Genomic DNA, 40,510 nt, shown 5'->3' with positions numbered 1-40,510 from the left:
GGGCGGACTGCTCCCCACAAGGTCGGGACATCGTCGGGGTGACTCGGGCGGGGGATCGTTGTGGCTTCGTGACGCCCGAGGAGCGGTCCCCGTGTGGTAGAAGCCCGGGTTCTGGCTCATCATGGACCGGTGTGCCGGGAGGGTCGGCGCAGGTGAGGGAAGGTGGACCGGCTCCATGGGGTCACGCAGGAAGGCGCTGCTCGGCGCGGCCGTGGCGGTGCCGCTCGTCCTGACGGGGGCGGGCACGGCGTACGCCACGCACTACTCCGACCGCGCGCTGCCGGGCAGCGCCGTCGGCGGCACCTCGGTCGCCGGGCAGACCCGCGAGCAGGTGGCGGCCTCCGTGCGCGAGCGGGCCGAGGCCCTCACGGTCACCGTGCACAACGGCTCGGCCACCCGCACCGCCCACCTGCGCGACCTCGGGTACGCGGTCGACGTCGACGCCACCGTCGAGGCCCTCTTCGCCGCCAACCACCGCTGGTCGTCGTACGCCACCTCGCTCGTGTCGGCGCGTGACGTCGACGCGGTCGTCGCCACCGACGACGCCGCGCTCGGCGCCGCCGTCGACGCGCTCGTCGAGGAGGCCGGCGAGTCCGGCAAGGACGCCACCATCGCCCTGGCGAAGGACAAGAAGTCCTTCGTCGTCACGCCCGCGGTCGCCGGCCGCACGGTCGACCCCGCCAGCCTCCAGGACGTCGTCGCCGCGGCGGCCCGCGACCTCGAGCCGGCCACCGCGACCGTGGCGTTCACCACCGGCAGCCCCGACGTCAGCACGGCGGCCGCGCAGGAGTTCGCCGACGCCGCGAACGCCCTCGTCAGGACCCCGCTCGTCCTCTCCGACGGGGAGGAGGAGCACGCCGCCGCCGCCCGGACCAAGGCCGGATGGGTCAGGCTCCCCGCCGCGGGCGCCACGCCCGGCACCCCGGCCCTCGACGCCGCGAAGGTGCGCGCCTGGGTCGACTCGGTGGCCAAGACCGCCAAGCGCGACGCCCGCACCGGCCTGCGCTACCTCGACACCGCCGGCACGGTCCGCAAGGTCGCCACCGAGAAGCGGGACGGTCGCACGGTCAAGAACGCCGAGCAGCTGACGGCCGCCGCCGTCGCGGCGCTCGGCTCGCGCACGAAGTACACCGGCACGTTCACCTACACGACGGCCAAGGCCACGTGGGAGGACCGCCGCATCGCCCCGGGCGCCGAGAACCTCGCCTACCCGGCCGGCGTCGGCGAGAAGTGGATCGACGTCAACCTCAGCCGGCACACGATGACCGCGTACGTCGGGGCGGACGTCGTCTACGGGCCGGTCGCGATGGTCAACGGCTCGGCCGAGAAGCCGACCGTCACCGGCACCTTCGCCGTCTACTACAAGAACCCGCTGATGACGATGCGCGGCAGCAACGCCGACGGCACGAACTACGAGACGCCGAACGTGCCGTGGTCCTCGTTCTTCCACCGCGGCTTCGCGCTGCACGGCGCCCCGTGGCGCTCGAGCTTCGGGTACTCCGCATCGCACGGCTGCGTCAACCTGCCCGTGCCGGTCGCCAAGTGGGTCTACGACTTCGCGACCATCGGCACCACCGTCACCAGCCACTACTGACGGTCGCGGCCCCGGACGCCACGGAGCCCCGGGAGCTGTGAGGTCTCCCGGGGCACCGCAGGGTTCCCCTCTCCTGGCGCAGCGAGAGGGCGTCAGGGGGCGGGTGTGATGACGTCACGCACGAGCTGGTCGAGCTCCTCGTCCGCGCCGAGGAACTGGCGGAGCGTCTTGCGGGTGGCGCCGAAGTCGTCGAACTCCTCTGGCGTCATGCCGTCGGGCTCGTAGGCGCGCCGGAAGTCCTCGATCCGCTCGAGCGAGGCGATGATCTCGGGGTCGACGGGGACGTCGATGCGCGGCTGGGGGTCGATGCCGCTGTCCTGGAACTTCTGCTGCCAGGCGAACGGTGGCGAGAGCACGAGGTCGCCACCGACGAGCTCGGTCCACTGGAGCTGATTGCGGTACGCGGCGGCGAGCACCCGGGCCCGGAGGCCACGCTCGCGGAACAGGGTGTACGCGCGCTTCACGGCGGCGACCCCGGCCCACTCCAGGTGCGCGGGGTCGACGTCGAGGCCGTCGCGCTCGACGACCTCCTTGAGCCAGTCGTCGAGACGCCCGACCATGATCGTGACGACCGGCCCGATCCCCTCGACGGGCAGACCCTCGGCCTCGCGACGCCGCAGGCCGCGCTCGATCGCCTCGCCGGTGGCCAGGGCCTGGGGGACCGAGAAGGAGACCGTGACGTTGATGTTCACGCCGCGGTAGGTGGCGTCCTCGATGGCCTCGACCCCGACCGAGGTGGCGGGCACCTTGACGATGATGTTCGGGGCGAGGGACGCGAAGTACTCGGCCTGGTCGGCCAGGGCCGTGGCCGAGCGACGCAGGCGCGGGTCGGTCTGCATCGAGAGGCGGCCGTTGCGGCCCCCGTGCTCGGCGAAGACGGGCGCGAGCAGCTCGGCGGCCTCGAGGGAGACCTCCTCGACGACCTTCCAGCCGATCTCGGACTCGCTCGCCGTGGGCAGCTCGGCCGCGATCTCGCGGATGCGGGCCTCCCAGCGCGGCTGGTCGGCGCGGATGGCGGCGAGGGCGATCACCGGGTTGCACGTCGCCCCGACGGCCCCCCAGCCGATGGCGGTCGACAGCTCGGCCGGGTCGGCGCTGTCGTTCCAGAGCGCCGTCGGCGTCGTCCGCGTCATCGTGAGCAGGGGGGAGTCCACCGTCGTGGTGGTGGTGTGCGCGTCGCTCATCGCGACCCCTTCCGTCATAATGTCCTGACAACCAGACTAACCTACAAACGGCTCGACGGGAACACGGCGAGGCCCTCGGATCCGGCGGATCCGAGGGCCTCGGCAACCTCTCGTCAGCTTGCGGCCCGGCGCGGTTCCATCCCGGCCAGCCGGTAGGCCCGGTCGATCATCGTCATCGTCGCGACCGAGAAGTCGAGGTCGGTGACCACCGGCGAGCCCTCGCGCACCGCCGCTGCGAAGGCCTCGAGCTGGTAGGTGTAGCTGGTGCGCCGCCCGAGGTGCTCCACCACCGCGTCGGACCCGGTGCGCCGCCAGACGAGCGTGTCGTCCTCGCTCGGCACGGCGAACATCGGGCACTCGATCGAGCCCCTCGACCCCGTGACCGTGAGCTGGAAGTTGCGGCCCTCGTAGGCCATGTCCGACCCCCCGGACCCCGTGGCGCCGGAGGGGTACTCGACCTCGAGCGCGAGGCGCTCGTCCACACCGGGGTGGCCGTCGCGCTCGGTGGCCGACGCGTCGACCAGGGTGGGCTCACCACCGGCGTACTCGCCGAGCGGCCGCAGGCACGAGATCGAGTAGCACCCGAGGTCCATGGTGGACCCGCCCGCGAGATCGGCCGACCAGCGGGGGTCGTCGTCGGGCGGGGAGGGCATCCACAAGGGTGCGTCGACGTGACGCACCTCCCCGATGCCGCCGGACGCGATGATCTGGCGGACCCGGAGGAAGAGCGGGTGGTACGGGTAGTGGAAACCCTCCAGCCAGACGACGCCGGCCGCGCGGACCGCCTCGGCGACGGCGTGCATCTCGTCGGCGTTCGCCGCCGCCGGCTTCTCGGCGAGGACGTGCTTCCCGGCCGTGGCCACGGCGAGGTTCCAGTGCCCGTGGTGGGCGTTCGGCAGCGGGTTGTACACCGCCTCGACCTCGGGGTCCTCGATGACCGCCCGGTACGAGTCGAGCACCCGCTCGATGCCGTGCTCGGCCGCGAAGGCCGCGGCCCGCTCGGGGGAGCGGGCCGCGACGGCGACGAGGCGGTGGCCCGTGAGCCGGGCCGGTTCGACGAGGGAGAGCGCGGTGATGCGCGCCGCGCCGAGGACGCCGATCCGCAGCGGCTCGGTGCCCTCGGCCGAGGTGCTCACAGGGCCTGCTCGGCCTCGAGCAGGGTGGTCGCCGCGAAGCGCAGGCCCTCGAGCTGGTCGAGCTCCTGGTCCTCGTGCTCGATGTTGACGGGCATGTCCGGGTCGACGTCCCGCAGGGCCCGGAGGAACTCGGTCCACCACTGGACGTCGTGCCCGCGGCCGACGGCGACGAAGTCCCAGGAGGAGGCGGTCGGCCATCCGGAGAGGCTCGTCCCGCCCCCGAGGGGCAGGTAGCCCTGCTCGCCCTCGACGACGCGCGTGAAGCGGTCGTCGAGCACGCCGTTGACCTTGGCGGCCTCGTTGATGCGGGTGTCCTTGGCGGCGGCGTTGAACACCAGCTCCCCGAGGTCCCTGACGGCGAGGACCGGGTCGATGCCCTGCCAGAACAGGTGGCTCGGGTCCATCTCGGCCCCCACGTGTGTCGAGCCGATCTCCTCGGCGAGCCGGTGCATCGAGGAGGGGTTGAACACGACGTTGCCGGGGTGCATCTCGATGGCGACCCTGACGTCGGCGTCGGCGGCCCGTGACTGGATCTCCTTCCAGAAGGGCACGGCGACGCCCCACTGATGGTCGCGCACGTCGAGCAGCGGGCTCCACCACGGCAGGGGGTTCCACGCCATGTTCGTGTCGCCGGCGCTCGCGCCGGGCGCTCCGGACATCGTCACGAGACGCTTCACGCCCAGCAGGGCCGCGAGCTCGATCGAGTCCTCGAGGTCCTTCGCGTGCGGGAAGCCCTCGCGCGGGAAGAGCGGGTTGCCGTTGCAGTTCAGCGCGGTGAGGGTCAGGCCCCGCGAGCTGAACTCGCCGAGGTACTCCTGGCGGGCGTCCTCGCTCTCCCGCAGCCGCTCGACGGGCAGGTGGATCGGCGGCAGGAAACCACCGGAGTTGATCTCGACGCTGGTCATCCCCAGCGAGGCGATGATGTCGAGGGCCTCGCCGAGCGGCTTGTCGCCGAGGCAGGCGTTGTAGACGCCGAGGTACATGGTGTGCTCCTTGGAGGGCTCGGGTTCCGGTGCGGGTCAGGCGGAGTGGTGGGGCGGCAGGTCGACGACAGCTCCGCCGGCGGCGGCTGAGCGGATGACCGCGTCGATGATCGTCAGGTCGCGGACGCCGTCCTCGAACGAGGCGACGGGGGGCAGGCCGCTCTCGATGCCGGCCACCTGCTCGAGGAAGGCGCGCAGCTGGAAGCCGAAGAGGTCCCCGACGCCGAACGAGACGCCGGGGAAGTCCATCGGCACCCCGCCCTTGAGGTAGGGGTGGGAGGGGCCGACCAGCACCTGGTTGTAGCCGTCGAGCCCGTCGTCGCGCATCTGGCGCAGCACGGAGAACTCGGCCGGTCGGTCCATGTCCCACTTCGCGGCACCGGTCTCGGCGAACAGGTCGAAGGCGAGCGAGTTGGCGTGCCCGGGAGCGACCCGGGAGATCGAGAAGGTGCCGACGGCGCCGGACGCGAAGTGCGCCGTGAAGGTCGCGACGTCGTCGTTCTCGACCCGCTCGCTGACCTCGGTCAGCTCGGCGCGGGCGTGCCCGTAGGTGACTCCCGCGGCGACGAACCGTTCCGTGACCTTCGTCGTGAACGCCGCGCCGCCGACCTGGGTCATCGGCCCGCAGACGAACTCGGCGAGGTCGATGAGGTGGCTGCCGATGTCGGCGAGGGCGCCGGTGCCCGGCCCGCCCCGGTAGCGCCAGGCCATCGGGGTCAGTGGGCTGCGGGCGTAGTCGCACCAGTAGCGGCCGTTGAAGTGCGACACCTCGCCGAGCTCGGTCGCGACCAGCTCGCGGATCGCCGCGACGGCCGGCTGGCGGCGGTAGACGAACGCCGTGCCCGTCACGAGGTGCGGGTGCGCGGCAGCGGCGTCGGCCATCGCCCGCGCGTCCTCGAGGGAATCCGACAGCGGCTTCTCGCAGATGACGTGCTTGCCCGCGGCCAGCAGTGCCTCGACGATCTCCCGGTGGAGGGCGTTGGCGACGACGACGCTGACCACCTGCACGTCGTCGGCGTCGAGCAGCTCACGCCAGTCGGTGCCGTGCCGCCCGTACCCGTACCGGGCGGCGGCGTCGGCGGCCGTGGCGTCGTGGGCGTCGACGACGGCCGCGTACCGGATCGGCGGCAGCGGCGGGTCGAAGAGGGTCGGTGCGGAGCGGTAGCCGGCGCAGTGCGCCCGGCCGGCCATGCCGGCCCCGATGACGGCCACTCCGAGGGGCTGCTGGGACATCGTCGTCTCTCCTTGTCGCCGTCGGCATCGACGTGTATAAAGCGCTTTAAGCGATGGTGGCTCCGGTCGTCGACCCGTGTCAAGGTTTTGTCCGGACAAACTGTCAAGGAGGGTCGCGCATGGTGGACCGCGGACCGGCGCGCCCCCGACTCGTCGACGTCGCACGGCGGGCCGGGGTCTCGACCGCCACGGCCTCCCTCGTCCTGCGCGGACGCCCCGGCCCGAGCGAGGCCACGGCCCGCTCGGTGCGCGAGGCGGCCGCCGCTCTCGGCTACCGTCCGGACCGCACGGCGAGCCTGCTGGCGCGGCACCGCTCGCGCCTCATCGGGGTCCTCCTCGACGTCACCAGCCCGTTCCACGCCGAGCTGGTCCGTGCCCTGGACGACGAGGCGGCCGAGCGCGACCTCGACCTCGTCCTCTCGACGGTGACCGCACGCCGGGACGAGGCCCGGGCCGCCGAGACCCTGCTCGACTTCCGCTGCGAGGCGCTGGTCCTGCTCGGCCCGGCGATGTCGGACCCGGCGCTGGACGCGCTCCCGGACTCCGTGCCCACGGTCGTCGTCGGCCGTCGGGGGACCGCGCGGGTGCCCGGGGTGCTCGTGTCCGACGACCAGGGCCTCGAGCTGGTCGTCGACCACCTCGCCGCCCTCGGCCACCGGCGGATCGCCTTCGTTGACGGCCCCCGGGGATCGATCGCCGCGGCCCGTCGGGCGGGTTACCGCGCCGCGATGAGGCGCCACGGCGGGGCGACGGAGGTCGACGTCCTCGCGGGCGGGGCGACCGAGGAGGCCGGGGTCCGGGCCGCGCGACACCTGCTGGCCCGGCGCCGCGGAGAGCCTCCGACGGCGGTCGTGTGCTTCAACGACCGGTGTGCGATCGGCCTCCGGGACACCGTCCTCCGGGCCGGGCTGGACCTTCCCGGCGAGCTGTCCGTCGTCGGGTACGACGACAGCCCGCTCGCTCGCCTGGGGACGGTCGACCTCACCTCGGTGAGCCAGGAGCCGGGTCGGCTGGCGCACGCCACGGTGCAGCTCCTCGCGGCCGTCGTGCGGGGGGATGGTGTCGGGGGTGCCGACGTGGTCATCGACCCCCGACTCGTGGTGCGCTCCTCGAGCGGACCGCCGGCTGCGGCACGGTCCTCCTCGCCGGACAGAATGTCCTGACAATTGCCGCTAGGATGCTCGCGGACCGCTGCCGAGTCCACCCCCTGACCAGGAGCCGGCATGAGCACCTCCCCGTTCGTCCTCGCCGCGAGTGCCGAGATGCTCTTCGTCGACCTCCCGGTCGCCGACCGGGTCCGGACCATCCACGACGCCGGGTTCGCCGTGGAGATCTGGGACTGGCGGAACCACGACCTCGACTCCCTCGAGGCGCTCGCTGCCGACGGTGTGCACTTCACCTCGATGACCGGCTACACGACGGGGACGCTGGCCGACGAGGCCGGCGCGGACGAGCTGCTGCGCACCGCCGCCGAGTCGGTCGCCGTCTCCCGCCGCCTCGGCACCCCGAGCCTGAACCTGCACGGCACCGGTCTGGACGGACGCGGGCTGCCGGTCGTGCCCGCCGACGAGGTCACCCGGCGGATGTGGGACACCGCCCGACGCACCCTCGGCCGCATCGCCGACCTCGGCGAGCGCGAGGGGGTCACCTTCGTCCTCGAGAACCTCAACACGGCGGTCGACCACCCACGGACACCGTTCGCACGTGCGGCCGACACCCTCGACCTCGTGCGGGGCGTCGACTCGCCGCACCTGCGGCTCAACCTCGACCTCTACCACGCCCAGATCGGCGAGGGGAACCTCATCGAGCTGTGTCGGGAGGCGCTGCCCTGGGTCGCGGAGGTGCAGGTCGCCGACGTCCCGGGCCGGTGCGAGCCCGGTACCGGCGAGATCCGCTACGCGGGAGTCGCGCGCGCCCTCGCGGACGCCGGCTTCACCGGGGTGGTCGGCCTCGAGGCCTTCGCGAGTGCCGACCCGACAGCGGCCCTCGCGGCCTTCCGAGCGGCCTTCACGCTTGGCTGACCCCGCGGGCGCGGCCGCCGGGTTCCGCCGGGACCGGGTCACCTGGACGCTCTACGCGCTGCTCGCCTGGTTCGCCTACCTCCAGGCCGTGCCGGGGCTCGTCGTGCCGCGCCTGCGCGCGGAGATGGGCTTCGGCTACACCGTCGGCGGGCTGCACGTGGCCGCGTTCGCCGCGGGCGCCACGCTCGCCGGCGCGGTGTCGGCCCGAGCGGAGCGACACCTCGGACGGACGCGGCTGCTGTGGGCCTCGAGTGGGGTGATGGCCCTGGGTGCCGCGCTCCTGACGCTGGGCCGGCAACCTGCCGCGACCGTCGGTGCCATCGCGGTGATGGGTGTCGGCGGCGGGCTGCTGCTGGCGACGGTGCAGGTCGGGCTGGCCGAGCACCACGCCGCCCGTCCGGCGGTCGCCCTCACCGAGGCGAACGTCGCGGCCGCGGCGTCCTACCTCCTCCTCGCCGGCACCCTCCTGCTGGCGACCGCCGTCGGCCTGGACTGGCGCGCGGCCGTCCTCGTCTCCCTCGTCGCCCCGCTCCTCGCCCGGTCGGCCAACCGAGGCACCCTCGTCGAGCCGTCGCGAGGGGGGATGGACACCGCGGGCGGTCGGCTGCCGCCGATCTTCTGGGTCGCCGGCGGGATGCTCATGTGCGCCACGGCGGCCGAGTGGTGCATCACCGCCTGGGGAGCGACGTTCGTCCAGCAGGCCCTCGACTCCTCCCCCGACAGGGCGGTGGCGGTCATGGCCGGCTACTTCGGGGGGGTCCTCGCCGGGCGCGTCCTCGGCAGCCGGCTCACCAGGCGCCACGACCCCTCGCGGCTGTTCGCGCTGGCGCTCGCGGTGGCGCTCGTCGGCTTCGTCGTCGCGTGGCCCTCGACGACCCCGCTCCCGTCGACGATCGGGATGGCGCTGCTCGGCACCGGCGTGGGCAACCTCTTCCCCCTCGGCCTGTCGATCGCGGTCTCCGTCGCACCGCAGCACGCCGCGGCGGCCAGCGGGCGGGTCGTCCTCCTCACCTCGACGGCCATCCTCCTGGCGCCCCTGACCGTGGGGACCCTGGCCGAGGCGACGTCGCTGGAGGCGGCGCTGACCGTCGTCCCCGTCCTCGTCGTCCTGGCCGCGGTCGCGCTGCAGGTCATCCGCCGCGCCCGCCGACGGGACCTTGCCGTCGGGTGAGGTCCTGCGTCAGCGGGCGACCTCGTCGATGCGCACCGGGCGCTTCTCCCGAGCGGACACGGTGGCGGCCTCGGCGATCCAGGCCGTGCCCATGGCGTCCTCGATCGTGCACGGCGAGGTGACCTCGCCGGCCGCGACGGCGCAGAACGTCGCGAGCTCGGCGCGGAAGGCCGCGGTGAGGCGGTCCATGAAGAAGGAGTGCGGGGGGCCGCCGGGCCAGGTGATGCCTGGCTGCGTGGGCCGGAGCGGGAGACCTTCGTCCAGCCCGGCCGCCACCGCGTCCAGGACACCGTGCACCTCGAGCCGGACGTCGTAGCCGCGGGCGTTTGTGCGCGTGTTCGAGACGACGCCGACGGTCCCGTCGGCGAGGGTGATGAGCACCGAAGCGGTCGTCCAGTCGCCGTGGTCGGCGTACATCTCGGCGGGGGCGTCGGGGTCGACCGCACCGACGGCGTACACCTCGACCGCCTCCTGGCCGGTGACCCACCGCACGGCGTCGAAGTCGTGGACCGAGCAGTCGCGGAAGATGCCCCCGGACCCCGCGAGGTAGGCCGCCGGCGGCGGGGCCGGGTCGAGGGTTGTCGAGCGGACGGTGTGCACGCGGCCGAGCTGACCGCTGCGCACGGCGTCGCGGGCCGCGACGAAGGCCGGGTCGAAACGGCGCGGGTACCCGATCTGGACGGCGACGTCCGAGCCCGCCAGGCGGTCGCGGACGGTGACCGCCTCGTCGGCAGAACCGGCGATCGGCTTCTCGCAGAACGTCGGGATCCCCCGCCCGGCCGACGCGAGCAGCAGCTCGGCGTGCGCACTCGTCGCTGCCGCGATGACCACGCCGTCGACGCCGGCGTCGAGCAGCGCCTCGGGCGAGCCGACCGCCGTCGCCTTCGGGATGCGGGCCGTCACGGCGTCCGCCGCGGCGGTGACGGGGTCGGTGACGACGAGCTCGTCGACGCGGTCGAGGGCGGCGAGGGTGTCGGCGTGGAAGGCGCCGATGCGCCCGAGGCCGATGAGTCCGATGCGCATCAGTCTTGACATCCTTGGATGATCTGGTCCCAGTCGACGACCGAGCCCGTGACGACTCCACTCCGGTCGGAGAGGAGGAAGACGACCATGTCGGCGATCTCGTCGACCTGGCCCAGCCTGCCCATGGGGACGCTGGCCGCCGCCCGTTCCACCCAGTCCTCGCCGGCCCCGTGGAACCGCCGCTGGATGTCGGCCTCGCCCTCGGTCTCGGTCCAGCCGATGTCGAGGCCGTTGATCCGGATCCGGTCCCACCGGTGGGCGAAGGCCGCGTTCCGGGTGAGAGTCGCCAGACCCGCCTTCGTGGCCGCGTAGGGCGCCAGGTACGGCTGCCCGCCCAGCTCTGCGCTGCTGATGATGTTGACGACCGCGCCACCGGCGCCCCGGCGCCTCATGTCCGCGACCGCGGCCTGCATCGTGAAGAACGGGCCACGCAGGTTCGTGGCCACGTGCGCGTCGAACAGCTCGGGGGTGGTGTCGAGCAGGGTGCCTCGGGTGGTCAGGCCGGCGGAGTTCACGAGGCCGTCGATGCGACCGAAGCGCTCGACCGTCGCTGCCACGGCGCCCACCGCACTGGCCGGGTCGGCGACGTCGCACCACACCGCGAGGGCCTCGGAACCGCCGTCGGACAGCTGGGCGGCCAGGGCGTCGGCCCGCTCCGTCCGACGCCCGGCGACGGTCACGTACGCCCCCTCGCGCGCGGCGGCCCGGGCCACGGCCTCCCCGACTCCGGAGGTTGCCCCGACGACGAGGACCACGCGGTCGACGAGGAGGTCGGTGAGGCTCATGGGGGGTGGGGTTTCCCGTCGGTCGGTGCTCAGGGTCTCAGGGCCGGTCCATCGTCGCGTTCCGGCCAGCATCTGTCAACCGAATGTCAGGACATATGGAGAGGCCCGGCGCCGCGGACCGCCGTGCGCTCGAACCGGAGGGGCGTCGGGTGGCAGCGGTCAGTGGCTGAGCCTCGCGTGGGCGACGGCGTCGAGGCGGGTCCCGAGCTGCTCGGGGGTCAGGGCGACGGCGAGGGCGTCGAGCACCACCTCGGCCTGGCTGCGGGGTGTCATCCCGTCGACGGGGGTGTCGCGGTCGAGGTTGGTGGGGAACGCGTACCCCTCGGCCGACGCGGCGACGACGTGCCCGGCGGCGGTGTCGGACAGGCCGTCCGCGACGGCGGCCAGCAGGGACGGGTACACGGCTCGGACCATCCGGTCGCGGTCGACGGTCTCCATCGCGCGGCCGAACGCCGACGACACCTGGAGCAGGTTGGCCATCCGGCGCACGTCGTGGGTGTGGTTCGAGCCCGCCGCGTGGAACAGGGCCGGGTTGAAGAAGACCGCGTCGCCCTTGTGCAGCGGCAGCTGGACGTGGTGACGCTGGAAGTGGTCCTGGAACTCCGGCAGCCAGTATGCGAGGTAGCCGTACCGGTACTTCTGGCTGTGCGGCAGGTAGAGGGTCGGCCCGGTCTCGACCGGCATGTCGCAGTGGGCGACTGCGCCCTGGAGGGTGAGCAGCGGCGAGACGTCGTGGACGCGGCCGGGGTAGCGACCGGTGACCGCGGGGCTCTGGAAGCCGAGGTGGTAGTCGCGGTGGACCGTTTGGCCCTTCCCGCCGGGGTTGACGACGTTGACCTGCGAGGTGACCTGGTAGCCGGGGCCGAGCCAGGCCGTCGCAGCGAGGGCCACGAGGTCGTTGGCGTAGTACGCGACGAACGCCTCGGGGTCCCGGACGGCGAGCTTCTCGAGGGCGTTCCACACCCGGTCGTTCGACCCCGGCCCGGCGAAGTGGTCGCCGGCCAGCTGTCCGGCCTCCTTCTCCTCGCGGATGATCTGCTCGAAGGCGTCGGTGACCCGGTCGACGACGGTCGTCTCGAAGGCCCCGGAGAGCACGACGATGCCGGGACCGTCGGCGAAGGCGTCGGCGAGCTCGGCGAGGACGGTGTCGCGGGAGTCCGGGTCGACGAGGAGCGGGCGCAGCGACGCGGCCTCGTAGACGAGGACGTCCTGCACGACCCGGTCCGCGTGCGGGAAGGCGGCGGGATCGGTGTGCGCCTCGAGGACGGTCAGCAGGTCCTCGAGGCGGCAGTCCTCGGCCCGGCGGAAGCCGGTGGTGGCGGTCGTGGGGGACATCGGTGCTCCTCGGCGAACGGCAGTGGTCGTCCGTCCAGCGTGGGGGCGTGGGGGTGGACCGGTGAGACAGGAATCCATCAGAATCACCTCAGCCCGGGTCGAGCAGGAGGTGGAGCCGTGGCACGCACCGGCCACCGGGTCCGCGACGTCGCGGAGCAGTCCGGCCTCTCGACGGCCACCGTCGACCGGGTCCTCCACGGTCGCACCGGCGCGAGCCCGCGCGCGGTGCGGGCCGTCGAGCAGGCCCTCCTCGAGCTCGACCGGCAGGCCACCCAGCTCCGGCTGGCCCGCCGCACGGTCTTCGTCGACGTCGTGCTCGACGCACCCGGCCGCTTCCGCGACGCCGTCCGCGACGCCACCGAGGAGGCCCTGCCGTCGCTGCGCCCGGCCACCGTTCGGGCGCGGTTCCGGATGGGCGGTGGGGAGTCGCCCGCGGCCGTCGCCGCGCTCGTCGACGCGGTGGGCACCGGCGGCCGGGTCTCGCACGGCCTTGTGCTCAAGGCACCGGACGACCCCCTCGTGGCGGCTGCCGTGCGTCGCGCCGCCGACCGGGGCATCCCCACTGTCACCCTCGTCACCGATCTCGCGGGGTCGGGGCGGGTGGCCTACGCGGGGCTCGACAACGCCGCGGCCGGTGCGACGGCGGCCCACCTGCTGACCTCCGCGCTCCGCGACCGGCCCGGACCCGTCCTCGCCACCGTCAGCCACCGCGCCTTCCTCGGCGAGCAGGAGCGGCTCGTGGCCTTCGAGCGCCGGCTGGCGGCGGACGCCCCCGGCCGCGAGGTGCTGCGGGCCGGTGACGTGCACGGCGCCGACGACGCGATGGCCGAGGCGGTCGCGGCGGTCCTCGCCCGGCGGCCCGACGTCGTGGGGGTCTACTCGATGGGCGGGGGCAACGCCGGCACCGCTGCAGCCCTCGGGCGGGCGGGGCTGGCCGGCATCCCCTTCGTCGGGCACGACCTCGACGCCGACAACCTCCCCCTCCTGCGCTCCGGCGTGCTGACGGCCGTGCTCCACCACGACCTGCGCGCCGACCTGCGCACCGCCCTGACCCAGCTGCTGCGCGCCCAGCACCTCCTGCCCGGCGCCCCGACGAGCGTGCCGTCCTCGCCCCAGGTCGTCACGCCGTGGAACATCCCCCCGCGCCTGCGCGGCTGAACCCGGTCAGATCAGGAGGGCCGCCGCGGCGACGGCGGAGGCGACGAGGACGGCGACGTCGAACCCGCGCTGGCTCATCCGCCGGACCGTCGCGTAGCCGAGCAGACCGCCGACGAGCACGGCCGGGGCGAGCAGCCCGGCCCGCCCCACGTCGCGCCAGTGCATGAGCCCGAGCCCGACCGAGAACGGCACCTTGACGAGGTTGACGATGAGGAAGAACCACGCGTTGGTGCCGACGAACCGGCGCTTGTCGATGCCCGACGCCGACAGGTAGAGGGTCATGACGGCCCCGGCGGCGTTGGCCGTCATCGTCGCGAACCCCGCCCCGGTGCCGGCCGCCCAGGCGGCGGCCGGGCGCTCGTGCAGCGACGAGGACTGCTCTCCCGCACGCCACTTCACCCAGAGCTGCAGCAGCACCAGCGCGAGGAGGATGCCCCCGATGCTGCGCCGGAGCGTGGAGTCGTCGACGAGCCCGAGGAACACCGACCCCAGCGCGAGCCCGGGCAGCACGGCCGGCAGCAGACGCCGGACGATGGCCCAGTCGGCGTCGCGGCGGTAGTGCCACACCGCGACGAGGTCGCCGACGATGAGCACCGCGAGGATGGCCGCGGTCGACTGCCGGGCGGGGAGGATGGTGGCAAAGATCGCGACCGCGACGACGGCGAGTCCGCCGAGCGCCGTCTTCGAGTAGCCGATGACGAGCGCGGCCACCGCCATCAGACCGGCCGCGAACAGGCCGCCCCCGAGCAGGTCCACGCCGACCTCCTCGCCGTCGATACACCTCGTGCAAATGTCAGGACATGACGATATCGTCCCGAGCGTGCCGATGACCGCGCTGCCCAGCCCCCGGACCCCGGACTCCGGCGAGGCCCCGCCGCTGCGCTGGGGCGTGCTCGGGACCGGCTGGATCGCCGACCGGTTCGTCGGCTCGGTGCGCCGGCACACCCGCCAGGTCGTGGCGGCGGTGGGCTCGCGGACGCAGGCCTCCGCCGACGACGCCGTGGCCCGGTGGGGGGCCGGGCGCGCGCACGGCTCGTACGAGGCCCTCGTCGCCGACCCGGAGGTCGACGTCGTCTACGTCGCGACCCCGCACAACGTCCACCTGCCGCACGCCCTGCTGGCGATCGGGGCCGGCAAGCACGTGCTCGTCGAGAAGCCGGTCGGGCTCGACGCCGACGAGGCGCGGGCCATCGGCGAGGCGGCGGCCGCCGCCGGGGTCTTCTGCATGGAGGCGATGTGGACCCTGTTCCTCCCGCGCCTCGACGTCGTGCGGCAGCTGCTCGAGGACGGCGTCCTCGGCGAGCCCACGTCGGTCCTCGCCGACATGGGCGAGTGGTTCGGGCCGCAGCACCGTATCTTCCGCGACGACCTCGCCGGCGGACCCCTGCTCGACCTCGGCACCTACCCGGTGACCCTCGCGACCTGGGTTCTCGGCGCCCCCGACACCGTGACCGCGGTCGCGACGCCCGCCCCGACCGGCATCAACGGCCAGCTCTCGGTCGCGCTCGGCACGGCATCCGGCGCGACGGCGGCGCTCCAGTGCTCGATCCTCGCCGACACCCCGACGACGGCCTGCATCGCCGGCCCCGAGGGGCGCATCGAGCTGCACCGGCAGTTCTACCGGCCGGGTCCGTTCACGCTGCACCCCCGCGAGGGCGCCGCGCTGCGCTGGGATGAGCCGCGCGTCGACCACGACGGGCTGCACTTCGAGGCCGCCGAGGTCGCGCGGCGCATCACGGCCGGCGAGACCGGCTCACCCCTGCGCCCGTGGGCCGACACGGTCGCCACCCTCGAGGTGATGGACCGGGTGCGGGCCGCGACCGGGCTCGACTTCGCCGCCGCACGGGCGGCGCGGAACGCCTGAGGCAGGGTGCCTCAGCGGGTGCCGAAGTCCTGGGTCCAGTAGATGTAGTACGTGCCGCTGCCCTTCGAGACACCGACGCCGACGGCCTTGTTCGCGCAGTTGAGGATGTTCTTCCGGTGGCCGGTGCTCTTCATCCAGGCGTCGACGACCGCCTTGGCGGTGCGCTGCCCGGCGGCGATGTTCTCGGCCGACCCGTACGCGTAGTTCTGCGCGCGGATCCGGTCCCAGGGGCTGCGGCCGTCCTTGGAGGTGTGGCTGAAGTAGTTCTTCGTGCGCATGTCGATGCTGTGGAGGATCGCCGCGTTGCGCAGCGCGGTGCTCGTGCGCAGGGGAGCGCAGCCGACCTTCTTGCGCTGGGCGTTGACGAGGGTGATGACGTCCTTCTGCATCTGGCTGTTCGTCGCGGCGCTCGCGGGCTCGGCGGCGACGAAGCCGACCGGCGCCAGCAGCGCGGTGCAGGCGGCGGCCCGCAGGAGGGTGGAGCGCAGGGTGGGGTGGGTCACGGCGGTACCTCGGGTGTCGGGGGCAGGGGTCCGGGGCGCGGTCACCGTACCCCGCCCGCCCGCCGCCACGCAGCCCCGTCACGACCGGACCGGGCCGAACGGGTGATGCCCGCCGCTCCGGCCGTGCAGGGCCGGAGCAGCGGGCGGGCCGTCAGAAGCGGCGGCCGAGACGGCGCTTGCGTCGGGCCTTGGCGATCTCGAGGCGGATGACGTCGCGCCGGCGCCGGCCCTCGACCTTGTTCGGCAGCGAGAGCTGGACGACCTTCCAGTACACCGACCCGGCCTGCTTCCAGAGGCTGCCCGTGACGTACGGCAGGTCGTTGCGGGCCATGAGGTCGCGGATGCGCGGGGCGATCTCGGCGTACCGGTTGCTCGGCATGTCCGGGAAGAGGTGGTGCTCGATCTGGTGGCTGAGGTTGCCGGTCATCACGTGCATGGCCTTGGTGCCGCTGATGTTGCCGGAGCCGAGCATCTGGCGCAGGTACCACTCGCCGCGGGTCTCGCCGTCGATCGAGGTCTTCTCGAAGGTCGCGATGCCGGGCGGGAAGTGCCCGCAGATGATGACCGTGTTCGTCCAGACGTTGCGCACGAGGTTGGCGACGACGTTGGCGGTGAGGGTGGTGCGGGCCGAGCCCGTGACGGCCGAGAGCGCCGGGTGGACGAGGTAGTCCTTGGTGGCCTGGCGCTTGATCTTCGCGAAGACCTCGTCGCGGTCGGCGCGGAACTTGGCCAACTCCAGCTCGCTCATCCGGTTCTTCTTCGCGAGGTAGCCGCCGAGCTCGAGGTCGTAGGCCGCGATGGAGTACTCGAACATGAGCGCGTTGCCGACGTGCCAGATCGGCTGGAAGAGGTAGAAGAGGCTCCACTTCTGGTCCTCGTCGACGCGCAGGATGCCGTAGCCGAGGTCGTTGTCGCGGCCGAGCACGTTCGTGAACGTGTGGTGGATCTCGTTGTGGCTGTGCTTCCACTGGCTCGCCGGCGAGGCGTTGTCCCACTCCCAGGCGGTCGAGTGGATCTTCGGGTCACGCATCCAGTCCCACTGGCCGTGCATGACGTTGTGGCCGATCTCCATGTTCTCGAGGATCTTGGCGACCGAGAGGCCGGCCGTGCCGATCCACCACGCGGGGCGGAAGCCCTTGACCTTGACGTTGCTGAAGAGCAGCGCTGCGCGAGAACCCATCTCGAGGTAGCGCTGGACCTTGATGACCTTGCGGATGTACGCCGCGTCCTTCGCGCCGCGCGAGTCCATGACCTCCTTGCGGAGGGCGTCGAGCTCGTGGCCGAGGGTCTCGATCTGCTCGGGCGACAGGTGCGCGGCCGGGTTCGGGCGGCCGGACTTCTTCAGGGCCGGGCGCTGCGGGCGCGGGGCGTCGCTCTCGACGCGCAGCCGCGGGTTGATGCCCTGCGGCTTGGTCGAGCCGTGGGCGGGGCGCTGGGGGGCGAGGGTCATGGTGGTCCTTCCGTGGGGTGTGCGGGAGGGCGGTCGGGGGTCGGGAGGCTCAGAGGTCGAGCTCGCAGGAGCCGGCGACGGCGTTGACGCACGTCTGGACCGGCAGCGGCTCGTCGGACTCGTGGACGGTGACCTCACCGGTGCGCAGGTCACGGATCGCGCCGGAGCGCATCGGCACGACGCAGCCGAAGCAGATGCCCATCCGGCAGCCGCTCGGCATGAGGACGCCGGCGTCCTCCCCGGCGTCGAGGATGGCCGTGGCGCCGTCGGCGTCGACGACGCGACTGCTGCGGGCGAAGGTGACGGTGCCGCCCTCGCCGGGCTCGACGACGCTGGGCCGGAAGCGCTCGACGTGCAGGCGCTCGGGGAGGCCGGCGTTGGCCCAGTGCTTCTCGGCGGCGTCGAGCAGGGCGGTCGGGCCGCACAGCCAGGTCTCGCGCTCGCGCCAGTCGGGGACGAGGGTGTCGAGGCGGGCGAGGTCGAGGACGCCGTGGACGTCGTCGAGGTTGAGGCTGAGCGCGAGCCGGCCGGCGTCGTGGTGGCCGGCGAGCTCGCGGTGGAAGATCACGTCGCGCTCGCTCGGGGCGCAGTGCACGTGCGCGACGTCGGCGAGCTCGGGGAGGTGGTTGCGCAGCATCCCCATGACCGGCGTGATGCCGCTGCCCGCGGTGAGGAAGAGGACCTTCGCCGGCGCGGGGGTCGGGAGGGTGAAGTCGCCGGTGGCCTGGTCGAGCATCACGAGGGTGCCCGGGGTGGCGCGGCGCACGAGGTGGTGGCTGACCTTGCCGTCCGGGATCGCCTTGGTCGTGATGGCGATGCAGCCGGCCGGGATGCCGGCCGCCGCGGAGCCGTCGGCGCGGTGGGTGAGGCTGTAGGCCCGCCAGTGCCGGACGCCGTCGATGTCGACCCCGATGCGGATGTACTGCCCGGGCACGTGACCCTGCCAGCCGCGGCCGGGGCGGATGACGACGGTGGCGGCGTCGGCGGTCTCGGGGCGGACCTCGACGATGCGCCCGCGCAGGTCGGCGCCGGCGCGCATCGGGTCGAGGAGGTCGAGGTAGTCGTCGGGGACGAGGGGGGTGGCGAGGGCTTCGGCCACCTTGCGGGCCCCGCGCACCAGGCCGCCGAGCGGACCGGGGGCGTGGGCGCCGAGGCGCGGCCGGGAGGCCCCCGGGGCGGGGGTCGGTCGGTCGACGGTGGGTGCGCTCACTACGCCAGCGTAACCTACGTTCGCGTAACCTACGAGTCCGTAACCAAGGATTCCCTCAGGTCCGGCGTGCTCAGGTCAGACGGAGCGGGAGGACCGGCCGCGGAGGACGACGAGCGAGCCGTCGTCGCGCCGGGGCACGACCTCGCCGACGGTGGTGGCTCCGGGCACCTCGCCGGAGAGGAGCAGCCCGCCGGAGGTCTGGGCATCGGCGAGCAGGAGGAGGGCGTCCTCGCCGGCGGCGCCCGGGTCGAGGTCGGGCCGCACCCAGTCGAGGTTGCGCCGCGAGCCACCGGGGACGTACCCGTCGGCGAGCGAGGTGACGGCCGCCGCGAGCACCGGGACGGCGTCGACGTCGAGCACCGCGGTGGTGCCGGAGGCGCGCATCATCGTCGCGAGGTGGCCGAGCAGCCCGAAGCCGGTGACGTCGGTGGCGGCCCGTAGCCCGGCCGCGAGGGCGGCCCGCGAGGCGTCGCGGTTGGGCGTCGTCATCACGGCGACGGCCTCGGGGAAGGCCTCGCCGGTGGCCTTGTGGCGGTTGTTGAGGACGCCGAGACCGAGCGGCTTGGTGAGCGAGAGCGCGTCGCCGGGGCGGGCGGCGTCGTTGCGCAGCAGGCGGGCGGGGTCGGCGAGGCCGGTGGCGGCCAGGCCGTAGACCGGCTCCGGGCCGTCGATGCTGTGCCCGCCGGCGAGGGCGACCCCGACGTCGGCGCAGGCCATCGCGCCGCCGCGCAGGGCCTCGGCGAGCAGCTCGGTCGGCAGGGTGGCGCGCGGCCAGGTGACGAGGTTGACGGCGAGCAGCGCCTCCCCGCCCATCGCCCAGACGTCGGAGAGCGCGTTGGTCGCCGCGATCCGACCCCAGTCGAACGGGTCGTCGACGACGGGGGTGAAGAAGTCGACCGTGGAGACGAGCGCGCGCCCGCCGTCGAGGCGCACGACCGCGGCGTCGTCGCCGGTTTCGGCGCCGACGAGGAGGGCGTCGGAGCCGGGGAGGTCGACGCCGGCTAGCAGCTCGCGCAGCTCGCCCGGCGGGATCTTGCAGGCGCACCCGCCCCCTGACGCGGTCTGCGTGAGCCGGAGGGCCATGCCGCCGACCCTAGCCGCCGGGTCCACGTCAGCGGGCGGGGTGCAGCCCGTCGACGAGGGGGTCGACGAGGGCAGTGTCCCCGCCCGCCACGTGGACGACGAGGACGCCCCACGTCGGGTCCGGCACGCTCGCCCGCACCGCGTTGCCGGGGCTCGTCACGTGTGTGCGCAGGTCCGCGAGGGCGGCGTCCGGGTGGCTCGGGTCGGTGAGCACGGCCGCGAGCATCCGGGTCACCGACGCCCGGCCCGAACCGTCGGACGGGCCGGGCACCGGGTCGGGGTCGATGCGGCTGACGGTGAGCACACCGCCGGCACAGGAGTACGAGAAGCCCGTGAGGCGGGCCCGCAGCTCGTCCGGCGCGAGGGGGTCACCGGAGGTGTCGATGCCGCCGGGGCCGACCGCGGCGACCATCGAGCTCTGCCCGCCGATGGCCGTGCACCCGGCGGGCGGGGTGAAGGACCAGCCGTCGAGGTCCACGTCGGGCGGGCCGGAGGTCCCGTGGCGGCTCGCCGGGGACGCGGCCGGCGCGCGGTCGCCGCCCCCCGGGCCGTGGTCGAGCACCAGGGCCCCGCCGGCCACGACCCCGAGCGCCAGGGCCGACCCGGCGGCGACGACGGCCCGGCGCCGGGCCCGGCGGTGGGCCCGGACGCCGTCGACGGCACGGGCCGCGAGGCCGGGCGGGGCGTCGAGGTCCCAGGTGTGGGGGTCGAGGACCGTCTCGAGTTCCTCGGGGCGGCTGCTGTCGGCGGTCACGGGTCCTCCCCTGGGTCGGGCGTCGGAGCGAGGCCGGCGCGCAGCGTCGCCAGACCGCGGGACACGTGGGAGCGAACCGTCGCCTCGGAGCACCCGAGCGCCGCGGCGATGGCGGGGTCGTCGAGGTCGAGGAGGTACCGGAGCGCCACGGCGGCCCGCTGCCGGGGTGGTAGCCGGTCGAGGAGGGCGCGCGCGGAGGCGAGACCGTCGTCGGCGTCCGGCCTCGGGCCCTGCGTCTCCGTGGCGAGCCGGGGAACGAGGCGCTGCCAGAGGCCGTGCCGCCGTCGCCCGTTGAGGTAGAGGTTCACCATGGTGCGTCGGGCGTACGGGAAGGGTTCCTCGCCGGCCCGCAGCCGGTGCCACGCGAGACCGACCCGGACGAGGGTGTCCTGGGTGAGATCCTCGGCATCCGCGCGGCGACCGGTCAGGGCGTGCGCCAGCCGCAGCAGGCGCGTGCCGGCCCCCTCGGCCCACCGCGCGAACTCCTCGTCACCGAGCCGCGCGGTCGCCGGCCCCTCCTGGACGACCTCCACACCCACCAGTACACGCGAGGAGCCGCTCCTGTGGCATCGGTCGACCGGGGGAGCGGGCGCCGGGGGTGGCCGTTAGATCGGCTAGGTTCGGACCGGAGGTGTCTGGGCTCCTGGTGGTCCCCGCGGTCTTCAACACCGACGAGTCCGAGTCGCTCGGGCTGGCGGGTTCGATTCCCGTCCACCTCCGCCAGACTGCCCGGCCGGCGGAAGGAGCAGCGGTGTCCGACACCGACGCCCGCGCGGCCCTGCCCCGCACCGACGCCCTGCTCGCCGACGCCGACGTCGTGCGCGCTGCCACCGGCCGTTCCCCCGAACAGGTGCGCCGGGTCGTCCGGGGGGTGCTGTCCCGGGCCCGGGCCGGTGAGCTGGCCGTCGACGCGGTGCGTCCGGAGGTGCTCCACGCCCTGGCCGCGCCGGCGTCCTCGCTCACCCCGGTCCTCAACGCCACCGGGGTCGTCGTGCACACCAATCTCGGCCGGGCCCCGTTGTCCGAGAAGGCGGTCGAGGCACTGGTGGCGGCGGCCGGTCACACCGACGTCGAGCTCGACCTCGCCACCGGCCGCCGCGGACGTCGTGGGTCCGGCGCGCTGGTCGCGCTGCTCGAGGCGGTGCCGGGGGCCGAGGCGGCGCTCGTCGTCAACAACGCCGCCGCCGCGCTCCTCCTCGCGGCGACCGCGCTCGCGCAGGGCCGCGAGGTGCTCGTCAGCCGCGGCGAGATGGTCGAGATCGGTGACGGCTTCCGGCTCCCCCCGCTGATCGAGAGCGCCGGCGCCCGCATCCGCGAGGTCGGGATGACCAACCGGACGGCCCTGCGCGACTACGAGGACGCCCTCGGCCCCGACACCGGCCTCGTGCTCAAGGTGCACCCGAGCAACTACCGGGTCACGGGCTTCACCGGCTCGGCGTCGGTGCGCGAGCTCGCCGGGCTGCCGGTGCCGCTCGTCGTCGACGCCGGCTCCGGCCTGCTCGCCCCGGACCCCCTCCTGCCGGACGAGCTCGACGCGGCCACCGCGCTCGCCGACGGCGCCGACGTCGTGCTCTTCAGCGGCGACAAGCTGCTCGGTGGGCCGCAGGCCGGCATCCTCCTCGGGCGCGCCGAGGTGCTCGAGCGGCTGCGCCGGCACCCGATGGCGCGGGCGCTGCGCGTCGACAAGCTGACCCTCGCCGCCCTCGAGGCGACCCTGCGCGGACCCGTGCCGCCGGTGCCGGCCGCGCTGCACCTCGACCCGGCCGAGCACCGCCGACGCACCGCGGCGGTGCGGGAGGCCGTCGGCGCGGGGGAGGTCGTGCCGTGCGTCGGGCGGGTCGGTGGGGGCGGAGGGGCCGGGGTCGAGCTGCCCGGCGTCGCGCTGGCCGTGCCCGAGGCGTGCGCCGCGCGGCTGCGGTCCGGGTCGCCACCGGTGGTCGCGCGGGTCGAGGGCGGTCGCTGCCTCGTCGACCTGCGGTGTGTCGCACCGGAGGACGACGCGCGGCTTGCGGAGGCCGTGCGGGCGGCCCTCGTCGAGGGCTGACGTGCTCGTCGTCGCGACCGCCGGCCACGTCGACCACGGCAAGTCGGCGCTCGTCCGGGCGCTCACCGGCACCGAGCCCGACCGGCTCGCCGAGGAGCGCCGGCGCGGGCTGACCATCGAGCTCGGGCACGTGTGGACGACCCTGCCGTCCGGGCGGCGGCTGGCCGTCGTCGACGTCCCCGGGCACGCCGACTACGTGCGGACCATGCTCGCGGGGGTCGTCCCGTTGCGGACCGTGCTGCTCGTCGTCGCCGCGGACGAGGGATGGTCGGCGCAGACGGCCGAGCACGTCGCGGCGCTCGACGCGCTCGGCATCCGTCGGGGGCTCGTCGTCGTCACCAAAACTGACCTCGCGGACCCCGCCCCGGTGGCGGCCGACGTGCGGGCGCGGCTGGCCGGGACGAGCCTCGCCGGGCTCGACGTGCTGCCGGTGTCGGCCCGGACCGGGGACGGGATGGATGCCCTGCGCGCCGCGCTCGACCGGCCCGACGAGGCACCCGCCGTCGAGGAGCGGCGGGCCCGGCTCTGGGTCGACCGGGTGTTCACGGTGCGTGGCGCCGGCACGGTCGTCACGGGCACCCTCGCCTCCGGCCGGCTCGCGACCAGTGACGCGGTGCTCGTCGGCGGGCGGCCGTCGCGCATCCGCCGGCTGGAGTCACTCGGGTCGGTGGTCGACGAGGCGCTCGCCCCCGCCCGCGTGGCCGTCAATCTGCGCGACCTCGGCGCCGACGCCCTGCACCGCGGCGAGGCGCTCGTGCACCCCGACGCGTGGTGGCCGACCCGCTTGGCCGACGCCGCGACCGACCGCGACACCGACCCGCCGACCCACGCCGTGCTCCACGTCGGGTCCGCGGCGGTGCCGGTGCGGGTGCGTCCCCTCGGGCCGCGGCTGCTGCGCCTCGCCCTCGACGCCGAGGTCCCGCTCTCGGTCGGGGACCGCGCGGTGCTCCGCGACCCCGGGCGGCGGCAGGTGGTCGGGGGAGCCACCGTCCTCGACCCCGACCCACCCGCCCTCCGCGGCCGCGGGTCCGCCGCCCGCCGCGCCGCCGACCTCGCCGACGACCCGACCGGGCTCGGCGGGGCCGTGCGCCGGCGCGGCGTCCTCGCGGTGGACGACGCCCGGCGCCTCGGCCTGACCGTCGAACCGGCCGCCGGCGTGGTGGCGGTCGGTGAGCACCTCGTCGACGAGGGGTTCCTCGACCGGCTGGCCGGCAGCCTGCGCGACGGCGCCGAGGAGGCCCGGCGCGCGGACCCCACCGACGCCGGCCCGCCGCTCGCCGCCCTGGCCCGCGCCCACGCCGTGCCCGACGCGGTGGTGCGCGCGGCCGCGGCCCGGGCCGGGCTCGACACCACGGCGGGTCGGGCGGCGCCGGCCGGTCACCCCGACCTCGGCCCGCACGAGGCCGCCGTCCGCGCGCTCGAGGCGCGCCTCGCCGCCGACCCGTTCGACGCCCCCACCCGTCCCGAGCTCGCCGACCTCGGGCTCGACGACCGGGTCCTCGCGGCCGCGGTCCGTGCCGACCGGCTCGTCCGCCCGGCCCCCGACGTCGTCCTCCGGCCCGGCGCTCTCGACGAGGCCGCCGAGCGGCTCCTCGCCCTCGACCCCCCGTGGACCCTGGCCGAGGCACGGGAGACCCTGGCCACCTCGCGCCGCGTGGCGCTCGCGGTCTGCACCGCGCTCGACGCCCGGCGGGTCACCCGCCGGCTCCCCGACGGCCGCCGCGAACCCCGCACCCCCCGCTGACCCCCGCGTCCATCCCACTCATTGCCCGGAACCCACCTGCGAGGGCCGTTTCGGGGCGCCTCGAGGTGGGTTCCGGGCCATCAGTCGGGGACGGAGGCGGGGCAGTCGGTCAGTGGTCGCCCGCCATGAGCCGGCCGATCTCGGTGCGGTCGGCGTCCTTGGCGTCCATCTCGGCGACGACCGCCCCACCGTGCACGACGGCGATGCGGTCCGACAGCGAGAGGATCTCGTCGAGCTCGGCGGAGACGAGGAGCACCGCGGCGCCCTCGTCACGGGCCTCGACGATCCGCCGGTGGATGAACTCGATCGACCCGACGTCGACACCGCGGGTCGGCTGGGCGGCCATGAGCAGCTTGGGCTTGAAGGCCATCTCGCGCGCGACGACGACCTTCTGCTTGTTGCCGCCGGACAGCGACCCGGCGGTCTGCATGACGCCCGAGGAGCGGATGTCGAACTCCTCGCGCAGCTTCTCGGCGTTCTCGCGCACTGCATCGAACTGGCGCACACCGGACTTCGCGTACGGCGCCTGGTCGAACTCGTTGAGCACGAGGTTGTCGGCGATGGAGTAGGTGCCGACCAGCCCGTGCTTCTCGCGGTCCTCCGGGACGTGCCCGACGCCGGCGTGGTGGGTCTGGTGCGGGTTGGCCCGGGTGAGGTCGAGCGACCCGAGCGCCATCCGACCGGAGACGACCTTGCGCATCCCGGCGAGGGCCTCGACGAGCTCGCGCTGCCCGTTGCCCTCGACCCCGGCGACCCCGACGATCTCGCCGGCGCGCACCGACAGCGAGAAGCCGTTGACGGCCCCGAGCCCGCGGTCGTCGACGACGTGCAGGTCCTGGACCTCGAGCACGGTCTCGCCCGGCGACGCCGCCGACTTGTCGATGGAGAGGACGACCTCGCGGCCGACCATCATCGTCGCGAGCCCCTTGGCGTCGGTGTCCTTCGTCGCGACCTCGCCGACGACCGCGCCCTGGCGCAGGACGTAGACCCGGTCGGCGACGGCGAGCACCTCGCGCAGCTTGTGGGTGATGAAGACGATCGAGGTGCCCGAGTTGGCGAGCTCCTTCATCACGGCGAGCAGCTCGTCGGTCTCCTGCGGCGTGAGCACGGCCGTCGGCTCGTCGAGGATGAGCAGGTCGACCTTGCGGGAGAGCGCCTTGAGGATCTCGACGCGCTGCTGGGTGCCGACGGGCAGGTCCTCGACCTCGGTGTCGGGGTCGACGGCCAGCCCGTGCTTGGCCGACAGCTCGCGGACCATCGTGCGGGCGGCCGCGAGGTCGAGGACGCCGCCGCCGCGGGTGGTCTCGTGACCGAGCACCATGTTCTCGGCGACCGTCATCACCGGCACGAGCTGGAAGTGCTGGTGCACCATCCCGATGCCGCGGGCGATGGCGTCGCGGGGGTCCTTGATGGGTGTCGCGTCGCCCTTGATCGCCACCGTGCCGGTGTCGGGCGTGATGAGCCCGAAGATCTGGTTGACGAGCGTCGACTTCCCGGCCCCGTTCTCGCCGAGCAGCGCGACGATCTCGCCGCGCCGGACGCTGAGCGAGATGTCGCGGTTGGCCCGGACCGACCCGAAGGACTTCGAGAGCCCCTCGATGTCGAGCAGCACCTCGCCGACGACCCCCTCGCCGAAGCCGGACTGCTCCGGCGGCAGCTCGAGGATGGCCTCGTTCGTGACGACCGACGCGAGATGCTCCTGGCTCGTGTCGAGGTGGACGTCGACCGCGGCCTGCGGGTCGGTGTGCACGTCGGGGGGCTCGGGGGTGCGCTCGCTCATCACTGGTCCTTCTTGACGTAGGGCTGCCCGGCGGCCGCTGGTCCGCGGACCCGGCCGGCGGCGACGGCGAGGACGACGAGCGTCGCCACGTACGGCAGCGTGCCGGTGAGCTGCGGCGGCACGTCGAACCCGCCGGTCAGCTGCAGCTGCGACGCGACGGCGTTGATGAACCCGAAGAACAGGGCCATGACGAGCGCCCGCAGCGGCCGCCACGCGCCCATGATCATGATCGCCAGGGCGAGGAAGCCGCGGCCGGCGGTGATGCCGCGCTCGAAGGAGGCCGAGGCGTCCATCGAGAGGTACAGCCCCGCGAGCCCGGCGAGCGAGCCGGCGAGCGTGACGTTGACGAGGCGCAGCCGCTCGACGTTGATGCCGGCGGTGTCGGCCGCCGACGGGTACTCGCCGACCGCGCGGGTGCGCAGGCCCCATCGCGTGTGGAAGAGCGCGAGGTGCACGACCACGGCGGCGAGGATGGCGACGAGGGCGATGGCGCTGCGGCCGCTGAAGAAGGTCTCGCCGATGAGCGGGATCTCCTTGAGCAGCGGCACGTCGACGTTGGGGATGACGCCGGGGAGGATCTCGCCGGACTTGAGGTAGAACGACGTGATGCCGGTGGCGATGATGTTGAGCACGACACCGGCGATGATCTGGTCCATCCGCCAGCGCACGGTGGTCCACGCGAGGAAGCCGCCGGCGATGAGGCCGGTGCCGACGCCCGCGAGGATCCCGACGATCATCGAGCCGCTGTACGCGGCCCCGAAGAACCCGGCGAAGGCGGCGAGGAGCATCTGCCCCTCGATGCCGATGTTGACCACGCCCGAGCGCTCGCCGATGACGCCGACGAGCGCGGCGAGGACGAGCGGGATGGCGTAGCCCCACGCGGCGCCGAACATCGACGGGGCGATGTCGTGCTTCGCGTAGTAGAAGACGTAGGCCGCGACGAGGACGCCGAGGCCGATGCCCAGCGTCGTGCGGTTCTTCTGCACCCAGGCGGCCACGTCAGTTCCCCCAGCTCGTCGAGGCGACGCTCACCTTGTCGGCGCGGCTGCGGAACAGCCACTTGCCGAGCACGGGGATCGAGACCATGAGGAGGATCGTCGCGAGGAGCACGTCGACGATCTCGGGCGTGATGCCGCTCGGCAGGGCCGGGGTCTGGGTCGCGAACTGCAGGCCGGCGGCGCCGGTGCGCAGCATCCCGACGAGGAACGCGGCCGGGATGGTGGCCAGCGGGTTGGCCCGGGCGAGCAGGGCGATGGTGATGCCGTCGAAGCCGAGCGTGCCGACGATGGCCGGCTCGAAGCGGTGCAGCGTGCCCTCGGCCTCGAGCGCCCCGCCGAGCCCGGCGAGACCGGCGCCGAGGGCGAGCGAGAGGACGGTGATCATCGAGATCGAGATGCCCGCGTAGCCGGCGGCGCTCTTGTTGGCGCCGACGGTGTTGAACTTGAAGCCGAGGGTGGTGCGGCTGAGCATCCACCAGCAGGCGACGGCGAGGACGACGGCGATCGCGAACCCGATCGGCACGCCCCCGACGGCGCCGAGCTGGGCGGCCTCCGGGATCTCCTCGGTCTGGGGGATGCCGCTGGTCTTCGAGGACTCGGCCTGCAGCGGCCCGACGACGAGCCAGAAGGTGACGCCCGCGACGATGTAGTTGAGCATGATCGTCGAGATGACCTCGTGGACACCGCGCCACGTCTTGAGGATGCCGACGAGGATGCCGACGACGGCGCCGCAGACGAGCCCGACGACCATGCCGAGCAGCGCGCCGAGGAACCCGGAGCCACCGGTCGCGTAGGCGACCCAGGCGCCGAAGATCGCGCCGGTGGCGAACTGGCCCTGACCGCCGATGTTGAAGAGGCCGACGCGCAGCGGGAGGACGACCGCGAGCCCGGTGAGCACGAGCGGCGCCGTCTTCTGCAGCGTGCGGGTGAACGACCCGTCGACGAACAGCGCCTCGCGCACGAGCGTCTCGTACGCGTAGGGGGCGTTGACCCCCTGCGACCAGATGATCACCCATCCGATCGCGAGCGAGATGAGCAGGGCGACGACGATCGTCACGCCGCTCTGGTGGCCGATGAGGTAGGCGAGCAGGCCGCCGCGGGCACGCGGCTCGCGGGGCTCGGGCTCCGCGGGCGGCGACGGCTGCGCTGCCGTGCTGGTCTCGGACATGGGTCTCCAATGGCTCGGGCGGGGGTGCCCACAGTCTGGCGTGCGGGTCGCGTGGGCGGAAGTACGGGGGTGCCCGATGCTCGGGCTCGCTCTCGGCAGGATCTGCCGGACGACGCCAACGCACACATGCGCGGCGTGCGGCCGGCCGGGGGCCGACCGCCGGGCGGGGGGGGCCCCGGCCGGCCGGGGGTGGACGTGCGAGGGGGCGGGCACCCGGAGGATGCCCGCCCCCTCGTCGACGGGATGGTCACGCGTGGTGACCGCCGGTCGACCGCGTCAGAGGGTGACGCCGGTCTTCAGCGTGCCCGCCTCCATCTGCTTGACGATGTCGGCGACCTTGGTCTTGACGTCGGCCGGGATCTTGGCGTCGAAGTCGTGGAAGTCCGACAGGCCCGCCTGGCCGAGGGTCTGCAGACCCTCGAAGGCGCCGTCCTTGGCGGTGGTGATGGTGTCGGTGACACCCTTGGTGATGAGCTTCTCGGCCGAGGTGATGAGGCACGGCTGGGCGGCCGGGACGGTGTCCCACTGGTCGGTGTCGACACCGATGCAGAACTTGCTCTCACCCGCACCGGAGGACTTGGCGACCTCCTGGAGCGCGCCGTTGCCGGTGTTGCCACCGGCGCCGAAGATGATGTCGGCGCCCTGCTGGATCTGGGTCTTCGCCTGACCCGCGCCCCACACCGGGTCGTTGAAGGCGTTGTCGCCGGCGGGGTGGTAGACGGTGGCGACCTTGACCGAGGGGTTGGCGGCCTTGGCGCCCGCCTCGAAGCCCTTGGCGTACTTCTGCACCGGCGGGATCTCGAGGCCGAGGACCTGGCCGAGCTGGTTGGTCTTGGTCATGAGGCCCGCGAGGTAGCCCGCGCCGTAGCCCGCCTGGTCCTCGGGGAAGACGAGGCCGGTGATGTTCTTCTCGGTGACCTTCGTGGCGTCGTAGCCCTGGTCGACACCGATGAACTTGGTGTCGGGGGAGGCCTTGGCGGCCGCGGCGGTGGCGTCGGTCATGAGGAAGCCCACGGTGACGACGACGTCGTACTTCTTGTTCGTGAACTGCTGCATGTTCGCCGCGTAGTCCTTGGCGTCCTGCGTCTCGATGTACTTGTAGTAGCCCTGGAGCTGCTCGGCGGCAGCCTTCGCGCCCTCGTGCGCCGACTGGTTGAACGACTTGTCGTCGACCTTGCCGGTGTCGGTCACGAGACCGATGCAGAACACCTCGGCGTCGGCGCACTTCGAGTCGTCGGTGGGGGCGCCCGCGGCGGCCGAACCGGTGTCGGTGCTGTCGCCGCCGGTGTTGCCGGTGCTGCCGCCACAGCCCGCGAGGGCCAGGGCGAGCGCCGCGGGGACCGCGACGAGGTAACGCGAAGACTTCATGGAGGATCTCCTCAAGAGGACGGGTCAGACGAGCAGATGCTACGGGCAGAACGGGCCCCGGCCGCATGCGACCCGGCTTCGTTGCGGGTTCGTGACCGAGGCCCCCGATGGGGCGTCGCCGACCTGTGCGGCGTGGGGCGGGTGGGGCGGGAGCGCATCGTCCACCTCGCGTAGCACCTGGTGCTACACTCGTGGGATGAGTGAGGTGATCAGCCAGCGCGAGCTGCGCAACGACAGCGGGCGGATCATGCGCGGCCTGGAGGAGGGGCGGACCTTCGTCATCACCCGCAGGTCGGAGCCGGTCGGCGAGCTGCGTCCGCTCCGCCGCCGTCGTTTCGTCGACGCCGCGATGCTCTCCGAGGTGTTCGCGGGCAGCCCGGAGATCGACGCCGCGCGCTTCCGGGCCGACGTCGACCAGGTCCTCGACCAGGACGTCGAACCCCGTGGCTGAGCGCCAGGCGCGGGGGCTGCTCGACACCTCCGTCGTCATCGACCTGCACCGCCTCCCCGCGCTCGCCCTGCCCGAGACCGCCGCGGTCACCGCCCTGACGATGGCCGAGCTGGCCGCCGGTCCCGCCGCCGCCTCGGACCCGGACGAGCGCGCGCGACGGCAGGACCGCCTCCAGCGCGCCGAAGCGGCGTTCGACCCCCTCCCGTTCGACATCGCTGCCGCGCGGGCCTACGGCCGGGTCTACTCGGCCGTGCGTGCCCACGGGCGCAGCTCCCGCGGCCGGGTGGTCGACCTCCTCATCGCCGCCGTGGCCGTGGCCGAGGGCCTCCCGCTGTACACGCGCAACCCCGACGACTTCTCGGGTCTCGACGGTCTCCTGGACCTCGTCACCGTCTGACCCGGTGGGTCACCAGCCGGGCGCGGCGGACCAGCCGGCGTCCACGGTGACCGTGGTGCCCGTGATGCCGGAGGCGTCTCCTGAGGCGAGGAACGCGACGGTGGCGGCCACCTCCTCCGGCGTGACCGGGCGCCCGAGCGCCGCGGCGGCCCGGTAGCGGGCGACCCCCTCGGGCCATGCCTCCTCGAGCCCGTCGCGGGCGACGAGGCCGGGCGCCACCCCGACGACCCGGACCCCGCGGGGCCCGAGCTCCTGGGCGGCGGCCCGCACGAGGTGCTCGAGCGCGGCCTTGGCGACGGCGTACGGGGTGTGCGTGGGCATCGGGCGGGACCCCTCGATGGAGCCGACGACGACGACGCTCCCGCCGACGGGCATCCGCGCGGCGGCCTGCCGGAGCAGGACGGCCGTCGGTCGCAGCCCGCCGCGGTGGTAGTCGTCCCACGCGGCGGCGTCGAGCTCGTCCCACGCGACGTGGTGCTGCGGGAAGGCGTTGAGAACGACGACGTCCGGGACCCCGAGCGCCTCCTCGCCGGCCGCGAGCAGGTCGGCGCACACCCGGTCGCAGGCGGCGGGGTCGTCGGTGGCGAGGTCGGCGTGGAGGGTGACGGCGCGCCGGCCGGCGGCGACGACCTCGGCGGCCGTCGCGTCCGCTCCGTCGGCGTCGCCCCGGTAGTGGACGCCGACGTCGTGGCCGGCCGCCGCCAGCGCGACGGCGACGGCCCGGCCGAGCCCGCCACTCGCTCCCGTGACGAGCGCGGTCACCGCATCCGCCCGACCGGCGCGTCGCGGGTCAGGGTGGAGATCTCGGTCTCGAAGGTCGGGTACTCGGCGACGAGCGCCGCCCGCTCGCCGAGCTCGAAGTGCTCGGGCCGGAAGGCGGGGGCGCACCAGCAGGACAGCAGCGTCCACCAGCCGAGGGTCGTCGCGCCCATCCACGTGTTCTTCCGGACGAGGACCTGGGCGTGCTCCTCGCCGACGTAGTTGAGGACCCCCGAGCCACCGGGGCGCAGCCGCAGCAGGGCGGCCGGGGCGCCGGCGAGCCACTGCCAGCCCTCGTCGACGGTCAGCCGGTGCATCGCCGAGAAGCCGTCGGGCCGGTTGGTCAGCAGGACGGTGATGGCGTTGAGCCCCTGGGTGCGCGGGCCGGCGACGTACCAGGCGCCCTCCTCGGGGATCGGGACCATCCCGAGGCGCTCGATGACGTCCTCGGCGCTCTCGTCGGGCGGTTCGACGACGGGGATGCTGCTCACGACGCCTCCCCCGCGGCCCGGGCGGCCGCGCCGGCCGTCGCCCCGCGCTCGCGGCACCGGGCGAGGAGGTCGGCGGTGTCGAGGCGGGTGCTGCGTCCGCCGCGGACGACGACCTCGCCGTCGACGAGCACGTCGGTGACGTCGCTGCGCCCGGCCGCGAAGACGAGGAGGGCGTGCACGTCGTGGACCGGCGTCAGGTGCGGTCGCTCGAGGTCGAGGAGGACGAGGTCGGCGCGCTTGCCGACCTCGACCGAGCCGACGAGGTCGCCGAGGCCGAGCGCGCGAGCGCCGTCGACGGTCGCCGCGCGCAGCACCTGGTGGGCGCTCGCGACGTCGGGGCGTCCGCTCGTCAGCCGGGCGAGCAGCGCGGCCTGGCGCATCGCCTGCCACATGTCGAGGTCGTTGGAGGAGGAGCAGCCGTCGGTGCCGATGCCGAGCCGGACCCCGTCGTCGTGCACCTCCTCCCAGTGCAGCGCCCCGCTGGCCAGCTTCTGGTTCGACCCGGCGCAGTGGGCGACGGCCCCACCGGCCGCGGCGAGCAGGGCGCGGTCCTCCGGCGAGAGGTGCACCCCGTGCCCGGCGACGAAGGGCACGTCGCCGGTGAGCCAGCCCGCGCCCGCGAGGACCTCGGTGGGGGAGGCGCCGTAGCGCTCGCGGACGTCGGAGTTCTCGAAGGCGTTCTCGGAGACGTGGGTCGTGAGGAGCGACCGGCGACCGGCACCGACCTCGGCGAGGGTCGCGGCCACCTCGGCGAGCCGTTCGGGGGAGCAGGTGTACGTGGCGTGCGGCATCGCCGGGACCGGCACCTCGGGCCCGCCGATCGCGTCCATCGCCGCCGGCCAGGCCCGCATCAGCGCGATGCGCTCGTCCCACGCGAGCCCGTCCGGGCCGGGGCCGTCCATGAAGACCGGGCCGATGACGTGCCGGCTGCCGGCGGCCACCGCACCCCGGTGGGCCGCCTCGTGGTGGAAGTACATGTCGAGCTGGGTCGTGCAGCCGCCGAGGAGGGACTCCAGCGCCCCGAGCGAGGCCCCGAGCTCGACGGTGCCGGGGTCCATGACCGCGCCCTCGGCCGCCCAGACCCGGGTGAGGAAGCCCTGGAGGTCGACGTCCTCGGCGAGCCCGCGCAGCAGCGTCATCGGCAGGTGGGTGTGGAGGTTGACCAGCCCGGGCAGGAGCAGCCGGCCCCGGCCGTCGAGGACGGAGTCGGCGTCGACCGGGCCGTCGTCGGCCGGCCGCAGCGCGGTGACGACGCCGTCCTCGACGACGACGGTGGTGCCGGTGAGGACGGTGTCGGCGTCGTCGACCGTGACGACGTACGAGGCGTCCTCGACGACGACGCGGGTCATCCGGCGTCCTCCTCGTCGGTCTCGTCGGTGAAGGTGGCGCGGGTGTGGACGAGCTCGTCGAGGACGGCGAGCACGGCGTCGCGGCTGCGGGCCAGGACGGCGTCGATCTCGGCCATCGTGATGGGCTCGTCGGCGTCGCCGACCCCGGTGCACGGGTTGACGACGAGCGCGACGGCCGCGTACCGCAGCCCGGCCTCGCGGGCCAGGACGACCTCGGGCACACCGGTCATCCCGGCGACGTCGCCCCCGGCCAGCCGGGCCAACCGGATCTCGGCGGCGGTCTCGAAACGCGGCCCCTCGAACGCGGCGTAGACCCCGCCGTCGCGCAGCGGGTGCCCGGCCGCGGCCCCGGCGTCGAGCAGCTCGCGCCGCAGCTCCGGGTGGTACGGGCGGCCGACGTCGACGTGGACGACGCCCTCGGGGCCGCTGCCGTCGAAGAAGGTGAGCGGGCGCTGGCGGGTGAGGTCGAGGAAGTCGTCGAGGCAGAGCAGGTCGCCGGGGGCCAGCTCGGGGTCGATCGAGCCGGTGACGTTGACGGCGACGACGTCCTCGCAGCCGAGGTCGGCGAGCGCGCGGATGTTCGCCCGGTAGTTCACGAGGTGAGGGGGCACCGTGTGGCCGGGACCGTGCCGGGTGAGGAAGACGACCGGGAGTCCATGCCACCGGCCGCGGGTGACCCGGGCCGGGCCCCACCGGGTGTCGACGGTCTCCTCGGAGCGGTCCTCGAGGGCCTCGAGGTCGTAGAACCCGGTGCCGGCGACGATGGCGAGGGGCGGGCGGGTCATGCCCCCGAACGCTACCGTCCGCCCGCGGGCGCGGCGACGGTACGGCGGAGCGCGGTGGCAGGATCGGGCGCATGGGTGAGGTGGCGCTCGCGGCGACCGGCCCGGTCTCGCTGGCGGCCGGCCGGTCGGTGGCGCGCGCCGGGGGCAACGCGGTCGACGTCGCGGTGGCCGCGGCGCTCGGGGCGATGGCCACCGAGCCGGGCATCGTCTCGCTCGGCGGCGGCGCCTTCGTCTCGGTGTGGGCCCCCGGCGGCGAGCCGGTCGTCGTCGACGGCACCGTCGAGATGCCGGGTCGCGGCCTCCCCCGCGAGGCGTTCGGTCGCGGGGTGCGCGAGGTCTTCACCGAGTACGGCGGCGGCGTGACGATGTTCGCCGGCCACGGCTCGGTGGCCACCCCGCTCGCCGCGCTCGCCTGCGAGGACGCGGTCGCGCGCTTCGGCGTCACGCCGTGGGCCGACGTCGTCGCCCCGGCCGTCGCCGCCTGCCGCGAGGGGTACCCGATGGGAGCCGCGGCCGCCCGCTACCTCGGCTTCGTCGCCGGCAGCCTCTTCGGGCCCGACCCCGAGGCGCACGCCGTCGTCACCCGGCCCGACGGCACGCCGCTGCGGGCCGGCGACGTCGCGACCAACCCGATGCTCGCCGACGTCCTCGACCTCGTGGGGCGGCACGGGGCGTCCGTGCTGACCACCGGCGAGGTGGGCCGGGTGATGGCCGCCGACATGGCCGCCCACGACGGGCTCGTCACCGCCGCCGACCTCGAGGCCGTCGCGTGCGTCGAGCGGGTCCCGGTGCGGCGCACCGTCGGTGACTGGGACCTCGCCCTCAACCCGCCCCCCTCGGTCGGGGGCCCGATGCTCGCGGTGATGCTCGGAGAGCTGGCGCGGCAGGACGGCTACGACTGGGCCGACGTGCTGCGCGTCCAGCAGGCGGTGCTGCGGTACCGGTTCGCGGTGCACGACGTCGCCACCGACCTCGACGCCGCGGGGCACGCGCTGCTCTCCGCGGTCGACCGGCACGGGCTCGCCGGCCTGCCGACCTCGGCGTCCACGGCGCACGTCTCCGCGGTCGACGGCGACGGGCTGGCCTGCGCGGTCACCGCCTCGGCGGGGTACGGCGCGGGGATCACGGTGCCCGGCACCGGGATGCTGCTCAACAACGCCCTCGGCGAGCCCGAGCTCAACCGGCTCGGGCTGCACGCGCTCGCGCCCGGCACGCGGCTGGCCTCCAACATGGCGCCCACGACGGGCCGCACCGGGGACGGCCGGGTCATCGCCGTCGGCTCCCCGGGCGCCGACCGCATCACGACCGCGCTGATGCAGGTCCTCGGCCAGGGCTGCCTGCACGGCGCCGACCTGCGCACCGCCATCGAGGCGCCGCGCGTGCACGTCCGGTTCGACGCCGACGGAGGGCCGGTCGTCGAGCACGAGTCCGACCCCGAGATCACGGCCGCGGTGCACGCCGCCGGGCTGCGCGCCACCGACCACGGCGCCCTCTCGATGTACTTCGGCGGGGTCGGCGCGGCCTACCGTCGCGAGGACGGAACGCTGCTCGCCGCGGGCGACCCGCGACGCGAGGCCGCGGTCGGGATTTGTGCCCGTTCGTGAAGGTCGTTGCCCGCCAACGTGATGCGACGGGAAGGTAAAGCGCGGGTAAGTTGTCGATCTCGTCGGTGCCTGCCTATTCCAAACGGCGCGTTCCCGTGGTTCCCTGTCGGCACCGTTGCCGATGCAGGCAGAGTGCATCACGGATGAGACAGGACACCGATGAGACACCCCCTCCACCGACGGTCCGCGCGCGTCGCGCTCGCGGGCCTCGCCGCCGCCGCCCTCACCACGGGGTCGCTCGGGGCGGCCACCGCCGCCGGAGCCGACCACAGTGACCCGAAGACGCAGCTCGAGAAGGCCCCCCAGGCCACCCTCCAGACGAAGGAGGTGAAGGACCCCGCGGCGAGCCCGACCGAGCGCAAGCTCGGCCAGCACGACGTCGAGCTGCTCGAGAAGGCGCAGGCCAAGGGCACCAAGCGGGTCACCCTCATCCTCGCCGTCGAGAAGGGCACGACCAAGGCCGTCGCCGACTCCATCCGCGCGCAGGGCGGCTGGGTCGGCATGACGAACGACAAGGTCGGCTACGTGCGGGCCAGCGTCCCGACGGGCTCGGTGGCCAAGGTCGCGGCGCTCGCGAAGGTCGACGCCGTCGACCTCGACGAGACCGTGAAGCTGCCGGCCCCGGCCGTGGAGGGCAAGGGCGCCAAGGGCAAGACCGTCTCGGGCCCCGGCAAGGGCACGCCGAACGCCAACCCCTACATGCCGACCGACGAGACCGGCTCGGTGGACTTCAAGAAGTCCAACCCCCGCTGGGACGGCCGCGGCGTGACCATCGGTGTCCTCGACTCCGGTGTCGACCTCGACCACCCGGCGCTGCAGAAGACCTCCACCGGTGAGCGCAAGATCACCGACTGGGTCACCGCCACCGACCCGCTGCTCGACGGCGACGCCACGTGGCGCGCGATGCTGACGCCGGTCTCCGGGCCGTCGTTCACGTACCAGGGCGCGACGTGGACCGCCCCCGCGGGCAGCTACCTCGTCAACCGCTTCACCGAGGCGATCACCGCGGGCAGCGAGCCCGGCGGAGACGTCAACCGCGACGGTGACACGACGGACGTCTTCGGGGTGCTCTACGACCCGGCGTCGCACGACATCTGGGTCGACACGAACCAGGACCGCACCTTCTCGGCGAACGAGAAGATGCGTCCCTACCGCGAGAGCGGTCAGTACGGCCACTTCGGCACCGACGACCCGAAGACCGACATCGTCGAGCGGATGCCCTTCACGGTCGAGTACCGCGAGGACGTCGACCTCACCCCGGCCGGCCTGCCCGGCCAGACGGCCGACTTCGTCAACATCGGCATCGTCGAGGACGCCCACGGCTCGCACGTCGCGGGGATCGCGGCCGGCCACAGCCTCTTCGGCGGCAGGATGGACGGCCAGGCGCCCGGCGCCAAGGTCGTCTCCTCGCGTGCCTGCACCTGGGGCGGCGGCTGCACGAACGCGGCGCTCACCGACGGCATGGTCGACCTCGTCGCCAACCGCGGCGTCGACGTCGTCAACATGTCGATCGGTGGCCTCCCGGCCCTCAACGACGCCAACAACGCGCGGGCCGAGCTCTACGACCGGCTCATCGACACCTACGGCGTCCAGCTCTTCATCTCGGCCGGCAACAGCGGCGCGGGCATCAACACCGTCGGCGACCCGTCGGTGGCCACCGACGTCGTGAGCGTCGCGTCCTCGGTCAGCAAGGCGACCTGGCTCGCGAACTACGGCTCCGTCGTGTCGAGCAAGCTCGCCCTGCACAACTACTCCTCGCGCGGTCCGCGCGAGGACGGCGGCTTCAAGCCGAACGTCATGGCCCCCGGCTCGGCGATCTCGACCGTGCCCCAGTGGCTCAAGCAGCCCGACCTCCCCGAGGCCGGCTACACGCTGCCGATCGGCTACGCGATGTTCAACGGCACCTCGATGGCCTCGCCGCAGGCCGCCGGCTCCGCCGCGCTCCTGCTCTCGGCCGGGTTCCAGTCGCACACCCCGATCACCCCGAAGCAGCTGCGGGAGGCCATCTACACTTCGGCCGACTACCAGAAGAAGCTCGAGGCCGCCGGTCAGGGCACGGGTCAGCTCGACGTCCCGGGTGCGTGGAAGCTGCTGCGCAAGAACCCGAAGACCGTCGACTACACCGCCTCGGCCGACGTCTGCACCGCGCTGTCGGACTTCCTCGCGACCCCCGGCAAGGGCACCGGCGTGTACAACGACTGCGCCGCCGGTGAGGGTGGCCAGAAGGTCGGCGAGAGCCGCACCTACCCGGTGAAGGTCACCCGCACCTCGGGTGCCTCGGGTGCGGTGACGCACAAGGTCCGCATCGTCGGCAACGACGGCACCTTCTCGGCGCCGTCCACCGTGCGGCTGCGCCAGGGCCAGCCGGTCGACGTCGCGGTCAGGGCTCGGGCGAAGACCGGTGGCCTGCACTCGGCGATCCTCGAGGTCGACGACCCGAAGACGCCGCTCGTCGACCACCGCGTCATGCTCGCGGTCGTCGTCTCCACCGACCTCAAGGCGCCGTCGTACGCGACGACGACCTCGGGCTCGGTCGAGCGCAACCTCTTCCAGCGCATCTTCGTCACCGTCCCCGAGGGCGCCAAGGCGCTGCAGGTCAACCTCGGCGGCATCGCGACGAAGAGCCAGGTCCGCTGGGTCGCCTTCAACCCCTACGGCGTCCCGGTCGACAGCACCGCCACGACGCAGTGCTACACGAACTACAGCGACGTCTCGGCCTGCAAGCCGACGTCGCGGGCCTACACCAACCCGCTGCCGGGTGTGTGGGAGCTGCTCGTGGAGTCGCGCCGGACCTCCCCGTTCCTCGACAACCCGTTCCGGGTGACGGCGGCGGTCCAGGGCGTCACGGTCGACCCGGCCATCCAGACGGTCGAGGCGACCACCGGCGAGGCGACCCCGGTGACGTGGGACGTGACCAACGACTTCGGTCCGGTCACGGTGACGCCGAAGGGTGGCCCGCTCGGGTCCGCCCACGCCGAGAAGGCGACCATCGCCGACGGTGACACCCTCGAGTACGAGGTCGAGGTGCCGGAGGGCGCGAGCCGTCTGGACGCCGTCATCGGCAACACCTCCGACCTCGGCGCCGACCTCGACCTCACGGTCTACGGGCCGGACGGAGCCCAGGTCGGACAGTCGGCCGACGGTGACTCCGAGGAGGCGGTGTCCATCGCGAACCCGGCTCCGGGCACGTACACCGTCGTCGTCGACGGCTACTCGGTCCCGGCCGGGACGACGACGTTCGACTACCGCGACGTGTTCTTCTCCTCGGCGCTCGGCACCCTCGCCGTCCCGTCGGGCGCGGTGAACCTCGCCGGCGGTGCGTCGGTCGAGGTCACCGGGTCGATCACGCCGGAGGCGGACGCCGCCGCCGGGCGCCAGCTGTTCGGCGAGATGAACCTCGTCTCGTCCGAGGGCGCGGTGCTCGGCACCGGGTCGGTGCTCGTCGGGGGGACCCCCGCGACCAGCTGACCCCGTGGTCAGGAGGGCCCCGTCGGCAGCCGCCGGCGGGGCCCTCCCGCGTCCGCGCCGCCCCGCGTGCGAGAGTGCGCGGGTGAGCGCGACGGCGGACGGCCAGCACCGCGAGGTGCTCCGGCTCGCCGTCCCGGCCTTCCTCGCCCTCGTCGCCGAGCCGCTCTTCCTCCTCGTCGACTCGGCGATCGTCGGCCGGCTCGGGGTCGAGCCGCTCGCCGGGCTCGGGGTCGCCAGCGCCGTGCTGCTCACCGCCGCGAACGTCTTCGTCTTCCTCGCCTACGGCACGACGAGCGTCGTCGCCCGGCAGCTGGGGGCGGGCTCGCGCGCCGGCGCCGTCGGGGCCGGCATCGACGGCACCTGGCTGGCGGTGGTCCTCGGCGCCCTGACGACGGCCCTCGTCGGGTTCGGCGCCCGGCCGCTCGCCGCGCTGTTCGGGGCCTCGGCCGACGTTGCCGACCAGGCGGTGACCTACCTGCGGGTCTCCGCCCTCGGCCTCCCGGCGATGCTCGTCGTGCTCGCGACGACGGGGGTCCTGCGGGGCCTGCAGGACACGCGCACCCCGCTCGTCGCCGCGCTCGGCGGCTTCACCGCGAACGCCCTGCTCAACGTCTGGTTCGTCCACGGGCTCGGGTGGGGCATCGCCGGGTCGGCCTGGGGCACCGTCATCGCGCAGAACGGGATGGCGGTCGCGCTCGTCGTCGTGCTCGTCCGCGAGGCCGGGCGCCACCGGGTCCCGCTGCGGGCGCACCCCGGGCGGGTGCTCGCCGCCGCGCGGGGCGGGGTGCCGCTGCTCGTGCGCACCCTCGCGCTGCGGGCCGTGCTCGTCCTCACGACGTGGGTCGCCGCCGGGCTGGGCGACGTGCCGCTCGCGTCGTACCAGGTGACGGCGACCATCTGGTCCTTCCTCACCTTCGCCCTCGACGCCCTCGCCATCGCGGCGCAGGCCATCACCGGGCGGGCGCTCGGCGCCGGGGACCTCGCGACGACCCGCGCGGCGACCCGGCTCATGGTCCGCTGGGGCGTCCTCGGCGGGGTGGTGCTCGGGCTCGTCGTCCTCGTCGCCCGCCCCTGGGTGGGTCCGCTCTTCACGCCCGACGCCGGGGTGCAGGCGGCGATCGCCGCGGGGCTGGTCGTCGTCGCGCTCGGCCAGCCGCTCTCCGGGTTCGTCTTCGTCGTCGACGGCGTCCTCATCGGGGCGGGCGACGGGCGCTGGCTCGCCGGGGCGATGCTCGCGACCCTCCTCGCCTACCTGCCGGTCGTGCTCGGGGTGCACCTCGCCGGCGACTGGCTGCTCCAGGGCGGGTCGGCGCGCGGGACGTCCGATGCCGTCACCTGGCTCTGGGTCGCGTTCACCGTCTTCATGGCCGTGCGCGGCACGCTCATGTGGATGCGGGTCCGCACCGACCGGTGGATGGTCGTCGGCGCCACCCGCTGAGGGCGAGGGCGGCCGTCGGCCCGACGGGTCGAGGTGAAAGAGGTCCCGCATCCGGTCTGTCCTGTGAAGGGACATGTCTGACACTTCGGAGGAGACATGTCTGACAGGTCAAGTGTCTCGCTCGATGCGGATGTAGTCACGGGCGCATCGGGGCTTGCCGAGGAACGTGGTCCGGTTCA

35 protein-coding genes and 1 tRNA gene are annotated in these 40,510 nt (G+C 74.1%); 14 read left to right on the top strand and 22 right to left on the bottom strand.

Going from position 1 to position 40,510, the window contains the following annotated elements:
* The first annotated feature begins 175 nt into the window (after window positions 1–175).
* Complete coding sequence (locus JQN70_RS19600; protein WP_204133072.1) at window positions 176–1,594, top strand: L,D-transpeptidase family protein; 1,419 nt, start codon at window positions 176–178, stop codon at window positions 1,592–1,594.
* 92 nt (window positions 1,595–1,686) lie between these two features.
* Here the strand turns inward: JQN70_RS19600 and JQN70_RS19595 are convergent, their stop codons facing one another.
* The 4 genes from JQN70_RS19595 to JQN70_RS19580 all read right to left on the bottom strand — a co-directional run bounded on the left by JQN70_RS19595 (window position 1,687) and on the right by JQN70_RS19580 (window position 6,130).
* A complete protein-coding gene (locus JQN70_RS19595; protein ID WP_204133071.1) occupies window positions 1,687–2,778 on the bottom strand; it encodes a transaldolase family protein in 1,092 nt (363 codons plus the stop codon).
* A gap of 113 nt (window positions 2,779–2,891) precedes the next feature.
* Window positions 2,892–3,914, bottom strand: coding sequence for a Gfo/Idh/MocA family protein (locus JQN70_RS19590; RefSeq protein WP_204133070.1), 1,023 nt, complete (start codon window positions 3,912–3,914; stop codon window positions 2,892–2,894).
* Window positions 3,911–4,897: a sugar phosphate isomerase/epimerase family protein gene (locus tag JQN70_RS19585; protein ID WP_204133069.1), complete on the bottom strand. Its 987-nt coding sequence runs from the start codon at window positions 4,895–4,897 to the stop codon at window positions 3,911–3,913. The genes JQN70_RS19590 and JQN70_RS19585 overlap by 4 nt, the downstream gene beginning before the upstream one ends.
* A gap of 36 nt (window positions 4,898–4,933) precedes the next feature.
* Window positions 4,934–6,130 (bottom strand): Gfo/Idh/MocA family protein, encoded by a 1,197-nt coding sequence (locus tag JQN70_RS19580; protein ID WP_204133068.1) that lies wholly within the window; start codon window positions 6,128–6,130, stop codon window positions 4,934–4,936.
* A gap of 119 nt (window positions 6,131–6,249) precedes the next feature.
* On the opposite strand from JQN70_RS19580, the gene JQN70_RS19575 reads away from it, so the two are divergent.
* From JQN70_RS19575 to JQN70_RS19565, 3 genes are read left to right on the top strand one after another with little or no spacing between them, the layout of a single operon-like run.
* Window positions 6,250–7,293 (top strand): LacI family DNA-binding transcriptional regulator, encoded by a 1,044-nt coding sequence (locus JQN70_RS19575; protein WP_204133067.1) that lies wholly within the window; start codon window positions 6,250–6,252, stop codon window positions 7,291–7,293.
* A 60-nt stretch (window positions 7,294–7,353) separates the two neighbouring features.
* Entirely contained in the window at window positions 7,354–8,151 is a 798-nt protein-coding gene (locus tag JQN70_RS19570) for a TIM barrel protein (protein WP_239111910.1), read from the top strand.
* Entirely contained in the window at window positions 8,144–9,322 is a 1,179-nt protein-coding gene (locus tag JQN70_RS19565) for an MFS transporter (protein WP_204133066.1), read from the top strand. Before JQN70_RS19570 ends, JQN70_RS19565 begins: the two co-directional genes overlap by 8 nt.
* A 9-nt stretch (window positions 9,323–9,331) precedes the next feature.
* Here JQN70_RS19565 and JQN70_RS19560 read toward each other — a convergent pair whose 3' ends face one another.
* The 3 genes from JQN70_RS19560 to JQN70_RS19550 form a co-directional block, all read right to left on the bottom strand.
* Window positions 9,332–10,345, bottom strand: a complete 1,014-nt coding sequence (locus JQN70_RS19560) for a Gfo/Idh/MocA family protein (protein ID WP_204133065.1) — start codon at window positions 10,343–10,345, stop codon at window positions 9,332–9,334.
* On the bottom strand, window positions 10,345–11,130 hold the full coding sequence (locus tag JQN70_RS19555) for an SDR family oxidoreductase (protein WP_204133064.1): 786 nt from the start codon (window positions 11,128–11,130) through the stop codon (window positions 10,345–10,347). Before JQN70_RS19555 ends, JQN70_RS19560 begins: the two co-directional genes overlap by 1 nt.
* A gap of 159 nt (window positions 11,131–11,289) precedes the next feature.
* Complete coding sequence (locus JQN70_RS19550) at window positions 11,290–12,465, bottom strand: phytanoyl-CoA dioxygenase family protein (protein ID WP_204133063.1); 1,176 nt, start codon at window positions 12,463–12,465, stop codon at window positions 11,290–11,292.
* 117 nt (window positions 12,466–12,582) lie between these two features.
* On the opposite strand from JQN70_RS19550, the gene JQN70_RS20650 reads away from it, so the two are divergent.
* Complete coding sequence (locus JQN70_RS20650) at window positions 12,583–13,623, top strand: LacI family DNA-binding transcriptional regulator (protein WP_204133062.1); 1,041 nt, start codon at window positions 12,583–12,585, stop codon at window positions 13,621–13,623.
* Window positions 13,624–13,629: 6 nt separating this feature from the next.
* Here JQN70_RS20650 and JQN70_RS19540 read toward each other — a convergent pair whose 3' ends face one another.
* Entirely contained in the window at window positions 13,630–14,379 is a 750-nt protein-coding gene (locus JQN70_RS19540) for a sulfite exporter TauE/SafE family protein (protein WP_307836113.1), read from the bottom strand.
* 70 nt (window positions 14,380–14,449) lie between these two features.
* Here JQN70_RS19540 and JQN70_RS19535 point away from each other — a divergent pair, with 70 nt between their 5' ends.
* A complete protein-coding gene (locus JQN70_RS19535) occupies window positions 14,450–15,487 on the top strand; it encodes a Gfo/Idh/MocA family protein (protein ID WP_204133075.1) in 1,038 nt (345 codons plus the stop codon).
* Between the two features lie 11 nt (window positions 15,488–15,498).
* Here the strand turns inward: JQN70_RS19535 and JQN70_RS19530 are convergent, their stop codons facing one another.
* The 6 genes from JQN70_RS19530 to JQN70_RS19505 all read right to left on the bottom strand — a co-directional run bounded on the left by JQN70_RS19530 (window position 15,499) and on the right by JQN70_RS19505 (window position 21,026).
* On the bottom strand, window positions 15,499–15,990 hold the full coding sequence (locus JQN70_RS19530) for a CAP domain-containing protein (protein WP_307836112.1): 492 nt from the start codon (window positions 15,988–15,990) through the stop codon (window positions 15,499–15,501).
* A 151-nt stretch (window positions 15,991–16,141) separates the two neighbouring features.
* A complete protein-coding gene (locus tag JQN70_RS19525; RefSeq protein WP_204133061.1) occupies window positions 16,142–17,440 on the bottom strand; it encodes a fatty acid desaturase family protein in 1,299 nt (432 codons plus the stop codon).
* Between the two features lie 49 nt (window positions 17,441–17,489).
* Complete coding sequence (locus JQN70_RS19520) at window positions 17,490–18,650, bottom strand: ferredoxin reductase (protein ID WP_204133060.1); 1,161 nt, start codon at window positions 18,648–18,650, stop codon at window positions 17,490–17,492.
* Between the two features lie 75 nt (window positions 18,651–18,725).
* A complete protein-coding gene (gene selD / locus JQN70_RS19515; RefSeq protein WP_204133059.1) occupies window positions 18,726–19,733 on the bottom strand; it encodes a selenide, water dikinase SelD in 1,008 nt (335 codons plus the stop codon).
* Window positions 19,734–19,761: 28 nt separating this feature from the next.
* Window positions 19,762–20,487, bottom strand: a complete 726-nt coding sequence (locus tag JQN70_RS19510) for a hypothetical protein (protein WP_204133058.1) — start codon at window positions 20,485–20,487, stop codon at window positions 19,762–19,764.
* Entirely contained in the window at window positions 20,484–21,026 is a 543-nt protein-coding gene (locus JQN70_RS19505) for an RNA polymerase sigma factor (RefSeq protein WP_204133057.1), read from the bottom strand. The genes JQN70_RS19510 and JQN70_RS19505 overlap by 4 nt, the downstream gene beginning before the upstream one ends.
* Before the next feature lie 88 nt (window positions 21,027–21,114).
* On the opposite strand from JQN70_RS19505, the gene JQN70_RS19500 reads away from it, so the two are divergent.
* The 3 genes from JQN70_RS19500 (at window position 21,115) to selB (ending at window position 24,275) form a co-directional block, all read left to right on the top strand.
* Window positions 21,115–21,210: transfer RNA gene (locus tag JQN70_RS19500), tRNA-Sec, on the top strand.
* A gap of 28 nt (window positions 21,211–21,238) precedes the next feature.
* Window positions 21,239–22,531, top strand: coding sequence for an L-seryl-tRNA(Sec) selenium transferase (gene selA / locus JQN70_RS19495; RefSeq protein ID WP_204133056.1), 1,293 nt, complete (start codon window positions 21,239–21,241; stop codon window positions 22,529–22,531).
* A 1-nt stretch (window position 22,532) separates the two neighbouring features.
* Complete coding sequence (selB, locus tag JQN70_RS19490; protein WP_204133055.1) at window positions 22,533–24,275, top strand: selenocysteine-specific translation elongation factor; 1,743 nt, start codon at window positions 22,533–22,535, stop codon at window positions 24,273–24,275.
* A gap of 109 nt (window positions 24,276–24,384) precedes the next feature.
* On the opposite strand, the gene JQN70_RS19485 is transcribed toward selB, so the two are convergent.
* The 4 genes from JQN70_RS19485 to JQN70_RS19470 form a co-directional block, all read right to left on the bottom strand.
* The gene (locus JQN70_RS19485) at window positions 24,385–26,055 is read right to left on the bottom strand and encodes an ABC transporter ATP-binding protein (protein WP_204133054.1); all 1,671 of its coding nucleotides are present in this window, start codon (window positions 26,053–26,055) and stop codon (window positions 24,385–24,387) included.
* Entirely contained in the window at window positions 26,055–27,053 is a 999-nt protein-coding gene (locus tag JQN70_RS19480; RefSeq protein WP_204133053.1) for an ABC transporter permease, read from the bottom strand. The genes JQN70_RS19485 and JQN70_RS19480 overlap by 1 nt, the downstream gene beginning before the upstream one ends.
* A 1-nt stretch (window position 27,054) precedes the next feature.
* Window positions 27,055–28,221 carry an ABC transporter permease gene (locus tag JQN70_RS19475; RefSeq protein ID WP_204133052.1) on the bottom strand — a complete coding sequence of 389 codons (1,167 nt, stop codon included), beginning with the start codon at window positions 28,219–28,221 and terminating at the stop codon, window positions 27,055–27,057.
* A gap of 276 nt (window positions 28,222–28,497) precedes the next feature.
* Window positions 28,498–29,589, bottom strand: a complete 1,092-nt coding sequence (locus JQN70_RS19470) for a BMP family ABC transporter substrate-binding protein (protein ID WP_204133051.1) — start codon at window positions 29,587–29,589, stop codon at window positions 28,498–28,500.
* Window positions 29,590–29,785: 196 nt separating this feature from the next.
* On the opposite strand from JQN70_RS19470, the gene JQN70_RS19465 reads away from it, so the two are divergent.
* On the top strand, window positions 29,786–30,040 hold the full coding sequence (locus JQN70_RS19465; protein WP_204133050.1) for a type II toxin-antitoxin system Phd/YefM family antitoxin: 255 nt from the start codon (window positions 29,786–29,788) through the stop codon (window positions 30,038–30,040).
* Complete coding sequence (locus JQN70_RS19460; protein ID WP_204133049.1) at window positions 30,033–30,437, top strand: type II toxin-antitoxin system VapC family toxin; 405 nt, start codon at window positions 30,033–30,035, stop codon at window positions 30,435–30,437. Before JQN70_RS19465 ends, JQN70_RS19460 begins: the two co-directional genes overlap by 8 nt.
* A gap of 9 nt (window positions 30,438–30,446) precedes the next feature.
* Here the strand turns inward: JQN70_RS19460 and JQN70_RS19455 are convergent, their stop codons facing one another.
* The 4 genes from JQN70_RS19455 to JQN70_RS19440 are packed head-to-tail and all read right to left on the bottom strand — an operon-like array spanning window position 30,447 to window position 33,821.
* The gene (locus tag JQN70_RS19455) at window positions 30,447–31,199 is read right to left on the bottom strand and encodes an SDR family NAD(P)-dependent oxidoreductase (protein WP_204133048.1); all 753 of its coding nucleotides are present in this window, start codon (window positions 31,197–31,199) and stop codon (window positions 30,447–30,449) included.
* Window positions 31,196–31,687: a cupin domain-containing protein gene (locus JQN70_RS19450; protein ID WP_307836111.1), complete on the bottom strand. Its 492-nt coding sequence runs from the start codon at window positions 31,685–31,687 to the stop codon at window positions 31,196–31,198. The genes JQN70_RS19455 and JQN70_RS19450 overlap by 4 nt, the downstream gene beginning before the upstream one ends.
* The gene (locus JQN70_RS19445; protein WP_204133047.1) at window positions 31,684–33,036 is read right to left on the bottom strand and encodes an amidohydrolase family protein; all 1,353 of its coding nucleotides are present in this window, start codon (window positions 33,034–33,036) and stop codon (window positions 31,684–31,686) included. The genes JQN70_RS19450 and JQN70_RS19445 overlap by 4 nt, the downstream gene beginning before the upstream one ends.
* Window positions 33,033–33,821, bottom strand: coding sequence for an S-methyl-5'-thioinosine phosphorylase (locus JQN70_RS19440; RefSeq protein ID WP_204133046.1), 789 nt, complete (start codon window positions 33,819–33,821; stop codon window positions 33,033–33,035). The genes JQN70_RS19445 and JQN70_RS19440 overlap by 4 nt, the downstream gene beginning before the upstream one ends.
* Window positions 33,822–33,892: 71 nt before the next feature.
* Here JQN70_RS19440 and JQN70_RS19435 point away from each other — a divergent pair, with 71 nt between their 5' ends.
* The 3 genes from JQN70_RS19435 (at window position 33,893) to JQN70_RS19425 (ending at window position 40,331) form a co-directional block, all read left to right on the top strand.
* Window positions 33,893–35,425 carry a gamma-glutamyltransferase gene (locus JQN70_RS19435; protein ID WP_204133045.1) on the top strand — a complete coding sequence of 511 codons (1,533 nt, stop codon included), beginning with the start codon at window positions 33,893–33,895 and terminating at the stop codon, window positions 35,423–35,425.
* 159 nt (window positions 35,426–35,584) lie between these two features.
* On the top strand, window positions 35,585–38,893 hold the full coding sequence (locus JQN70_RS19430) for a S8 family serine peptidase (protein ID WP_204133044.1): 3,309 nt from the start codon (window positions 35,585–35,587) through the stop codon (window positions 38,891–38,893).
* An 82-nt stretch (window positions 38,894–38,975) separates the two neighbouring features.
* Window positions 38,976–40,331 (top strand): MATE family efflux transporter, encoded by a 1,356-nt coding sequence (locus JQN70_RS19425; protein ID WP_307836110.1) that lies wholly within the window; start codon window positions 38,976–38,978, stop codon window positions 40,329–40,331.
* The last annotated feature ends 179 nt before the right edge of the window (window positions 40,332–40,510 follow it).

It is taken from the genome of Phycicoccus sonneratiae (assembly GCF_016887965.1).
Taxonomy (GTDB): Bacteria; Actinomycetota; Actinomycetes; order Actinomycetales; family Dermatophilaceae; genus Phycicoccus; species Phycicoccus sonneratiae.
This window is presented reverse-complemented; position numbering and strand designations above follow the sequence as displayed.

What these genes read in the sequence shown, in the direction of transcription:
- JQN70_RS19465 (WP_204133050.1), top strand. Translation starts at nt 29,786, where the DNA reads ATGAGTGAGGTGATCAGCCAGCGCGAGCTGCGCAACGACAGCGGGCGG.
- JQN70_RS19475 (WP_204133052.1), bottom strand. Translation starts at nt 28,221, where the DNA reads ATGTCCGAGACCAGCACGGCAGCGCAGCCGTCGCCGCCCGCGGAGCCC.
- JQN70_RS19470 (WP_204133051.1), bottom strand. Translation starts at nt 29,589, where the DNA reads ATGAAGTCTTCGCGTTACCTCGTCGCGGTCCCCGCGGCGCTCGCCCTG.
- selD (WP_204133059.1), bottom strand. Translation starts at nt 19,733, where the DNA reads ATGGCCCTCCGGCTCACGCAGACCGCGTCAGGGGGCGGGTGCGCCTGC.
- JQN70_RS19440 (WP_204133046.1), bottom strand. Translation starts at nt 33,821, where the DNA reads ATGACCCGCCCGCCCCTCGCCATCGTCGCCGGCACCGGGTTCTACGAC.
- JQN70_RS19535 (WP_204133075.1), top strand. Translation starts at nt 14,450, where the DNA reads ATGACCGCGCTGCCCAGCCCCCGGACCCCGGACTCCGGCGAGGCCCCG.
- JQN70_RS19595 (WP_204133071.1), bottom strand. Translation starts at nt 2,778, where the DNA reads ATGAGCGACGCGCACACCACCACCACGACGGTGGACTCCCCCCTGCTC.
- JQN70_RS19485 (WP_204133054.1), bottom strand. Translation starts at nt 26,055, where the DNA reads ATGAGCGAGCGCACCCCCGAGCCCCCCGACGTGCACACCGACCCGCAG.
- JQN70_RS19560 (WP_204133065.1), bottom strand. Translation starts at nt 10,345, where the DNA reads ATGCGCATCGGACTCATCGGCCTCGGGCGCATCGGCGCCTTCCACGCC.
- JQN70_RS19600 (WP_204133072.1), top strand. Translation starts at nt 176, where the DNA reads ATGGGGTCACGCAGGAAGGCGCTGCTCGGCGCGGCCGTGGCGGTGCCG.
- JQN70_RS19550 (WP_204133063.1), bottom strand. Translation starts at nt 12,465, where the DNA reads ATGTCCCCCACGACCGCCACCACCGGCTTCCGCCGGGCCGAGGACTGC.
- JQN70_RS19445 (WP_204133047.1), bottom strand. Translation starts at nt 33,036, where the DNA reads ATGACCCGCGTCGTCGTCGAGGACGCCTCGTACGTCGTCACGGTCGAC.
- JQN70_RS19585 (WP_204133069.1), bottom strand. Translation starts at nt 4,897, where the DNA reads ATGTACCTCGGCGTCTACAACGCCTGCCTCGGCGACAAGCCGCTCGGC.
- JQN70_RS19580 (WP_204133068.1), bottom strand. Translation starts at nt 6,130, where the DNA reads ATGTCCCAGCAGCCCCTCGGAGTGGCCGTCATCGGGGCCGGCATGGCC.
- JQN70_RS19575 (WP_204133067.1), top strand. Translation starts at nt 6,250, where the DNA reads ATGGTGGACCGCGGACCGGCGCGCCCCCGACTCGTCGACGTCGCACGG.
- JQN70_RS19555 (WP_204133064.1), bottom strand. Translation starts at nt 11,130, where the DNA reads ATGAGCCTCACCGACCTCCTCGTCGACCGCGTGGTCCTCGTCGTCGGG.
- JQN70_RS19525 (WP_204133061.1), bottom strand. Translation starts at nt 17,440, where the DNA reads ATGACCCTCGCCCCCCAGCGCCCCGCCCACGGCTCGACCAAGCCGCAG.
- JQN70_RS19570 (WP_239111910.1), top strand. Translation starts at nt 7,354, where the DNA reads ATGAGCACCTCCCCGTTCGTCCTCGCCGCGAGTGCCGAGATGCTCTTC.
- JQN70_RS19435 (WP_204133045.1), top strand. Translation starts at nt 33,893, where the DNA reads ATGGGTGAGGTGGCGCTCGCGGCGACCGGCCCGGTCTCGCTGGCGGCC.
- JQN70_RS19430 (WP_204133044.1), top strand. Translation starts at nt 35,585, where the DNA reads ATGAGACACCCCCTCCACCGACGGTCCGCGCGCGTCGCGCTCGCGGGC.